Below are 57484 nucleotides of genomic sequence, written 5' to 3' on the forward strand. Positions count from 1 at the left end.
ATCAGCGGCAGCCGGTCCAGCAGCACGAACGCCGACGGGACCATGTACTCCGGCAGGCTGCTCGCCGCGAAGGTCCGCAGGTCGCGTGACGAGATGCCGGCGGCCAGGTCCAACTCCATGACGCCCGCGGCCCCGGTACCGCTGAAGCTGTCCCCCGCACCCTCCGGGACGACGTAGGCGACGAGTTGCTTGCCGGCGGTGGCCACGACCACAGCCTGAGCAACAGCCGGGTGCGCGGTCAGAGCAGCCTCGACCTCACCGGGCTCAATACGGAACCCGCGGATCTTGATCTGGCTGTCCCCACGGCCCAGGTACTCCAGCTCGCCGTCCGCATTCCACCGCGCCAAGTCACCGGTGCGATACATCCGCGCGCCGGCAGGACCGAACGGATCCGCCACAAACCGCTCGGCGGTCAGACCCGCCCGCTCAAAGTAGCCACGCGCGATCGCCCCGCCCACATACAGCTCGCCCACCGCCCCCGCCGGCACGGGCTGCAGCCCGGGGCCGAGGACGTAAGCCCGCATGTTGCCCAGCGGCAACCCGATGGGAGCACTGCCCTCGCCGCCCGCGACGGTGTGAGTCGTGGCGTAGAACGACTCGGTCTGCCCATAGGCATTGACCACCTTCACGCCGGGGAACGCCTCACGGACCCGCGCCACCAGACTCGCCGGCAACGCCTCGCCCGCGAACACGAGCGTGTCGACGCTGCTGGCACCCGCCAGCAGGTCCACCAGCTCAGCGAAAGCCGACGGAACGGTGGAGATGATCTGACCGTCGAAACCACCGCGCTCACCGAGCACCAGCACGTCACGGACCATCTCGATGGACCCGCCGTGGCAAAGGCTGGTGAAGATCTCGAACACCGACACGTCGAAGTTGACGGACGTACTGGCCAATGCCCGACGTCCCGGCCCTGCTGCAATGCATTCGGCCAGACGGGCCACACCGTTCACCACGGTCCCATGACTGACCGCCACGCCCTTCGGCGTTCCAGTGGAACCCGACGTGTACATCACATACGCCAAGTCCTCGGGACCGGTCACCACACCCAGATCCCCGGACTCACCGCCCACCAGGTCCACATCCCCCAGCAGCAGAACCTCAGCGTCACTCTCCGGCAGCACACCGACCGTCGCCGCATCAGTGACGATCACCTGCGGCCGGGCCTCGCCCAGGATGAAGCCCAACCGGTGACTCGGGTATTTCGGATCCACCGGCACATACGCACCACCGGCCTTCAGCACCGCCAACAACCCGACCACCAGCTCCGCAGACCGCGGCAACGCAACCGCCACCACCGAACCACGACCCACACCCCGGCCCGCCAACACCCGCGCCAACCGGTTCGCCCGCTCATTCACCTCCCCATACGACAACTCCACCCCGTCACACACCACCGCCACAGCATCCGGCGACACACCCACCTGCCGCTCGAACAACCCCGCAACCGACACATCCACCACCGGCACGGACGTGTCATTCACCAAAGCCAAACGCTCACGCTCACCCGCCTCCAGCACATCCACCCGACCCACCGGAACATGCGGATCCACCACCACAGCCCTGATGAGGGCGAGCAGTTGGGCAGAGAAGAGTTCCAGGTCCTTCTCGCTGTAGAGCAGCCCATTGCCCTCGATGGACATGCTGAGACCGCCGCCGGCACGGCCGTCGTAGTACATGATGATCATCAGTTCATCGGTCACGCCGGGGGTGCAGCCGCCCCATTCGGTCGCGCAGCCGTCAATCTCAACGGTCGTCGCGAACGGAATGATATTGACGCACGCGCCGAAAGGCGTGCTGGCGATGGAGCCGTCGAGTCCCGAGGCGCGCCGGATGTCTGCACCGTCGTATGCGGAATGCAGAAGGGCAGCCTTCATCTCGGCACCCACCCCATGGGCAACCTCTGCAAAGCTGGAGAGCAGCGGCACCTGGACGCGCAGCGGAACGATCTTTGCCAGCAGGGCGTGCGTGTTCTTCAGGCTGCCCGGGCGGCTGGCAACAGGGTACGAGATGGTAAATTCCTGCGGGTTTCCCATGGAGCGGAGAAACGAAACCGACGCGGCGGTGAGGAGCGTCGGTGTCGACACGCCGATGGCGTCAGCGGCAGCCGACCACTGGCCCACCTCATCCGCATCGACGTTCACGATCCGCCGTATGGCGACCGGAACGTCGGAGCTGCGCTCGCCCTGCACCCTCGCCGCAGGGGGCAGATCCGCCACGTAGTCCTGCCAGTAGTCCTCGTCTTCCTGGAACTGGGCGGACCGGATGTAGCGGGCGTCCTCCTCGTTGACCTCCTCGGGTCCGGCAAATGTGAACGCCGGAACCGGATTCCCCTGCTTCAACGCCGCGTAGATGTTGCCGATCCGGCGCGGCAGGAGCCGCATCAGCCCGTACCCGTCGGTCGCCGCGTGGTGAATGACCACGACCAGCATGAACCGGGATTCGCCGAGCTTCAGCACCCCCGTCCGGAAGAGGAGATCGTGCTCCAGGTCGAACGGCTTCGTGTCGATTTCCAGGACCCGTGCCCACGCCGCCGCTTCCGGGTCCGCTTCGCCGCTCACGTCGATGACGAACGGCTCCCAGTCGCCGATGTCACGCACCACTTGCCGCAGTCCGCCCTCGGACTCGGACTCCCTGAAGTTGACAAGTGCACTACTGTGCTCACTGAACGCCACCTCGAGGGCACGGACGAGAAGCGGAACATCGAGCTCACCTTCGATGAACCACCGCACACAGGCGTTGTTTGACATTTCTGGCGCAAACTTCTGTGCCAGCCAAATGCCTTCCTGCCTGGGCGACACGTTGAAGGTCTTCACGGAAATCAAACTCCTCGCGATAGTGGCAAAAAGCTGGTGTCAGCGAGCGCGGAATGAGGGGCGCAGCCGGCGATGAGGGCCTGCCTTCAGGCCGTCGGCCTGGTCGAGCCGCTGCAGCATCACCATCAAGGACGCCTGCGACACCATGGGAGCTCTGGCGCTGCACTCATGGGTGAACGTCCTCAGACCGCACAGGAGTTCGCGGCCGGGAGCGAACTGCGCGGTGCGGCACACGGGGAGAATCTCGGTCTGCCCAGAACGGACCGACAGGCAGGGCGATCGAGTGCGCACAGTAAGACGGACGGCAAAGTTCGCACTCCTATCGAGCGGGGGCACGAATACAGCACTCCCCCTGCGCGGCGGCCATCGTGATTCGACCTGGACGTCGACTTGGACGTCGACATTGATTTCCCCGGGATTGGCAGACAAAGCGTAATTCGCGACCGTCCTGTGGGCCAGCTTTGAGCGTGCCAATGCACGTCTCCTTGGCGAAACCGGTCAATCCGGCGATCCGTCCTGTTGACAGGACAACACGGGAGGCGGCTGCGCCTGCGAGCCTGATCCGTGCCGATTACGCTGGAGCTGGACGAAGAGGTTCCACTCTCGACCGAAGCGCCGCCAGAAAGGCTCAGCGCATGGCCCACGAGCAGATCCCGGGTATTGACACCACTGTGCGACCGAGTGGGGGCGGGTGCGTGGAGTGCCTGGCAGGCGATGGCCCGGGGTGGTGGTTCCACCTGCGGCGTTGTGCGGCGTGCGGGCACATCGGGTGCTGCGACTCCTCGCCCTCGCAGCACGGCACGAAGCATGCCCGGGAAGCCGGGCACCCCTTCCTGACGAGCTTCGAGCCGGGCGAGTCCTGGTTCTGGAACATCGACACCGAGGAGTACTACGAAGGTCCGCCCCTGACACCGCCCACCTCACACCCGACCACGCAGCCGACCCCGGGGCCGCTGGGCAAAGTCCCGGCGGATTGGGAGCTGCACCTGCACTGACCCGGGCCGGGGCGAGCGAGGCGGGGCGCCGGAACAATTGGGAGGCTCGACATGACATTCTCCGGTTCGGCACGGTGTTCCGGAGCGCGACAAATTCCGCTCAGGCTCTCGGTCGGCGCGTTCTTCCTGAATTCAGGGCTCTCGAAACACGGTGCGGACGAAGCCACCGCCGAGGGGCTGCAACAGTTCGCCGCCACTGCGTACCCGTTCCTGGGCGAGCTCGATGCTCAGAAGTTCGTCCGGCTGCTCTCCGCCGGGGAGATCGCCATTGCCGCCACGCTGCTCCTGCCGTTCGTCCCGGCCGCTGTCGCCGGAATTGCGCTGACCGGATTCTCCCTCGGCACCATCGGGCTCTACCTGCGCGTTCCGGGAATGCGGCAGGAAGGCAGCCTGCGCCCGACCGAGCAGGGAATCGCGCTGGCCAAGGACGTCTGGATGCTGGGCATCGGCGTCAACCTCATCATCGAGGGCATGAGCGAAAACCGGTGAGGCATGGTCACGACCAAATGGTTCTTCGAGCCCGGTCACACCGCGGCGGAGTTCCGCGCCAGGCACATGATGGTCACCTATGTGCGCGGGCAACTCAAGAACGTGCACGGCTTGCTGGAGGTCGATCCCGACCATCCCGAGAAGGGCCGCGTCGAGGCGACGGTCGACGCGACCGGGGTGTACACCGGTGAGCCTCAGCGCGACGCCCACCTCCGCAGTGCCGATTTCTTCGACGTCGAACACCATCCGACCTGGACGTTCGTCGGGTCGCGCATCGATCAGATGAGCGGGACCGAGTTCGAGGTCACCGGAGATCTCACGGTGCGCGGCGTGACGCGCCCCGTGACCTTCGACGTCATCTACCTGGGGCAGTGGGACACCCCCTGGTGGGAGGAGGGACAGAATCTCGGGCCCCGGCGACGATCCGGGTTCATCGCCACCACACGCATCAATCGTCATGACTTCGGGGTGAGTTGGAACGACGTAGTGGACCGCGGCGGAGTGGTCGTCGGCGCCATGGTCGATGTCGTGGTCGATGTCGAAGCCGTCCTCGACCCCGGCGAAGCGGCTGCCTGAGCACATCCGTTCCGTCCGCACACTTCCCGACAAGACGTCAGGAAGTATGCGGAATCGGTCAGACGTCCCGGCGTCGCACCACGAGGACCGCGATGGTCACCGCCGCTGCGGCCCACGCGCCGTACACGATCCACGCCTCACCGACCGTCAGCGGATACTTGCCCAGGCCGTTCGCCCGCTCCGGGTTGGTCACCAGCCGCCGCCAGGCGCTGAGCGGCATGGCGTTGCCGATCTCCTTGACCCAGCGGTAGCGGTCGCCCTGGAAGAGCGCCGGTATCAGGAGCAGCAGGGCTATGACGGCGACGATGGAGCCCGCGGCGTGCCGGACCGCGGCACCCACCGCCATGCCGACCAGCGCACTCAGCGGCGCCATCAGGGCAGCCGCGGCAACGGCGCGCAGAGCGCCCGGATCGCCCAGCGACAGGCCGCCGTGGTCCCGTAGCAGCATCTGGGTGAGGCCGAAGGAGGCTCCGGAGACGAGCGCACCGAGGGCCAGCATGACCGCCGACACCACGGTCACCTTGGCGGCGACCACCGCCCGCCGGTCGGGGACGGCGGCGAAGGTCGTGCGGATCAGCCCGCTGGTGTACTCGCCGAAGACGGCGATCGCCCCCACCGCCGCAGCGATGACCATGCACAGCTGCCAGGCGGGATCGACGAAGGCCGTGTGCAGTGGATCGAACAAGTACTCGGGGAGCTGCGGCCTCCCCGGTGGCCCCGGCGTCCCCGGCGGCGGCTGTATCTGGTTCGCCAGCCGGTCCGCGTTGGACGCCGCGGAGTTCACGTTGATCCCGATCACGGTCAGCGCGCCGAGGCCGAGCACCCAGGAGGTGGAGCGCAGCGACCAGAGCTTGATCCACTCGGCGGCGAGGAGCTGCCGGAACCGGGCGTGTACGAGGGTCATCGGGCGGCTCCTGCGGAGTATTCGACGCTCTCTGCGGTGGATTCCATGAACGCCTCCTCCAAGGAGGCCGAAAGCGGGCGGAGTTCGTACAGCCGCAGGCCGCCCGCGAAGGCGATGTCGCCGATGCGGTCCGCGGGCAGTCCGGTCACCGTGTACGACCCGTCGGGCTCGGCCCGTACCGCCGCCGCGCCCGCGTCCGCCAGCAGCCCGGGAAGGGCCTCGGTGTCGGGCGTACGGAGGCTCACCCGCAGCGGTGTGCTGCGCGCCGCGAACTCCCGCAGGCTCTCCGACGCGATCAGCCTGCCCCGGCCGATGACGATCAGCTCCTCGGCGGTCTGCTCCATCTCCCGCATCAGATGGCTGGAGACGAGTACAGTGCGGCCCTCGCCCGCCAGCCGCTCGAGCAGGCCGTGCACCCAGCGCACGCCCTCCGGGTCGAGGCCGTTGAGCGGCTCGTCGAAGAGCAGTACGGGTGGATCGCCGAGCAGGGCGGCGGCGATGCCGAGCCGCTGTTTCATCCCCAGGGAGAACCCGTCGATCCTCCGGCCGGCCACCTCCGACAGGCCCACCTCGGCCAGTACGTCGGCGACGCGCCGGCGCGGCAGGCCGTTGCCGACCGCCAGCGCCGTCAGATGGGCGCGGGCGGTGCGGCCACCGTGCACATCGTGGGCGTCGAGCAGGGCTCCGACGTGTCGCAGGCCGCGGGGGCGGTCGCGGAACGGCTGCCCGTCGACGGTGACGGTGCCGCCGGTGGGCCGGTTCAGCCCCAAGACCATCCGCAGTGTGGTGGACTTCCCGGCACCGTTCGGGCCGAGGAACCCGGTGACCACGCCCGGGCGGACGGTGAAGGAGAGGTGGTCGACGGCGGTGGTCTCGCCGTAGCGCTTGGTGAGTTCGGTTGCTTTGATCACGGTGTCCACGGTGCCGGGCCGGGCACCGCTCGCACATCGGACCACCGGCCACATCACCGGGCCTTCGGATTGGCCCACGGGAGTAAGCCCGTGGGCCAATGCCGGGGAGGGGGCAGCCTGCCTATCATCGGCTCATGAAAGCCCCGCAGGAGACTCAGCGGTCGTTCCTCGACCTGACTCTGACTCTGATCCTGGCCGGGTGCTCGGCCATCGCGTACGTCGTCCTGCTGTACGTCGTCGTGCTGAACACCGGCAGCGAACTGACCGGCATGCGCCTGCTCCTGGCCGCGCCGCTCGCCGTTCTGCTGCTGCCCCTGATACGGCGCCGGCCGCTGCCCGCCCTGGCGCTGCTGATCGCCGCCTCCTTCGCGGCGACCGTACTCACGAACTCCGCGATGGCCGCGAGGCCGGGCATGCCGGGCGGCCTGCCGCCGTCCGTGGAGACGCAGGCGTGGCAGATCGCGTACCTGCAGGCCGTGTTCACCGATCTGACCGTCGGATGGATCGCCGCCACCCGGTCGCGGCGGACGGCGGCCGTCGCCGCCCTGGTGGCGCTGGGCGTACAGATCGGGGGTGCCTCCTACTACCGGGAGGGCTCCCCGTCGTTCCTCGCCGCCTCTGCCTTCCTGGCACTGATGATGGTCACCGCCTGGACGGTCGGTCATTCGGTGCGCGAACGCCGCGAGCACGCTGCTGCGTTGCGGGCCCGGGCCGCAGAGCAGGCCGTCACCGCGGAGCGGCTGCGGATCGCCCGGGAGCTGCACGACATGGTGGCGCACAGCATCGGCGTCATCGCCATCCAGGCCGGCGTGGGCCGGCGCGTCATCGACACCCAGCCGTCGGAGGCCCGGAACTCCCTCGCCGCCATCGAGGACACCAGCCGCGACACCCTGGCCGGCCTGCGCCGGATGCTCGGCGCGCTGCGGCAGGCGGACCCGGGGGACGGGGCGGCGCCGCTCGGCCCGGCTCCGGTACTCGCCGATCTCGACGGGCTGGTGGCGCGGACCCGGGACGCGGGGGTGCGGGCGGAGGTCGAATGGCGGGGTGAGCGGCGGCTGCTGCCGGCGGAGATAGAGCTGTCGGCGTACCGGATCATCCAGGAGTCGATCACCAATGTGGTCCGCCATTCGGGTGCCCGCGCCTGCCGGGTGACCGTCGACTGCGGGGAGGACGACCTGACCGTCGAGATCACCGACGAGGGCCGCGGCCAGTCGGGGCTGCCCGGCGCGGCCGGCTATGGACTGACGGGCATGCGGGAGCGGGCGGCGCTGCTGCACGGCGAGTTCACCGCCGGACCGCGCCCCGAGGGCGGGTTCCGCGTGGCTGCCCGGCTGCCCGTGCCCGCGACGACCGCGGGGGCGGTCCGATGATCCGGGTGCTGCTCACCGACGACCAGCCGCTGGTCCGGCACGGGCTGCGGGTGCTGATCGCCGACCGCCCCGGGCTGGAGGTGGTGGGCGAGGCGGCGAACGGCGAGGAGGCCGTACGGCTCACGGCCGGGCTGGCCCCGGACGTGGTGATGATGGACATCCGGATGCCCGGCATGGACGGCATCGAGGCCACCCGGCGGATCACCGCCGGCTCCGGCGCGGCCCAGCCGAAGGTCCTCGTCCTCACCACGTTCGACGACGACGAGTACGTCTACGGCGCGCTCCGCGCCGGGGCGAGCGGCTTCCTCGTCAAGGACATGGACATGGACCAGATCCTGGCCGCGATCGAGGTCGTCGCCGCGGGCGACGCCCTGATCGCGCCGCGCGTGACCCGCCGCCTGATCGCGGAGTTCGCGGCCCGCCCCGCCACCACCCCGCGGCAGCTCCGGCGGGCGGTGGCGGGCATCACCACCCGCGAACGGGAGGTGCTCACCCTGGTCGGCCGCGGACTGTCCAACACGGAGATTGCCGAGCAGCTGCACATCACCATGGCCACGGCGAAGGCCCATGTGGGCAGGCTGCTGACCAAGCTGGACGCCCGGGACCGGGTGCAGCTGGTGATCACGGCGTACGAGCTGGGGCTGGTGACGCCGACGACCGGGTCCGTCGGGTGACGGGCCCGGCCCTCGGGTCGGCGGTCGGTCAGATGTGCTCGGTCAGATGCGGTCGGCCGCGATCAGGACGTACTGGAAGGAGCCGTCCTTGTAGGAGTTGATGAACGCCTCTTCGATGCCGGTGACCAGGGAGGACGTGGCCCGCAGCTCCCAGTAGGGCAGGGTCGCGGGAGTCAGGTCGATGACGGCCTGCGGGACGAGACGGTTGTCGGCCATGGCGCGCAGGTACTCCCGGCGGGAGTGGATGTTGCACTCGAAGTGCGCGTTGATCTGGGAGACCCACTTCGAGGGCTGGCCGTAACGCGGGTTCCAGCAGCCCGTGATGGTCACATAGCGACCGCCGACCGCAAGGATGCGGGAGTGCTCGGCGAAGAGGTCGTGCAGGTCGACGTACATGCTCGACTCGTTGTTCCACGAGGCCGCGGCCTGCCCGGTCTCGAAGGGCGTGCCGAGCATGTTGCAGACGCGGGCGCGGACATGGTCCTCGATGCCGAGTTCGCGGGCGCGCTGGTTGGCGAAGTCGGCCTGCTTGGCCGACAGGGTGACGCCCTCGACCTTGCATCCGAAGCGCTGGTGGGCCATGACCATCGAGCCGCCACGGCCACAGCCGGCGTCGACGAGCGTGTCGTCGCGCCCGATGGGGCCGAGGTGGTCCAGGAGGACCTCGGCCTGCGCCGACTCCAGGCGGTGGAGTTCGGCGATCAGCTTCTTCTCGTATGCGCTGTCCCCGGCGTCGCCGAGGGCGGCGTGGTCGACGTCGCCGATGCCGTAGTGGTGGTGGTAGAGGCCGTCCACATCGCCGAGACGCAGGTTCACGGGCCTGGCCTCGTTGTTCCAGTACCGGGCGATGTCACCCTGGTAGGGCGTCGCCGGGGCGGGGATGAAGGTGCGGGTGGCGGGGGTGAGCTCAGTGGTCACAGATAAGTCCATTCCTCTTACCAGAAGTCGGGCAGGCTGTAGCGATAGGTGTTGCTCATGTGCCAGTAGTGGTTGCCGTCGACCCATACGGCCACGCCCCGCAGGAAGCGGAGGACCCTCGGGTCGGGGCATGCGGCGCCCAGTTCGGCGGCGGCGGCTTCGAACTCGTGCATGAGGTCGTTGTGGACCTCGACCGCCTTGAGGTAGGCCTCCTTGTCGGAGAGGCCCTCCCGTTCGGCGATGACCACCGGCAGGTTCAGGTGCTTGCCGCGGGCCTCGAGTTCCTTGGTGTACGAGTACAGATCGTTGGAGATGGTGGTGGCATTGCCCGCCAGCGCGATCACCCGCTGCATGGCGGGCAGGGCGTGCAGGTCCGCCGGGAGTTCGTAGCCGCCGACGGTGTCCGTGATGGTGGGGCAGGGGCGGAAGTTGTTGAACTGCCGCATCGCCAGGTACTCGGACACCTCTGGGACGTATGCGGTCTCGGCCCAGGCCGCTTCGGCGAGGTACCCCATGTGCAGCCGGGCCATGTCGTGCCGGAACCGGTCGGCCTGCGAGGGGCTCGCGGCCTGGACGAAGTACTCCATGGCGGAGCGGTAGGAGCGCCGCGGAGCGTCCGAGAGGAGCGACTCCGCCCACGCCGGCGCGTACTCCTCCGTCGTGTGGACCGGGTCGAGGGCGGTGTGCGCCAGCAGGAGCCTGCCGCCGAGACCGACGGGCGAGCCGCCGTGGTCCTCGCAGTAGACGTCGTCGACCACGTTCTCGGCGACCATCAGCCGTGTGGCGATCATCAGGTGGTCGACGGTCGGGGCGTCCGGATGGCAGGCGACCATGTACCGGCCCACGGAGAAGCCGTCGAACTGGTCCTCCCACTCCGGGGGGTACGCCTGGACCTCGTCCACCGCCCACCGCTTGATCCGGCGGCTGACCTCGGCCACGCGGGCGGGGTCGGGCTCCGGAACCGGGTGGTGGTAGAGGCCGGGGATCGGCCTGCCATCCGCCGCCGGCGCCGGCGCGGGCGGCTGCTCGCGCGGGGCGAAGTGCAGCCCGCTCGTACCCAGGCCGCTGGGGCCGCGCCGGAGCCGTTCCACGAAGGCCTTGGCCTTGGCGTCCGGCGCTGCGGCAGGGGCGGCGGCTGTGGCAGCAGGGGCGGTGGCGGTGGCGCGGACGAAGGGCAGGCCGGGCCCGGCAGGCAGCGGCGGCCGACCTGCGGCGACGCCTGCGACCTCGGCCGCTGCGAGCTCGAACGGTGCGACCTCGGAGACCGCGACCTCGGAGGCCGCGACCTCGGAGGCCGCGACCTCGGAGGCCGCGACCTCGGAGGCCGCGAGCTCGGAGGCCGCAGCCTCGACGGCCCCGAGCGCGGCGGCTTCGGCCTCAGCGGCGTGGGCGCCGGCGTGGGCCAGCACGTGGGCCCCGAAGCGGGCCGCTGCGCCGGGCAGGCTCGACTGCAGAGGGGAAAGCCCGGGATCGGGCATCCGTAACTCCTAGGTGAGGTGGGTGGGCTGTCCCGGATCCCGGGCACGCCCGGCCGGCCCGGAAGGTCCGGGCTGTCGTGGCCGTCGGGCAGGGTCGGGGGCAGATCCTCTAGTCGCGCCTGCGGGCGATCTGTACGTTCTCCAGTACGCCGAGCGCATCGGGCACCAGGATGGCGGCGGAGTAGTAGGTGGTGACCAGGTAGGAGATGATCGCCTGCTCGCTGATGCCCATGAAGCGCACCGAGAGGCCCGGCTCGTACTCCTCGGGCAGACCGGTCTGGCGCAGACCGATGACGCCCTGGTTGTCCTCGCCGGTTCGCATGACGAGGACCGAGCTGGTGTTCTCCTTGCTGATGGGGATCTTGTTGCAGGGCAGGATCGGGACCCCGCGCCAGGCCGGGACCTGCTGCCCGCCGAGGTCGACGTGGTCCGGGTACAGCCCGCGGGCGTTGAATTCGCGCCCGATCGCCGCGATCGTCTTCGGGTGCGCCAGGAAGAACTTGGAGCCACGGCGGCGGCAGAGCAGCTCGTCGAGGTCGTCCGGGGTGGGCGGGCCGGAGTGGGTCTGGATCCGCTGCTTGAAGGCGGCGTTGTGGAGCAGACCGAACTCCCGGTTGTTGATCAGCTCGTGCTCCTGGCGCTCGCGGAGCGCCTCGATGGTGAGCCTGAGCTGTTCTTCGGTCTGATTCATCGGCTCGTTGTAGAGGTCGGCCACCCTCGTGTGGACCCGTAGAACGGTCTGCGCGACGGAGAGCTCGTACTCGCGCGGCTTGAGTTCGTAGTCCACGAAGGTGCCGGGCAGCTCGGGTTCGCCGGTGTGGCCGGCCGACATCGCGATCTCGGCCTCGCCGTGACGGTTCTGCCGTTGCAGGGGCAGCGAGCTGAACTGCCGGACGTGTTCCTGGAGGCCGGGCGCCGCGGACACGACGGCGGCGAAGTCGGCGCGGGTCAGGGTGAGCAGGGTGCCGCCGGTCTCGGCGGTGGCGGTGTAGTCCCACCTGGCATCGGCGTCGAGCAGGGCGTTCTCGCCGAACCGGTCGCCGTCCGCGAGCACGGCGACGGCGACCGTGTCGCCGTACTTGCCGACGGAGGTCTGGTTGATCCGGCCGTGGGCGATCAGGTGGATCTGCTCGGCGGGGGTACCGCGTTCGACCAGCACCTCGCCGGCGCGGAACTCGCGCTGGACGCACCGGTCGGCGATCGCGGCCAGCACCTCCTCGTCGTCAAAGCCGCGCAGCAGGGCGAGTTCGCCGAGCTCGCGCGGGATCACCCGGACGTTGCCACCGTCCTGGACGAAGTCGATCCGCCCGTCGCCGACGGTGTAGCTCAGCCGGCGGTTCACCCGGTACGTGCCGCCCTTGGTCTCCACCCAGGGAAGCATCCGCAGCAGCCAGCGGGAGGTGATCTCCTGCATCTGCGGGGCGGACTTGGTCGTGGTGGCAAGGTTGCGGGCAGCAGCCGTGCTCAGGCTGGACTGCCGCGCCGGCTCCAGCTGCGCTTCCGGGCTGGTGTCAACGGTCATCGGGGCAAGGTCTCCTTCGTAAGGGCGGTGCTCGGGCGAAGGTGCGCGTCACCGGTGAAACGAGGAAGTAAGAGGGCGAAGATCCGGGAATCCGTCCAGATCCCGGGGAACAGTAACGGCTGGTACGCCCGGTCGACCGGGCCGGACCGGTGGCATTACCTCGATGCAGTGATCTTGCCCCGCAGGAAGTTTGCGCAGCCCATCGACGGTATTCGGCCAGCCGCACGGCTCGCCCGACACCCGCCGCCCTTCCGCCGGTACCCGACGAACAGGCCGCCCTGGCCGGAAACATTTGGCCAGTTTGGTGACAAGCGCGGTCATGTTTCATCATCGTGACAACACGTCACCTTTCGACGTGCATTCGAGGAAGCGGGGGCGCCGGGGGGTCCCCCGCCCACACCCGTCACCTAGGCAAAGGCCCATGTCCGCCCACCGACTCTCGGACCTCATACGTTTCGCCCGCACCAACTCGCCCTTCTACCGCGACCTCTACGCGTCCCTGCCGTCGCACACCGACCGCCTCACCGACCTGCCGGTGGTCGACCAGCAGGAGTTCTGGGCAGCCAACACCCTGCACGACAGCCGCGTGCTGACCGGCCCGCTCAGCGAGGCCACGGTCTACAAGACCGGCGGCACCACCGGGTCCCCCAAGTTCTCCGTCTACACCCGCGACGAGTGGCGCACCTTCGTCACCGCTTTCGGCCAGGGACTCGTGGACACGGGCCTGCGCCCGGGACACCGCGTCGCCGACCTCTTCTACGCCGGAGAGCTGTACGCCAGCTTCCTCTTCGTCCTCGACTCGCTCGCCCACGCGCCCGTGGACAACGTCCGCCTGCCCATCGGCGGCGGCGCGACGCCGGAGTCGACGATCCCCGCGCTGCACGATCTCGGCGCCCAGGTGCTGACCGGCACGCCCACCACCCTGTGCCGGCTCGCCGAACAGGCCCTGGCCTCCGGTGTCCGGCTCGACTCGGTGGAGCTGCTCCTCTTCGGCGGCGAGGCCCTCTTCGACGACCAACGGCGCCTGCTGGCCGCCGCGTTCCCCGGCGCCGAGGCCCGTTCCGTCGGATACGCCAGCGTCGACGCCGGCCTGCTCGGCCGCCCCGTGCCCGGCTCCGACGCCCGGGTGCACCGGGCCTTCACCCCGTACTCGGTCGTCGAGATCCTCGACGACGGCGACGAGCCCATCACCGAGCCCGGCCGGCCCGGCCGGGTGGTCGTCACCAGCCTCTTCCGCCGGCTCATGCCGATCATCCGCTACCCCGCCGGCGACCGGGCCGAGTGGACCGGCACCGGGCCCGGGCACTTCCGGATCCTCGGCCGCGCCGAAGAAGGCGTACGGGTGGGGCCCGTCTCCCTCTACACCCAGGACGCCCAGGACGCCGTGGCCGCGGCCGACACCGCGGGGCAGGTGGTCGGCATGCAGCTCGTCGTCCGCCGCTGGGACGGCCGCGACGGGCTCGTCCTCCGGCTGGCCACGGCCCCCGGTGAGCACGGCCGGGAGGCACTGGCCGAAGCCGTGGTCGCGGAGCTCCAGAGCGCACGGCCGCTGTATCCGGACAGCGTGCGCGCCGGGTTCGTGCACCCACTGTCCGTGGAGTGGGCACGCCACCGCGACCTCGCCGTCAACCCGCGCTCGGGCAAGCTCGTCCGGGTCCTCGACGAGAGGCCCGTCGGAGGCGACCGGTGAACCCCGTCATCGCCCCGGCCACCGGCGCGGACATCGCCGAGCTGCGCCAGCTCTATTACGCCGTCTACGGTCCGCACTACCCCGTGGCCCTCGGCACCGACCCGGCCGAGATGGCCCGGCTCATGGCGGACCCGTACTCCCTGTGGCTCGTCGGCCGCTGCGCCGACACGGGGGCCCTGATCGGGTCCGCCGCCGTCCACGGTGAGGCGGGCAGCCGGATCGGCCGTCTGGAGGGCATCGCCGTACACCCCGGGCACCGCTCGGCCGGGCTGGCCGCCACCCTGGCCGGGGCGCTGTGCGCCGGGATGCTGGACACGGGCCGGCTGGACTCCGTGTACGCGACCGTGCGCACCGTCAGCGCCGGTCCGCAGCGCGTCGTCGCCCGCAACGGCTTCCGCCCGCTGGGCATCCTGCCCAATGCGGTGGATCTCAGCAGCCGCGAAAGCCTCGCACTCTACGCGCGTCACTCCGCCGGTGTGCTCGACCGCCGGATCCCCGTCACCGAAGTCCCCGCCCCGCTGCTGCCGTTGCTGCGCACCGCCGAGGCCGCACTCGGCATCGGCTACCCCGGGGCCCGGGCCGCCGCCGCGGCCCCGCTGCCGGTGCCCGCGCCGCAAGGAGCCGTCGAACGGCTGGAGATGATCGAGGCGCCGGCCTTCGTACGCCGCCGGTTCCGCGAGCGGTTCCCCGGCGCCGAGGGCTGGTTCTACCCGCTGCACACCCCGAACGTGCTGCTCACCCCCGAGGACGGCCGGTTCGAGGTCTACGCGTACCTCAACCGGGCCGGCGGGTACTGCTCCCTGCTGACCGCCCACCCCGACCCGGCCGCCGCAGCCGCGTACCTCGAGCCCGTCACCCGGGCCCTGGCCCGCGCGGGCGCCGGCTACATCGAGGCCCTGGTGCCGCTCGCGCACCAGGAGGCCCTCTCCGCCTTTCTGGCCCAGGGGTTCGTCGCCGGGGCCCTCTACCCGGCGATGCGGGCGGACGGCGACGGCTTCCACGACTACGCCGTGCTGTCCCGTTCCGGCGAGCGGATCGACTTCCGCGGCGTCGCCGTCGAACCGCCCCTCCAGCCCTATCTGGACTGCTACCTGTCGGCCTGGGCGTCCACGCACCTGCCCCCGTCATCCGAGGTTGCCTCATGAGCTCCGTCAACCCCCATCTGGCGCCGGTCGCCGTACCCGATCCGGCCCTCCTGCCGCACGTACAGCAGCTGTGCGACCTGACCGACCCGTACGCCTACGGGCCGGCGGAGGACGAACTCTTCGCCGCCGCCATGGCGGAGGCCAACGCCTGGCACACCGAGCGCTCCCCGTTCTTCCGCTCCCTGTACGAGGCCACTCCCCCGGCGGAGCCGTACCGCGCGCCGCTCGTCCACGCGAACTTCTTCAAGCGGCACGAGGTGCTCTCCATCCCGCGGGAGGAGGTCGAGCTGCACCTGACCTCCTCCGGCACCACCGGCCAGAAGTCGCAGATGTTCTTCGACCACTGGACCATCCGCTCCGCCCAGCGCATGGTCGCCCGGATCTTCGAGCGCAACGGCTGGATCACCCCCGACCAGGAGGTCAACTACCTCCTGTACAGCTATGAGCCGGCCCCCGCGCTCAACCTCGGGACCGCCTTCACCGACAACTACCTGTGCGATTTCGCCCCGGCGCGCAGTGTCGAGTACGCGCTGCGCAACACCGGCGGCGGCGCGGGCGGTGACCACGAGTTCGACCCCTTCGGCTGCATCGCCGCGCTGCGCCGCTTCGAGCAGGAGGACGCCCCGGTCCGGATCCTCGGCTTCCCGGCCTTCCTCTTCTTCACCCTGGAGCGGATGCGGGCCATGGGACTGCCGCCGCTGCGCCTGCCGGAGGGCTCCCTCGTCGTCCTCGGCGGCGGCTGGAAGGGGCACGCCGACCGGCGCATCGGCAAGGAGGAGCTGTACGCCCGCGTCACCGAGCAGCTCGGGATCCCGGGCGAGCGGATCCGGGACACCTTCGGGTCGGTGGAGCACTGCATCCCGTACATCGAGTGCGACCACCACCGGCTGCACGCCCCCGTCTGGTCCCGGGTGACGATCCGCTCCACCCGGACGCTCGAGCCCCTGCCGTACGGGGAGCGGGGCTACCTGCACCTGGTGTCCCCGTACATCACCTCGGTACCGGCGCAGAGCGTGGTCATGGGCGACCTCGCCTCCCTGCAGCCGGGCGAGGCCTGCGGGTGCGAGCTGGAGACCCCCTGGTTCACCGTCCACGGCCGTGCCGGGGTGAGCCGCAACCGCAGCTGCGCGGTGGCCGCAGCGGAACTGATGAAGGGAATGGCGTGACCATGACTGTGCACAACCACCACAACCACCACCACTACTGGCAGGGCGCCTTCATCGGCGACGAGGAGGCGGCGCGGCGCCTCGCCGAGCTGCCGGCCACCGTCGAGGCTGCACTGGCCACGGTGCTGGAGACCGAGACCGTCCTGGCCGCCTGCGACGCCCTCGCCACCGCCCTGCGCGACCCGGCCCACCCGGTGCACGCCCGGCTCGCCGCGCACCTGCCGGCGGGAGAGGACCCGGCCGTCCTGGCCGAGCTCGGCAGCCTCCTCGGCCGCCGGGAGCTGACCCGCAAGCTGCGCCGGGAACTCGGCAGCGCGACTCCGGGCCGGCTGAACCGGGCCGATCCGCGCGAGACGGTCTACGAGGCGTGGGCGCCCGTCGGCCTGGTCGCGCACATCGCGCCGGGCAACGCCGCGACGGTCGCACCGCTGAGCATCGTCGAGGGCCTGCTCGCCGGAAACGTCAACATCCTCAAGACCAGCAGCGCCGACACGCTCCTCACCCAGCACCTGATGGCCGAGCTCGCGGCCCTGGACCCCAGCGGTGCGCTGGCCGCGCGGGTCGTCGTACTGCGCTTCCCGTCCTCCCGGCAGGACTGGCTGCGCCTGATGTGCGCGCCCGCGGACGCCGTCGCCGTATGGGGCGGGGAAGGCGCCGTCGAAGGGGTGACAGCCCATGTGCCGGCCGGCTGCCGGCTGGTGGAGTGGGGGCACCGGATCTCCTTCGCGTACCTGACGGCCGACGCCTGGTCGGACGCCGGCACGCTCGAAGCCCTCGCCGACGACGTCTGCCTGCACGAGCAGCAGGCGTGTTCCAGCCCCCAGGTGGTGTACCTCGACACCGAGGACGAGGACGAGGTGTTCGGCTTCGCCGAGCGGTTCGCGGGAGTCCTCGGGGCCCGGCCGCCGGCCGTGGGCACCTCCTCGGACCCCGCCGAGGCGGCCGAGCTGACCACCACCGAGCTGGTGGCCCGGCTGGAGGAACACCTCGGCCTGACCCGGGTGTTCGCCGCGCCCGGCGGCTTCGCCGGCGGCTCCTGGCGGGTCATGGCCGACACCCGGTCCCCGCTCACCGCCTCGCCGCTGCACCGCAGCGTGTGGGTGAAGCCGCTGCCCCGCAAGCAGCTGATCGCCACCCTGCGCCCGATGCGCCGCTATCTGCAGACGGCGGGCCTCGCGGGCAGCCGTACCGACATCGCCGAGCTGTCCCGCACCGCTCTGGCCGCGGGCGTCACCCGCGTCACACCGGTCGGCGCCATGCTGGACAGCTACGCGGGCGAGCCGCACGACGGGGTCTACGCCCTGCAGCGCTACAGCCGCCGCGTCGCGGTTCAGGCCGACCCGGACCGCTTCGCCACCACCGCCTGCCTGGACGACCTGGCCCGGCCCGTGGTCCTGCCGGCGCCCGCGGGCCCGCTGCTGGGCAAGGAGGACGTGCAGCAGCCGGGCCGGCAGCTGGCGCGGGCCGATGCCGAGCTGTACTTCCGCAGCGGTGGCAGCACCGGCGCACCGGCCCTGTCGGTGTTCAGCTACGACGACTACGACACCCAGATGCACGCCGCCGCCCGCGGCCTGCTCGCCGCCGGCTACGACCCGGTCGGGGACCGCACCGCCAACCTCTTCTACTGCGGCGGCATGTACGGCAGCTTCATCAGCTTCTTCTCCGTACTGGAACGGCTCGGCGGGGTCCAGCTGCCGCTGTCCGCGGGGCCCGACCACCGCGCCACGGCCCAGGCGCTGATCGACCACGGGGCCGACACCCTCTTCGGTATGCCCTCCTACCTCTGGCAGCTGCTGCACGCGGAGGCGGAGGCGCTCCGCGCGTATGGCGGACTGCGCAAGGTCTTCTACGGCGGCGAGCACTTCACCGAGGAGCAGCAGCGCACCCTGAAGGACACGTTCGGCATCGAGGTCGTCCGCTCGATCACCTACGGCAGCACCGACCTCGGCCCGCTGGGCTACCAGTGCACCGAGAGCTCCGGCGGCGTCCACCACCTGCACGCCGACCTCCACACGATGGAGGTCCTGGACCTGGCCGAGGACCGGCCGGTGGCCCCGGGCGAAACGGGCCGGCTGGTCTTCAGCACGCACGCCCGGCGGGGCCAGGACCTGGGCCGGTACGTGATCGGCGACCTCGGCCGGGAGATCCCGGGCCGCTGCCCCTGCGGCCGGCACGCGCCCCGCTTCGAGCTGAGGGGGCGCACCGGTGATGTGATGCGAGTGGCGACGTACTTCCTCAACCACCGCCGCTTCCTGGACCTGGCCGAGGAACGGGGCGGCCACCGGGGCGAGTTGCAGATCCGGCTCGACGGTACGGACGCGCGCGAGCGGCTGACCGTACGGGTGGAGCGGGAGCGGACCGGGGCAACGGACACCGAGCGGCTCCGGGAGGTCTTCCTGGCCGGCTACCCGGAGCTCCGCACGGCGGTGGCGGAGCGGCTGCTGGACCTGGTGGTCGAGGCGGTCGACGGCGCGTCGCTGGACCGCAGCCCGACCAGCGGCAAGCTCCTGGCGGTGGTGGACGCCCGCGGGTAGCGGGCGGGCGGTGGCCTATGCGTACGGGTCAAAGGGGATGCCCGCCGGCTTGGCTTCCGCCAGGTGGGATGCGAAGGCACCGTCCTTGAGACCGAAGTGCGCGCTGCCGAAGTCGGCCTGGCTGAGCGTGTCCCGCAGCGCCGCGGGGTAGCCCGACCAGCCGACGAGCGCGGGGAACTGCCAGGTGCCGCGGTGGTTCTCCGGCGGTTCGTCGTTGGTGTTCGCCGCGCGGAAGCAGTGGGTGCTGACGCCGTCCTTGTGGTAGACGATCTTGGGGTGGGTGCCGTCCCAGCGGATCTGGTCGCGGGTGTGGATGTCGAAGTCGCCGTGGGCGGAGGTCGCGACGTACTTGGCCTCGTTGCCCTGGATCCACACCACCACGTGTTCCCAGTCGTGGCGGTGGCCGCCGAGCCCGATGCCGGGGATGGCCTGGTCCTTCTCGAAGTACAGCGCGTACATCACGGCACACCAGCCGTTGTTGCAGGCCCAGCGGGAGTAGCCGTTGGTGTTCTCGAGGTCCGAGGCGTCCCGGCAGCTGCCGTTGAGGGCGCCGCTGGGTTTGAGTCCGCCGTTCAGAACTCCGGTCGGGCCTATGGCGGGTGTCGGGTAGCAGCCGTCGGTGTCGTAGTCGAAGGCCGGCTGGAAGTTCCGCTCGATCGTTTCGGCCAGGGAGGGCAGGGCCGCGGGCGGCGCCGCGAAGGCCACGTTGGGGACGGCAACGACCAGCGCGAGGGCGGCGCCGAAGACCACGCATGTCCTCCGGATATGACGGCTCGTCCGCACAGCAACCCCTCCCGGTGGTCGGTCGGTTGCATCATTGGCGATCCGGCGCGACACAGCAAGAGTCCGGGCCCGGACCATTCTGGTCCGGGCCCGGCGGGTTGTGCGGGTGGTCGGTCGGCCTCGGGGCCGGCGCGGTCAGCGGCCGAGGGTGTTCATCAGGATGATGGCGACGAGGTTCAGGAAGATGACGGCGAAGGCGCTGCCGAGCATGATCCAGGCCTTGCGGGATTCGTCCATGGGTACGAGTCACCTCCCGGCTCGGGCGTGTCCTGACACCCCCCAGCCATGATGACCCGGTTCCCCGCGGAGCACAGGTCGGGCTGTTCGCCGCAGGTCAGGACACCCAGGTCCCGGTCATACCGAGGACCGCCGAGCCGTCCCGGTCGGCCAGCTTGGTTCCGGTGAAATCACGGGCCCACTCCGAGGTCTGGATACGGAACGCGGGGCGCTCGGCGGTCAGTGCCTCCATCACGGCCTCGGCCGCGCCGGCCGGGGTCTGGGCACCGTTCATGAACTGGGCGACCGTACGGTCGACGTAGGTGCGCAGCGCACCGGCGTACGGGCCGGCCGCGGCAATCTCGCCTTCGATGTCGAGCCCGATGTTGGTGACGAACTCCGTGGCCACGGCACCCGGCTCGACGACGGAGACGCTCACGCCGACGGTGGCCGCGACCGGAGCCAGGCTCTCCATGTATCCCTCCACGGCGAACTTGGCGGCGCAGTACGCCTCGTTGAAGGGCTGACCGATGACGCCGCCGACGCTGGTGACCGTGATCAGGCGGCCTCCGGTGGCCCGCAGGTGCGGCAGTGCGGCCTTGGAGACGTTCAGTACGCCGAAGAAGTTGACCTCCATGACCTTGCGGACGTCGGCGACGGATTCCTGTTCGAGGGTGCCGACGTGGCCCGCGCCGGCGTTGTTCACGACGGCGTCCAGGCGGCCGTAGTCGGCGATCACGCCGTTCACGGCGGCGGCGACGGAGCTCTCGTCGACCACGTCGAGCTGTCGGATGTCGAGCTCGACGCCCGCCTCGGAGGCGGCCTTGCGCAGGGCGTCGGCCCGGCTGGTGTCACGCAGAGTGGCGACCGTGCGCCAGCCGGCCCGGGCGGCGGCGATGGCGGCGGCCAGGCCGATGCCGGAGGAAGTGCCGGTGATCAGGACGGTGGGGGTGGAGTCGGCGGGGGTGCTGGCGGGGGTGGTGGGGAGGGTCGACATGGGGGTGCCTTTCACGGAGCGCGATTTATGTGCGTGCACACACACTATAAAATTATGTGCACGTACACGCAACCTCTAGACTGCCGACATGCCGAAGAAGCTCACCGAAATCGAGATGCAGGCGGCTGACTACGCCTTCTACGGGATGGTCTGGGCGGGCACCGTCATGACCGACCGGGTCGACCGCGCCCTCGTGAAGGCCCACGACCTCCCCGTGTCCTGGTTCGAGGTCATGCTGTGGCTGGCCACCAGCCCCGATCCGGTGCCCGCTTCCGTCCTCGGCAACAGCACGCTGCTCAGCCGCAGCCAGGTCTCCCGGGTGGTGGACGCCCTGCAGAGTCGTGGCCTTGTGACCCGTACGCCCTCGGCACGTGACGCCCGGTCGGTGGAGGTCTCGCTCACGGAGGCGGGGCGTACGTTGTTCGCCGAGGCCGACGCCACCCGGCGCGCGGCCCTGGCGCCGGTCTTCACCGAGCTCCTCGACCAGCAGGACCTGGAGGCGCTGGGAGCCGTGTGGCGCAAGCTCAAGGCCCAGAAGTAAGGGTGGCCGCGGCGGCGAAGAGGCGCGCGCAGCGCTGCGTCATGGCCGCCGGGGTCTGCTCCGGGTGCTTGACCCACCAGCGGACGAGGGTGGCGACCAGGTCCCGCCAGACGTAGGTGAGCGCGTCGGCGTCCAGCGGATCGGTGGAGCCGGCCGCGCGCAGCAGTTCGGCGGTGCCGCCTGCGGCGAGCCGGTCGATGGCCGACCAGTATCCCGACGCCCGGCGCGCGGCCTCGCCGCCGGGCGGCAGCGAGGTGTCGTACAGCACGAACCAGGCCTCCCGCTGCCCCTCCAGGGCGGTGAAGATGCTGTCGAGCACACGCAGCGGGGTGTCCGGGCTGGTCCCGTCCGGGCCCATCGCCGTACGGATGGCCTCCAGGAGCCGGTCCCCGACGGGGACCAGGCAGGCGATGTACAGGTCCTCCTTGGTGCCGCAGTACTGGTGCAGCAGCGTCTTGGTGACACCCACGCGCGCGGCGATCGCGGGGAGCGACGCGGCGGCATAGCCGCGGGTGCCGAACTCCTCCGTGGCGGCCTCCAGCATCTGCTGCCGGCGGCGTTCCCGCGGGACTCCCTTGGTTCCGGCCTTCGAAGGAGGGACTGGAGGAGTTGGAGGGGCTGGAGGGGTTGCCATGAGCGGATATTATCAGTAGGTAATTTACCCCGAGGTAAATTACTGCGACCGCTGGAGCGATCCATGGCCGGTACCACCCCGCAGCCGACGTCCCGCACCCGCTCCTGGTGGGGCTGGGGCTGGACGGACGCCCATCCCGACGACGCGGAATGCACCGCGATGGGGGCTCTGATCCCCGGCACCCTCAGCCGCCCGCTGCCCGTGCCCCGCGTCCGTGACCTGGGCATCGGGAGCCCGGCCGCCGAACCCCCGCGGAGCCTGGCCCACCTGGTCAGCGCCGACCCCGCCGACCGGGCCGCCCACGCCATGGGCAAGGCGTACCGGGACGTGATGCGCGCCCTGCGCGGCCGGCCCGGCCGCATCCCCGACCTCGTCGCCCGCCCCACGGACGAGCAGGGCGTGGCCGACCTGCTGGACTGGGCCGGGGACCGGCAGGTCGCCGTGGTTCCGTACGGCGGGGGATCCTCGGTCAGCGGGGGCGTGGAGTACCGCGGCGATGCCCACCGGGCCGTGATGTCCCTGGACCTGACCGCCATGGGCCGCGTACTGGAGATCGACACCGAGGGCCGGGCGGCCCGTATCCAGGCCGGCACCCTCGGGCCGAGCCTGGAGGACCAACTGCGACCGCACGGCCTCACCCTGCGGCACTTCCCGCAGAGCTTCGAGTTCTCCACCCTCGGCGGCTGGCTGGCCACTCGGGCCGGCGGGCACTACGCCACCGGCCGCACGCACATCGACGATTTCGTGCAGTCGCTGCGCGTGGTCACCCCGGCCGGCACGAGCAGCTCCTGGCGACTGCCCGCCTCGGGGGCGGGCCCCTCCCCCGACCGGCTGTTCCTGGGCTCCGAAGGGGCCCTCGGCATCATCACCGAGGCATGGGTCCGCCTGCAGGAACGACCCCGCCACAAGGCGTCCGCCGCAGTCGCCTTCACCGACTTCCAGGACGCGCTCGGGGCGGTGCGCGCCCTCGCGCAGTCCGACCTCTCCCCCGCCAACTGCCGCCTGCTGGACTCCGGTGAGGCCGCGCTGTCGGGGGCGGCACAGGACGGTTCCGCCGTACTGGTCCTGGGATTCGAGTCGGCGGACGAACCGGTGACCGGCCGGCTGGAACGGGCCGTCGGCCTGGCCCGCTCGCACGGCGGCCGGCACGGCGGGACCACCGGCCCGGACGCAGCCCCGGACGCAGGCTCCGCCGCAGGCCCGGACGGCGACGCGGCCGTGACCGCCTGGCGCTCGGCCTTCCTGCGGATGCCCTACCTCCGCGATGGTCTGGCCAGGATGGGCGCCGTCGCGGAGACCTTCGAGACGGCGGCCTGCTGGGACCGGATCCCGCACCTGATCGACGAGGTGCGCACCGAGGTCGGCGCGGCGGCGCTCAAGGCCACTGGACACCCCGCGACCGTCAACTGCCGTCTGACCCACGTGTATCCGGACGGTGCGGCACCCTACTTCACCGTCCTCGCCGCCGGCCGCGCCGGTGCCGAGGTCGCCCTCTGGGACGACCTCAAGGCCGTGGCGAGCGAGGTCCTGCACCGCCACCGGGCCACCATCACGCACCACCACGCCGTCGGCCGGGACCACCGCCCGGGCTACGACCGCCAGCGTCCCGAGCCCTTCGCCCTCGCGCTGCGGGCCGCAAAGGGGGCGCTCGACCCGCGGGGCATCCTCAACCCCGGCGTGCTGCTGGACTGAACAACTACATATGTGGACGCGCATCGCACTGATGGATCGCGCCCAGGGTCTTGCGCGACCCCCTCAACCGTTTCTACTCTCCCGGCCAATGGTTAGGAATTCTTCCTAACCATTGGCCGAAGTTCGTGAAACGGTCCTATCCCCCCTCCCCCCACTCGCGCAGCACTCACCCGAGGACGCCCGATGTCACCAGCACATCAGCAACGTTCCGCGCAGAGAAACCGCCCCCACCAGTGGCGCCGCCCCCTGGCGTGCTTCGCCGCCCTCGCCTCCGCCCTGACCGGTCTCACCGGCCTCGGCGGGCCGAACGCAACGGCCGCGACGGCCGCCGAACCCGTCCGGCCTGCGGCCACCACCACCGCCACCGCCGGCGCCACAGCCGCCGTCCCCGACCTGACCAGCGCCAACCGCCGTGCCCCCGTCCCCGGTCTGCCGGACTGGAGCAAGGCCGGATACCGGGGCGGTGCCGCCCTGCCCGGTGCGGCCGAGGCGAGCCCCGATGCCGCCTGTCACATCACGGCGGCCGAACTGGCCGCGCAGTACGGCGTACGCGCCGACGGCAGCGACGCCACGACCGGCCTCCAGCAGGCCGTCGACGCCATCCGGACGAACTGCACGCCATCGGCCGGCTACACCAGGCTGTCCTCGATCACCCTCCCCGCCGGCCGGATCCTGGTGACCCGCCAACTGTCCCTGGACGCCGACTACATGGTGTTACGCGGCGCAGGCATGGGGCAGACCACGCTGGCCTTCCGTCCCGATGTCAACACCCGGTACGACACCCTCACCGCCGACGGCAGCGACTGGGATGAGGACGGGATGGTCCACGGCGCCGGCAAGGGCGGCTGGACCTGGCCGGGACGCGGCCTGCTCCGGGTGCAGACCCGTGAGGTGGCCGCGAAGTACGCCGGCGACCACGCCTCCGCACCCGCCAACCGCAAGGACATCTTCGAGAGCAGTGTGAACCAGCACTGGGCCGGTGGGGTGGCGCTGCGGGAGGGGTCGGCGATCGGCTCCACCCAGATCAAACTCGCCGCCAACGCCGACATGTCACGCTTCAGGGCGGGGGCTCACCTCTGGGTCGGAGCGGCCAACACGGCGAAGTTCTACCAGCAGCAGACGGTCACGGACACGTCCACGTACGTGAACCTGCACATGCGTCAGCAGATCTTCCAAATCGCCTCGGTGGACACCGCCGGCAAGAACCTCACTCTCGACAAGCCCCTCGAGTACGACCTGCCCCTCAACTCGACCTCCGACGGATCGACCGCGATCGGCGGCACCGTCTACCCCAGCCGGGTCACCCCGCTCAAGGTCGTCCAGGGCGTCGGCATCGAGGACCTCAGCATCACCCAGGACATGACCGGCATGCCGAAGCTCGGGGGCGGCACCTACCACCTCGATCCTGCCGAGGCCAAGGCCAACTTCGGCAACATGGCCCCGGAATACGCCCAGCACGGCATCGTCCTGAAGTGGGCCGCCAACAGCTGGATCCGACGGGTCGGGACGCAGATGACCGGCTCGCACGCCGTCGTCACCGAGAGCGCCAAGAACATCCAGGTCCAGGAGTCCGTCTTCGACGGCTCGTGGAACAAGGGCAAGGGCGGCAACGGCTACTTCCGCGGCTCGCGCGTCTGGGACTCCCTGTACGCCTACAACACCAGCCGCAATCTGCGCCACTTCACCTTCCAGTGGTCCGCCTCGGACAACGTGGCCATCGGCAACGACTTCGACAGCGATCTGAACCTGCACGGCGGCTGGGAGCGCCGCAACCTCTTCGAGAACAACAAGGCCGCCGTGTCCTTCGAGAACGCCTCCAAGAACTGCCGTACCAACTGCGGTGAGGAGGGTGGCGGCGGCCCCGACGACTCGACCTGGTGGCCTATCTGGTGGGGCGCGGGCCCGAAGGCCGTGAAGTGGTCCGGGGCGACCGGCCCGCAGAACGTCTTCTTCCGCAACGACCTCGGCAAGCAGACCACCGCGGGCGGCCCCTACCAGGCGTACTACCCGGACCGGCAGCGCCTGTACCAGCTGGGCAGTTCGGCGGCCGACCCCTCCACCTACCAGCACCTGGCGGCGAACGGTTCGCCGATCCCGGACTGGGCCGGCCGGGAGAACCTGGACTACAGCAAGGCTCCGCACGCCGGTGTGCACGCCTCGTCGACGGACCCCGCCGCCTCGCTGTTCCTGAAGTCCACCGGCGCGGGCCCCGGCCCGGGCCCGGGTGACCCCACCCCGGGCCTGATATCGGCCGGAAAGCCGGCGACCGCCTCGTCGATCGAGGCGAGCGGCTTCGAGCCGGGGCGCGCCGTGGACGGCAACACCGGGACGCGCTGGGCCAGCCTGGAGGGCGTGGACCCGCAGTGGATCCGGATCGACCTGGGCGCGGCCCACACCATCAGCCGGGTGAAGCTCAGCTGGGAGGCTGCGTACGGCAAGGCCTACCGGATCCAGACCTCGACGGACGGTTCGAACTGGACCGACATCCACTCCACCAGCACCGGGAATGGCGCGGTCGACGATCTGACCGTCACCGGCACCGGGCGCTACATCCGGATGTACGGAACCGCCCGCGGCACCTCCTACGGCTACTCCCTCTGGGAGTTCGAGGTCTACGGCTCCCCCGCTCCCGGCGGCGACACCACCGCCCCGAGCACCCCGGCCGGCCTGCGCTCGACGGCTGCCACGGCGAACAGCGTCTCCCTCGCATGGAACGCCGCCACCGACAACGTGGGCGTCACCGGCTACGACCTCTACCGGGGAGGCACGCTCGTCGGCACGGCCACCGGAACCTCGTACACCGACACCGGCCTGACGGCCTCCACCACCTACAGCTACACCGTCAGAGCCCGCGACGCGGCCGGCAACACCTCCGGCGCCGGCACTGCGGTCAGTGTCACCACCCTGCCCGGAAACGGCACCGGTCCCGCCGTCCCGTTCGGCAGCCACACCCGGCCCTACGCCCCCGGCATGCTGAAGCCGACCGGCGCCCAGGCCGCCCTCGACCAGAAGGTCGTCGACTACTACCAGACCTGGAAGTCCGCCTTCGTCCGCCAGAACTGCGGCAACGGCTGGTACCAGGTCATCTCGCCCGACGCCGACCACCCGTACGTCGCCGAGGCCCAGGGGTACGGCATGGTGATCGCCGCGACCATGGCCGGCGCCGACCCCGAGGCGAAGAAGATCTTCGACGGTCTGACCAAGTGGATGATCGACCACCCCTCGTCGATCAACCCGGACCTGCTCGCCGCAGAACAGGACACCGCCTGCCGGAGCGTCAACGGCGGGGACGGCGCCACCGACGGTGACATGGACGTCGCCTACGGGCTGCTGCTCGCCGACCGGCAGTGGGGCAGCGCGGGAACGTACGACTACAAGGCCCTGGCGATCAAGCACATCAACGCGATCAAGAAGGACGAGCTCAATCCGGCCACCAACCTGCTGAAGCTGGGTGACTGGAGCAGCTCGGGCGACCAGTGGTACTACATCTCGCGCACCTCGGACTGGATGGTCGACCACTTCCGGGCGTTCCGGACGGCGACCGGTGACGCGGCCTGGGACACGATCCGCACCGCGCACCAGAACCAGATCACCGGCCTGCAGGCGTCCTACGCGCCGAACACCGGGCTCCTGCCCGACTTCGTCGTCGACACCGGCACCACTCCCAGGCCCGCCCCCGGTCAGGTTCTCGAGGACCCGAACGACGGCGCCTACTGGTGGAACGCCTGCCGCACCCCGTGGCGCATCGCGGACGATGCGGTGACCAGCGGCGACGCCAAGTCCCTGGCTTCGGCGCGGAAGATGAACAGCTGGATCAAGGCCAAGACGGGCGGCGACCCGAACAAGATCGCCATCGGCTACCGGCTCGACGGCACGCAGATCTCCGCGGGCAGCGAGGCGGCGTACTTCGCGCCGTTCGCGCTGGCGGCGATGACCGACCCGGGCAGCCAGGCGTGGCTGGACGCCCTGTGGAACAAGATGCTGGCCACCCCGGTCGACACCAGCAGCTACTTCTCGGCGAGCATCCAGCTCCAGGTCATGATCACCGCGTCCGGCAACCACTGGGTTCCGTAACAAGGAGTTGTCATGCGACGAAGTGGAACGACCCGAACGACCCTGCTCGTACTGTCCGGACTGCTGTCCGTGCCACTGATCACCCTGCCGCAGGCCCGGGCCGCCGGCGGCCCGGTCGTGGACGTGTCGGTCGTGGATGTGTCGGTCGTGGATGTGTCGGTCGTGGATGTGTCGGTCGTGGACGTGTCGGTCGTGGACGTGTCGACCGCGGCGCAGTTGAAGAGCGCGCTGGCGGCTGCCCGGCCCGGGCAGACGATCCGGCTGGCGGCAGGCGAGTACCGGGGCGCCTTCGTGGCCCAGCGGGCCGGAACGGCCGCCGCGCCGATCACGCTCACCGGGCCGGCGGGGGCGGTGCTGGTGAACGACGGCCCTTCCGGCACGGCACCGTCCTGCCCGGCCCCGGGCGGAGGCTGGGACTCCGGGTACGGGCTGTGGCTCTACAACGCCCCGTACTGGAAGCTGACCGGGTTCACGGTCAAGGAATCCAAGAAGGGCGTGGTCCTCGACAACTCGCACCACGTCACCCTCGACGGGCTCTCCGTCCACCATGTCGAGGACGAGGCGGTGCACTTCCGGCGGTCGTCCTCCGACGGGGTGATCCGGAATTCCGCCATCACCCACACCGGGCTGGTCCAGCCCGGTTACGGAGAGGCCGTCTACATCGGCTCGGCCGGCTCCAACTGGGGCTGCCACGGCAACCAGGGCGGCGCGGACCGCTCGGACCGGGTCCAGGTGCTCGACAACCGGATCGGCCCGAACGTGGCCGCCGAGCACATCGACATCAAGGAGGGCACCTCGGGCGGCGTGATCCGCGGCAACACCTTCGACGGCACCGGGATCTCGGGGCAGAACTCGGCGGACTCCTGGGTCGACGTCAAGGGCACCGGCTACCTGATCGAGAACAACACCGGTACCTTGGCCCCGCCCGGCACCCTGGCCAACGGCTACGAGACGCACCACCCGTCGACGACGCCGTCGTTCCCGAACGGCTGCGGCAACGTGTGGCGCGGCAACAGGTCCGATCTCGGCGGCGCGGGAGCGTACGCCATCAAGATCACTTCGACCTCGAAGTGTTCCGCCGCCCCGAACCTCGTCCGGGCCGGCAACACCGTCACGAACGCGACCTCGGGCCTGACGAACATTCCCGTCACTCCGTGAGCGCGCACCGCGTCATCTGATGCCGTGGCGGCGCAGTGTGGTCGCGAGGGCGTTGGCGTGCGCCACCAACGCCTTCGCGACCCGGTCGGTCTCCTCCTCGGTGGCGGCGGCCACCGGCATGGAGCAGCTGAGCGCGTCCGAGGCCGGGATCCGGTAGTGCACGGGTGCCGAGAGGCAGGCCACCCCCGGGGTGCCCTGTTCCCGTTCCAGGGCCCAGCCCCGGTCCCGGACCCGGGCCAGCTCGGCGTGCAGCGCGGCGCGGTCGGTGACGGTGTTCGGGGTGAACGCCTCCAGGTGCGCCGGGAGTACGGCGTCCACCTCCTCGGTGGTCAGGTCGGCGAGCAGGGCCTGTCCGAGCGCGGTCAGGTGGGCCGGCAGCCGGCGGCCGACCCGGGCGATGACGCGGACGCTGCTGCGGGCCTCGCGGCTGGCGAGGTAGAGCACGTACGCCTCGTCGCGGCGGGCGAAGTGGACGGTGTAGCCGGTCTCTTCGCGGAGGTCCTCCATGACCTCGTGCGCGTAGGGCAGAGCCGGGTCCCGGTCGAGGTAGGCGGTGCCGGACAGCAGTGCGTGCGGGCCGACGCCGAAGGCGGAGCCGCTGTCGTCGGCCTCCACCCACTTGAGCTCGCGCAGCGTACGGATGAGGGCATGCAGGCTGCTGCGCGGGTAGCCCAGCCGTTCCTGGAGCTCGGAGACCGTGAGCCGGTCGTGGGAGGAGGCAAGTGCCTCCAGGATGCGGACCGTTCGCTCGGCGGACTTGACGGTGGCGACATCCGTCGCGGGTCCGGGCATGTGCACCCTCCAAGTTCTGCACGGCTGTTGACCGGCATGGTAGCGGACGCTAACTTCCCCTTGCAGAGCTACCACATTCTCAGATCCTGTCCACATATCTAGACACATTCTAGACGGGGATCCGCATCCGATGAATCGCAGAGCCGCATCCACCACCCTGGCGGCCTCCCTGGCCGCCGTACTCGCCCTCACCTCCCTCACCGGCTGCGGTGAGGACTCCGGCGCCCGGGCCTCCGGCGGCGGTGACGACACGGCACCGCTGGAGATCTGGGTCCGCAAGCCGCCCGGCTCCCCCACCGAAAAGACCCATCACGAGCTGGCGGCAGCCTTCACCCGGGCCACCGGTATCGAGGCGAAGGTCACCGCCCTGTTCGACGACTTCGAGACCAAGCTCCAGCAGGCCGCAGCGCAGCGGAAGCTGCCGGACCTGATCGTCAACGACACCGCCCAGCTCGGCACCCTGGTCAAGCAGGGCCTGGTCCGTGAGGTGAAGCAGTCGGAGGTCACGGGCGGCGACCGGCTCATACCCAGCTCCTGGGAAGCCGCCAAGGCCGCCGACGGGAAGTACTACGGCGTGCCCTTCTCCGCGCAGACCTTCGCGCTGTTCGTCCGCAAGGACTGGCGGGAGAAACTGGGCATCGCGCCGCCCACCGACTGGGACCAGCTCGACGCACTGGCCACCGGGTTCACCACCGGGGACCCGGACGGCAACGGCAAGGCCGACACCTACGGCTACGTCATCCCCGGCACCACCAAGCGCGGCTACCTGGACTGGTACTTCTCCAGCTTCCTGTGGTCGGCGGGCGGCGACTACTTCACCGGCACGGGCAAGGACATCGAGCCGGCCGTCGGCAGCCCAGCGGCGACCCTGGCCGCGCAGCGGCTCAAGGACCAGTTCTGCGCCGACAAGAGCGTCGTCCCGGGCGCGGTGACCGCCGAGACCACCCAGGCGCACCCGCTGTTCGAGACCGGCAAGGGCGGCATCTACCTCACCGGCCCCTATAACATGGCCCGCTTCGACAAGGCGCTCGGCAAGGACAAGTACGAGATCCTGCCGCTGCCGGCCGGCCCGGGCGGCAAGAGCTCGGTCCTCGCCGAGGGCGAGAACACCTATCTGATGGCCGGGTCGAAGAACCCCAAGGGGCAGCTGAAGTACGCCGAGTTCCTGATCGGTGCCGAGGGGCAGACCGCCGGAATGGCCGGGGACACCGCGGGCAATGTGGTCCGGCTGCCCGTCAACACGTCCGTGGAACTGTCCGCCGTACGCCAGGACACCCGCTGGCAGGTCTTCGACAAGGTGTACCGCGAGTCGGGCCGCTACTCCCCCGTCGTGAAGGACTGGACGCCCTTCCGGCAGGCCTCCGCCGAGGCCCTGAACGGCATGGTCGCGGACTGCGGTTCCGACCCCGGGGCCGTCCTGGCCAAGCTCGCCGGCGCCTTCTCCGACGAGCTGAAGAAGCAGGGAGCGGGGTCCTGATGCAGAGGCCGCGGCGGGGGTGGCTGACCCCGTGGCTGTTCCTCGCCCCGGCGCTGCTCCTGTTCGCGCTCTTCAAGTTCCTGCCGATGTGGCGGGCGATCGAGATGAGCTTCCACGAGGTGCGGCCGTACCTGGGCGACCGGTGGGTGGGCGGGGACAACTACCGGCAGGTCGTCACGGACGAGGCCTTCCTCGACGCCATCGGGCACACGGTCGTCCTGGCGATCGGGCAGACCGGCGGCTCGGTGGTCCTCGGGCTGGTCCTCGCGCTGCTGCTGGAAGGCACCGCCCGCCGGCTGTGGATCGTCCGCACCGCCGTGTTCCTGCCGACGGTGACCGCGATGGCGGTGGTCGCCGAGGTCTGGCGGATCCTCTACCACCCCGCCGCCGACGGCACGGTCAACACCCTTCTCGGCTGGCTGGGCGTCGGCCCCTCGCAGTTCCTCAACAGCCCGGACAGCGCGCTGTGGTCGGTGATGGCGGTGGGCGTGTGGCGCGGCGCCCCCTACGACATGATGATCTTCCTGGCCGCCCTCGCGGGGGTGGACCGCACCCTGTACGAGGCCGCCGCCGCGGACGGCGCCGGGGTGCTGCGCAGGGTCTGGCACGTCACCCTGCCCGCGCTGCGCCCGGCCTTCGCCATCCTGTTCACCCTCGCCGCGATCCGGTCCCTGCGGGTCTTCACCGAGATTTTCCTGCTCACCAACGGCGGGCCCAACGGCTCCACCGAAGTCCTGATGACCCTCATCTACAAGCTCGGCCTGGAGCGCAACGAGCTGGGCGTCGCGGCGGCCGGATCGATGGTGCTGCTGGCCGCGTCCGTCACGCTGACCCTCGCCGTACGGCTCTCCCGGGCCGGGAGAGGAAAGGAGGTGGCGCGATGAGCCGGCTCGACACCGCGCTCGGCTTGGAGGAACGGCGCGGCCCGGCCGCCCTGGCCGCGAAGGCGGTGCTGTACGCAGCTCTGGTGCTGGTCTTCGCCGGCCCGCTGCTCGCCCTGCTGGCCAGCGCCTTCAACCAGACCACCGACCCGACCTCGCTGACCCTGCTGCCGACCCAGCCGACGCTGGCCAACTTCGAGGCCGCGTTCGACCGCGACGTGGCTCTGTACCTGCTCAACTCCTTCCTGGTGGTGGGCGGCGGGCTGCTGCTCCAGATCGGGGTCAGCATCTCCGCCGCATACGCCCTGGCCCGCAAGAGGTTCCCGGGGCTCCGCCTGGTCTTCCTGCTGATCCTCAGCACGATGATGCTGCCCGAGGAGATCCTGGCGATCCCGCTGTCGCTGGTGCTCTCCGACCTCTCCCTGACGGGGAGCCTCTGGGGAATGATCATTCCGGTGGGCGCCTGGGCCTTCTCGATCCTGGTCACCGCCGAGTTCATGAAGGAAATCCCGGTCGAACTAGAGGAGGCGGCCCGCCTCGACGGGGCCGGCGACCTGCGGGTGTTCTGGTCCGTGATCCTGCCGCTGTGCCGGCCGACTCTCGGGGTGATCGGCATCTTCGGCTTCACGATGATCTGGGACCAGTACATGCTGCCGCTGCTGGTCGCCACCGACGCGAAGCAGTTCACCCTGCCGCTCGCCCTGCGCACCCTCCGCGCCGACGAAGAGGTCGGGGTCGGCGTCCTGCTCGCCTCCGCCCTGCTCGCCCTGCTGCCCAGCGTGCTCGCGTTCATCCTCATGCAGCGCCAGTTCATGCGCGGCCTGACCTCCGGCGCCGTCAAGGGCTGATCCTCACCTCTCCCATACCTCCCAAGGGGATTCCATGCGCCTGCACGGGCTGCTGTCCTTTCCACTGACCCCGTTCTCCGCCGACGACGACAAGGTGGACCTGGCGGTCTTCGCCGAACACCTGGAGCAGCAGATCGCCGCCGGACCCGCCGGCCTGTTCGTGGCCTGCGGCACCGGCGAGTTCACCGCACTCTCACCCGACGAATACCGCGACGTGGTCGCCACCGCCGTACGCGTCGCCGACGGCCGGCTGCCGGTCGTCGCCGGCTGCGGCGGCGGGCCCCGGATGGCCCGCGAGTTCGCCGTCACCGCCGCCGAATGCGGCGCCGACGGCCTGCTGTTGCTGCCGCCGTACCTCATCTCCTCCACTCCCGCCGGCCTCGTGGGCCACATCCGCTACGTCGCTTCCGCCACCGGGCTGCCGATCACCGTCTACCAGCGCGCCAACGCCGTCCTCGACGAGGCCGCCGCCCTGGAACTGCTCGACGTCCCCACCGTCACCGGCATCAAGGACGGCCGGGGTGATGTGGACGCCATGCTCCGGCTGGTCACCGCCATCCGCACCAGCGGCCATCCGCGCGCCGCGGAATTCGGCTTCCTCAACGGCCTGCCCACGGCCGAGCTGTCCGTCCAGGCGTACGAGGCCATCGGCGTCGAGTGCTACTCCTCGGCCGTCCTCTGCTTCGCCCCCGACATCGCCACGGCCTTCCACCGCGCGGTGCGCGCCCGCAACACCGAGGCCGTGCAGGTCCTGCTCGCCGAGTTCTACCTGCCCTTCGTCGCCCTGCGCGACGCCGCCCCCGGCTACGCCGTCTCCCTGGTCAAGGCCGGTGCCCGGCTCGCCGGACTGGCCATGGGCCCGGTCCGGCCGCCGCTGGTGGACGCCTCCCCCGAGCACGAGCGGCAACTGGCCGGCATCGTCGCCCGCGGCCGGGCCGCTCTCGCCGGGCTGGAGGTGTGATGCGGGTCGCGGAGGTCGTCGTCACCCCGGTCGCGTTCCCCGACCCGCCGCTGCTCAACTCCGCCGGGGTGCACCAGCCGTGGGCGCTGCGCGCCGTCGTGGAACTGCGCTGCGGGGACGGCCTCGTCGGACTCGGCGAGACGTACGGGGACGCGCCGCACCTCGCGCTGCTGCGGGCGGTCGCCCCGTCCCTGGTCGGGCTCGACCCGTACGACACCAACGGTCTGCTGCGCCGGATACGGGCGGTGCTCGGCGACGCCGACGCCCCGGACCGGCACGGCCTGACGGGCGGCTCCGGCCCGCAGAAGACCGCCCTGCGGGTGCTCAGCCCGTTCGAGGTGGCCTGCCTGGACCTCCAGGGACAGCTCGCCGGGCGGCCGGTCGCCGACCTGCTGGGCGGCCGGGTCCGGGACCGGGTGCCGTACGCGGCGTACCTCTTCTACAAGTGGGCCGGCTCCGATCCTTACGGGGAGGCGCTCGACCCGGACGGCATCGTCGCCCAGGCCAAGGCGATGGTCGGCGCGTACGGCTTCCGCTCGATCAAACTCAAGGGCGGGGTGCTGCCGCCGGAACAGGAGGTCGAGGCCGTCCGCGCGCTGCGCGCGGCCTTCCCGGACCACCCGCTCCGGCTGGATCCCAACCAGGCTTGGAGCGTGGCGACTTCGCAGCGCGTGGCGGCGGAGACCGCGGGCCTGCTGGAGTACCTGGAGGACCCGACTCCAGGGATCGCCGGGATGGCGGAGGTGGCGCGGACGGCGGCCATGCCGCTGGCCACCAACATGGTCGTGGTGGGCCCCGGCGACATCCCGGAGGGCTTCGGGCGGCGCGCGGTCGGCGTGGTGCTGGCCGACCACCACTACTGGGGCGGGCTGCGCAGGTCCGCCGAACTCGCCGCGATCTGCCGGACCTTCGGCATCGGGGTGTCCATGCACTCCAACAGCCACCTGGGCATCAGCCTGGCCGCCATGACCCATCTCGGGGCCGCCCTGCCGGAGTTGACCTACGCGGCGGACACCCACACCCCCTGGCAGTGCGGGGTGGACGTGCTGGCCGAGCCGCCGGAGATCGTGGACGGCTCGGTGGCGGTCTCTGACCGGCCGGGACTCGGGGTCCGGCTGGATCCGGACGCGCTGGCCCGGCTGCACGAGAACTATCTGCGCTGCGGTATCCGGGAGCGCGACGACACCGCGTACATGCGCACCTTCGACCCCGCATACGAGAAGAGGCGACCGCGATGGTGACCCGCGTGAACCAGGTGACCCGGGTGAATTCCCCGGTGGACCCGACCGTGTCCGCCCACGCCTATCCCTGGGACGTCCTGGGCGACCCCGCCTTCGCGGACCGGGTGCGGACCGCCGGGGTCGACTCCGTGACCCTGGCCGTCACCTACCACTCCACCCGGGCCGCGACCCCGCTCCATCCGTCCCGGCGCTTCGTGGACGCCCGCCATTCGGCGCTCTACCGGCCGGTCCGGCCCGGGCCGTGGAGCGGGCGCCGGCTGGTGCCGACCGGCGCCGACTGGGTGGACGGACCCGATCCGGCCGGGGCCGCCATCGGGATCCTGGCCGCCGAGGGCATCCCGGTCAGTGCCTGGCTGGTGCTCGCCCACAACAGCCGGCTCGGCACCCTGCACCCCGCGCTCGCCGTCACCAACTGCTTCGGCGAGTCCTACCCGTACGCGCTCTGCCCGGCCCAGCAGGAGGTACGGGAGTTCTGCGCGACCCTCGCGGCCGAGGCAGTTCAGGGGCTGCCGCCGGGTGCCGTGCACGCGGTGTCGCTGGAGTCCGCCGGGCAGCTCGGCGCCGTGCACGCGGGGTGCCACGAGAAGACCGACGGGGCCTATCCGGAGGCGGTGCTGCGGGCCCTGTCCGTGTGCTGCTGCGGCGCCTGCCGGGACGGGTGGCGGGCGGCGGGCCTGGACCCGCAGGACGTGCTCGCCCTGCTGCGGCGGGCGGCGCGGGCCGAGGGCCCCGCACTCCCGCAGGAGGCGGCGGCCGTCCTGCTCCGGGTCCGGCACGCGGCGGCGGACGCGCTGCGCGAGCGGGTGCTGGCCGCCGTACGCGAGACCCTGCCCGGGGCATCCGTCACCCTGCACGCCCACCCCGACCCGTGGGCCACCGGCCCCTCGCCGGGGATCACGGACCGGGCCGCCGCAGAGGCGGACACCCTGCTGGTGCCGTGCTGGCCGACCGGGCCCGGGACCGCGGAGCTGGTCCGGCGGGCGGCCCGGCACGGGCTGCCGGTGGACGCGTACGTCACCGCCCAGCCGCCCGCCGACCCCGCCGTACTGCCCGCCCACGTACGGCGGCTGCGCGCGGCCGGGGCGAGCCGGCTGAGCCTGTACCACCTGGGTCTGCTGCCCGAAGGGCGGCTGCCGCTACTGGCCGATCTGGCAAAGGAGTTCCGCTCGTGAACCAGCCCCGTACCGTTCTGCTCACCGGCGCCGCGGGCGGCATAGGCACCTTCCTGCGCACGAGCCTGCCCGGCTACGGCTACACGCTGCGGCTCGCCGACCTGAAGCCCGTCGAGGGACCCGACGGTGCCGGGTCCCTCGTCTTCGACCTGGCCGACGCGGAGGCGGTCCGCGCCGCGGTGCGCGGGGTCGACGCGGTCGTGCACCTGGGCGGGATCTCCCTGGAGGACCGGTTCGAGGCCGTCCTCGAAGCCAATGTGCGCGGGACGTACCACCTCTACGAGGCGGTACGGGCCGAGGGGGTGCGGCGGGTCGTGTTCGCCAGCAGCAACCACGCCGTCGGTTTTGTGCCGCTCGGCGGGCCCGACCCGGTCGGAAGCGCGATCCCCACCCGGCCGGACACCTACTACGGCCTGTCGAAGGCGTTCGGGGAGAATCTCGCCTCCCTGTACGCCGACAAGTACGGGGTGGAGACCGTCTCGGTCAGGATCGGCTCCTGCTTCGCCGAGCCCCGCACGGTACGGATGCTGGCCACCTGGCTCAGCCCCGCCGACTGCGCCCGCCTGGTCCACGCCGCCCTGACCGCGCCGGACGTCGGCCACACCGTGGTGAACGGGATCAGCGCCAACACCCGCGCCTGGTGGGACCTCACCACGGCCCGCGCCCTGGGCTACCGGCCGCAGGACGACGCGGAGGTGTACGCGGCGGCCCTGATCGCCGCACAGGGCGAGCTCGATCCGGACCACGTGGACGTGCGCTACGTGGGCGGATCCTTCACCAGGACCGAGGTCAGTCGATGACGGCGGTGGCTTCGATCTCGATCAGGTGCTCGGGCACGTCCAGGGTCGCGACGCCGATCAGCGTGGCCGGCGGTACCGGGGTGACGCCCAGCTTCGCGGCGGCCCGGGTGATCCCCTCCATGAGCAGCGGCATCTTGTCGGGGGTCCAGTCGACGACGTAGACGGTCAGCTTCGCCACGTCGTCGAAGGAGGCGCCGATACCGTCCAGGGCGGTGGCGATGTTGACGTAGCACTGCTCGACCTGAGAGGGGAGGTCGCCGCCGTGCCAGGCGACCTGCCCGGCGATGAAGACCAGCTTCGACCCGGTCGCGATCGACACCTGCCGGTACGCATCGATTTCAGGGAGTCCGGTGGGGTTTACCAGGGTGATGGCCATGTTGTCTGCCTCCATTGCGCTATGCGCTGCTCTCTTGTGGTTACTCGGAAACCGTAGGAGAGTGGCCGCTGACATGGAAGAACGCACTTTTGAGTGACTGGGGAACCAAAAGGTGACCAAGCAATACAGCGGCTCGCCCGAGGACGCGGACCTCAGGCGTGCGGACTCCCTGGCGCGGGAGATCTTCACGAACGTCGCCAACAAGTGGGCGCTCCTGATCATCGAGGCCCTGGGGGACCGCACCCTGCGGTTCGGCGAGGTGCGGAACGAGATCGAGGGCATCAGCCACAAGATGCTCACCCAGAACCTGCGCATGCTGGAGCGTTACGGCCTGATCGAGCGGACCGTCCATCCCACGGTCCCGCCACGGGTCGAGTACACCCTCACCGAGCCGGGCCAGGCCCTGCGGGTGACCATCGACGGACTGTGCGACTGGACCCACCGGTACCTCGGCCACATCGAGGCCTCCCGCCACCGATTCGACGCGTGAGCGAGACCTACTGCACGTCCGCCGCGGACAGGAGGTCGCGGGCGCGGCGTTCCATCAGGACCGGAAGGTAGGTGCGCACCCGGGCGTACCGGAGCTCGGTGTACGCCGTGTCGACCGCGCCCCGGACCACATGGGGATCAAGGCCGGGGAATGCCTTCAGCAGCCGTTCGGTCACATGTCCGAGGACGACGGCATCGTCGGATTCCTCCGGCATGAGGGACAGACCTTCCTTCACGGGACGGGATCTTCCTCCACTGTGACCCAGTCCGCCGCACCATGGAAGAGGATCTTCCGCCAGTCGGGGGGCGGCACCTCCCTCACCATTCGGGGTGGACGTCGTGGCTGTCGTAGCGGGTGCCTTTCCGAGTCACCCACGGCCTGAACCGCAGCGGCCCTGTGTGGTCGAAGGTGTAGGCCACCGGCTCGCCGGTGTCGTCGGTGACGATCACCGCACCGGCCTTCTGCGCGCTGCGCAGTGCGTGTGTCCAGTGCGGCCCCTTCCGACCGCTGCGATAGTCGGGAACCTTGCATTGCGACATCTTTCCGCCACCCCACTTCCCGTCCTCGGGGCAAGCTGCCGGGGAAACCTGATACCCGCAAAATCGCGCCATAATCACACGAACGGGTCGGGTGGGCCGGGCGTGCCTCAGCCGACCAGATTCCACTTCTGGTTCGCGTTCCCCGTGCACCACCAGGTCAGGACCGGGGTGCCGTCCGCCGGGTTGTGATCGCGTACGTCCACGCATTTGTCGGCCGGGAGGTTCACCAGGTCGCGGGTGGCCGCGTTGTACGCGAACCGTTGCGCGCCGGTGCCGTTGCAGTCCCACAGCTGGACCTTCGCGCCGGGCTCCGTCGAACCGCCGTTCACATCCAGGCATTTGCCGAGCGCCCGGACGGTGCCGTCGCCCGGCAGGGTCCACCGCTGGGCCTGGGTGCCGTTGCAGGCGTAGAGCTGGACCTGGGTGCCGTTGGCGGTCTGGGCGCCGGCCACGTCCAGGCACTTCCCGTCCAGGCCCACGAACGCCCCGCTCGTACCGCCGCTGCCGCCGTCCGAGGTGGTGACACGGACGTGGTCGACGACGAGCCGGCCGGGGAAGGGGGTGGAACCGTCCGGATTGCCCGGCCAGTCGCCGCCGACCGCGAGGTTGAGGATCAGGAAGAAGGGCTTGTCGAAGACCCACTGCCGCCCGCCCAGGTCGGCGGGGGTCCGGCGCTGGTAGACCTGACCGTCCACGGACCAGGTGATCGAGTCCGGCGCCCAGTCGACGGCGAAGGTGTGGAAGTCGTCGGCGAAGGCCCGGCCGCCGGACAGGGTGTACGCGGCGCCGATGCCGCCGCCGCCCGAGTAGCCGGGGCCGTGGATGGTCCCGTGGACGGTGGAGGGTTCGTAGCCGACGTTCTCCATGACGTCGATCTCACCGCTGTTCGGCCAGCCGACCTGGCCGATGTCGTGGCCGAGCATCCAGAACGCCGGCCACATGCCCTGCCCGCGCGGCACCTTCATCCGCGCCTCGACGTGCCCGTACGCCTGGGTGAAGCGGCCGGCGGTGTTCAGCCGGGCCGAGGTGTACTCGCAGCGTCCGTACCAGCACTGATAGCCGCCCGGGTTCTCCCGGCGGGCGGTGATCACCAGATGGCCCTGGCCGTCCAGGGCGGCGTTCGCGGCTCCGGGCGTGTACCACTGGCGTTCGTGGTTGTTGATGTTGTCGCCCGTCTCCGTCTGCCATCGGGCGGGATCGACGGCGGCGCCGGCCGGGCCGTCGAAGTTGTCCTCGAAGGCGACGGCCTGGACGTTGGGGGGCGTCTCGGCCGGCTCCGCGGCGGTGGCCGGACCCCATCCGAGAACGGCGGTGAGGGCAGCCGTGCCGAGGGCCGCCAGGCGTAAGGCCTGCAGGCGCCTGCGTGCCGGCTTGGGGGGTGAGGGGGGTGAGGGGGGTGTGGGGGGCATGGGACCTCTCCTCGCGTCGTGGTCCAGACCTGATGTGGGGGGAGTGAACCCCCATGCCGTGCCCCTGTCAAGAGAATGAGAGCGCTCCCATCCCACTCCCATCCCCCCGTGAACCTCACCCGAGCGTGGCGATCTCCGCCTCGAAGAGCGCATCCGGGTCCATGTCCATGCCGGTGAAGTGGCCGGCCAGCTCGAGGGAGAGCACCCCGTGCAGCCGGGTCCAGAAGGCCATGGCCTGCCGGAACGGGTCGCCGCCGCCGGCCTGCGCACAGGCGGCCAGCAGGACCGCCATGATCTCCGAGGCGATCTTGGTGATCTCCTCCGGCGCCTCGTACCCGGGAACCGGGGTCCCGTAGATCAGGAAGTAGCGCTGCGGGTCCGCGAGGGCCCACCGCCGCCAGGTGCGGGCGAGGTCCGCAAGGCTCGCACCCTCCTCGGCCGCGCCGCCGAAGGCGTCGGCCAGGCCCCGGTACGCGTCCCGGATCAGCTCGGTGATCAGCTCGTCGCGGCCGGCGAAGTAGCGGTAGAGGGCCGGGCCGCTCATGCCCATCTTCTTGGCGATGGCATTGAGTGACAGCGCCGAGGCGCCGTCGGCCGCGATCTGCTCCCAAGCCAGCTGCTTGATCTCCGCACGGACCTGGTTGCGGTACCGCTCGCGCGGGGTCGTCCCGGTCTCGGCCATCTGCGCCGCCTCCCTCTCGACAGTAGTGGTCAATGGTTAGAACCTATCACCGGAGCGAGTGGTTGACACGCTCGCGAGATGGCAGTTATAACTTCTAACAGAAGCGAAGGCGCCTAACGGAGGTTGGTCGAGATGAATGCAGTCGTCGAACGCGTAGAGGTCGTCCTGCCCGGCAAGGTGGAGCCCGAGGGCCTCCGACTGCGGCAGAGCCCGGTCCCGGTGCCCGGCCAGGGCCAGGTCGTGGTGGCCATGGAGGCCACCGGGGTGTCCTTCGCCGAGCAGCAGATGCGGCGCGGCCGGTACTACGACCAGCCGCCGTTCCCCTTCGTGCCGGGCTACGACCTGGTGGGCACCGTCACCGCGGCCGGCCCGGGGGTCACGCCGGGTCTGGTCGGGACCCGGGTGGCCGCACTGACCAAGACCGGCGGCTGGGCCAGCCATGTGCTGCTGGACGCAGCCGATGTGGTGCCCGTACCGGAGGGCGTGGGCGCGGCGGAGGCCGAGACGGCGGTGGTGAACGGCATCACCGCCTGGCAGATGCTGCACCGCAAGGCCCGGGTCGGGGCCGGGCGGACGATCCTGGTCCACGGCGCCAACGGCGGCGTCGGCACGATGCTGGTGCAGCTGGCGCGCAGCGCCGGTGTGAAGGTCATCGGCACCGCCTCCGCCCGGCACCACGAGGCGCTGCGGCAGCAGGGCGTCATCCCCGTCGACTACCGCACCGAAGACGTGCCGGCCCGGGTCCGCGAGCTGGCGCCGGGCGGGGTGGACGCCGTCTTCGACCACGTCGGCGGGCGCAGCGTGATCGACTCCTGGGGCCTCCTCGCGCCCGGCGGCACCCTCGTCTCGTACGGCAGCGCGGCCACCCGCGACGACTCGGGGTCGAAGCAGTGGCCGGTGCTGAAGATCCTCGGCCGGGTGTGGGCGTGGAACGCCCTGCCCAACGGGCGCCACGCGTACTTCTACAACGTCTGGGGCGGCCGGGCCTTCGGCAAGGACCGCTTCCGGGCCAGGCTGCGCACCGACCTCGGCCAGGTCTTCGAGGCGATGCGGCGCGGCGACATCACCGCGCGGATCGCGGCCCAACTGCCCCTGAGCCGGGCCGCCGAGGCGATGCGACTCGCGGAGTCCGGCACGGTCAGCGGGAAGGTCGTGCTCACCCCGTAGCCCGTGATCGGATCCAACGGGCTTTTGCGGTGGACCTCCTGACGGGGCAACGATCACAATGTGCAGGAGGTATGTCCGTTCCCGGAGCAAACCCGAACCGACTGGAGCAAGCGTGAGTTCTCCCCACCGCCCTGACCGGCAGCCGGACCCGGCCGCCACCCGCCGCGCCGTCGGTGTCTTCGACGCAGTCCCGGCGCTGGACGGGGAACTGTGCTTCGACCAGGCCGCTCTCGAAGCGGCGTCCGGCGACTTCGGCCGCCTCGTGCACCAGCAGCCCGCCGCGGTCCTCAAGCCCGGTTCGGCCGAGGACGTCGCCGCGATGGTCCGCTACTGCCGCGAGCGCGGGCTGAAGGTGGCCGCGCGGGGCCAGGGGCACTCCACCCACGGGCAGGCCCAGGTGCCCTCCGGGCTCGTCATCGACCTCGGCACCCTGAACTCCGTCGAGATCCAGGGGGACACTGCCGTCGTCCAGGCCGGGGCCCTGTGGAGCGCCCTGGTCCGGGCCACCCTGGCGCAGGACCTCACCCCGCCCGCCTTCACCGACTACCTGGAGCTGTCCATAGGCGGCACGCTGGGCGCCGGAGGCCTGGGCGGGCAGATCGGCCGCTACGGGACACAGACCGCCAACGTGCTCGAACTCCAGGTCGTCACCGGCGAAGGCGAACTGACGACCTGCTCCCCCACCCTGCGCCCCGACCTGTTCCGGGCCACCCTCGGCGGCCTCGGACAGTGCGCCCTTATCACCCGCGCCACCATCCAGCTGGTGCCCGCGCCCCGTTCCGTACGGTTCTACACGCTGACCTACCCGAGCGTGCCCGCGCTCACCGCGCAGCAGGCCGAGCTGATCGAGGAGGGACGCTTTGACTACCTCATCGGCGAGGCCGTGTCGCCCTCCCCGGAGGGCTGGACCTATGTGATGGAGGCCGCCGCCTACGACGCGACGTCCGCCGACGACGCCCGGCTCATCGGCGACCTGGGCCACACGGCGGTCGAGGTCCAGGACGTGGACTACTTCGACTTCCTCAACCGGATCGCCCCGTCGATGGAGACGTTGAAGACCATCGGTGAGTGGCAGCGGCCCCACCCCTGGTACGACAGTCTGCTCCCCGCCTCCTCGGTGAACGCCGTCGTCACGGAGACCCTCGCGAACCTCAAGCCCGACGCGGTCGGCCTGAGCGCGGTCATCCTGGTGTACCCCATCCTCACCGCGAAGTGCACGACCCCGCTCCCTGTCATGCCGGACGAGGAACTCGCCTATCTCTTCTCCGTCCTCAAGACCGCTTCGCCTGGCGCGGATTCCGCGGAGGAGATGGTCGCCGCGAACCGCCGCCAGTACGACGCCACGGTCGAGGCCGGCGGCTGCTGGTACCCGATCGGGTCGGTGCCGCTGACCACGGCCGACTGGGAGCGCCACTTCGGCGCCTTCTGGGAGGAGTTCAAGGCCGCCCGGCACCGTTACGACCCGGACGGCATCCTCACGCCGGGCCAGCGCATCTTCTGACGGCCGACGGCGGACTACGGGGGCTGGGGGCTGGCTACGGGGTGGCCTACAGGGTCCGTCGTACGGTCACCGTCTTCGGCCGCTGGTACTCGTGCAGCGCCAGGACGCTCAGGTCGGTGCCGTGCCCGGACGTACCCCGGCCCCCGTGCGGGAGTTCCGCCGTCTGCACCAGATGGCAGTTGAGCCACGCCTCGCCCGCGTTCAGCCGGGCGACCAGGTCGAGGCCGGTGCCCAGGCCGGTGGTCCACACGCTCGCCGCGAGCGCCTGCGGGACGCCGTTCGCCAGGGCCAGGGCCGCCTCCGTGCTCGCCGCCTGCTGGACGGTGAGCAGCGGCCCGAACACCTCCTCGGTGACTGCCGGGTCGTCGGGCGGGAGGTCCGCCAGCAGGCGGGCCGGGCGCCAGTTCCCCCGCTGCCCGTCGATGTCCGGGGCGAGGTCGGCCGCAAGGTTCCGCTTCGCCCCGGAGGAGGCGACCAGGCGGTCGTAGCGCGCCGCCTGGTCCGGATTGTTCAGCGGGCCGAAGTCGCGACCGGCGAGCCGGGATCCCAGGGCTGCTGCGAGACCGGCGACGGTGGCCTCGTAGTTCTCCGCGAGGGTGATCACCCGGGCCGGCGCCGCGCAGCTCTGGCCCGCGTTGAACGTGGCGGCCTCCGCGAGGAGGGCGCAGGTGTCGGCGGGGGCGTCCGGGAGGACGATCGCCGGTGCGTTGCCGCCCAGTTCCAGGCTGACGCGGCGGGTCCCCGCCCGAGCCGCCACGTCGGCTCCGGCCCGGCCGCTGCCGGTGAACGCGACCATGTCCACCGCGGACTCCACGAGCAGGCGGCCGGTCTGCCGGTCGCCCGGGACGGACCGGAGCACGTCCGCGCCCAGCGCCCGCGCCGCATGCTCCGCGAGCAGCTCCAGGCTGTCGGGGGTGGTCTCGGCGGGCTTCGCCACCACCGTGTTGCCCGCCGCGAGGGCCGGCGCGCAGCGCCAGGCGGCCATCAGCAGCGGGTAGTTCCACGGCACGATCACCCCGACCACGCCGACCGGCTCCCAGCGGACCCAGCTCTCGTGGCCCGCCACCAGCTGCCCCGAGGCCGGGGCGGTCCGGGTGCGTGCGGCCGTCGCATAGAACCGGAACAGGTCCGCCACCTGCTCGATCTCGCCCGCCGTCTCCGTCCCGGGCTTGCCGGTGCCGGCCTGCTCGCGGGCCGCGTACTGATCGGCGTGCTCCTCGATCAGGGCCGCCAGGCGGTCCAGCCGGCGGCCCCGGTCCTTCGGTGTCAGGGCGCTCCAGCCGGGGAGGGCGGCGCGGGCCGCCGCCACGGCGGCGGCCACCTCCCGCTCCCGGGAGAGCGGGGCGGTGCCGCGCGTCCGCCCGGTACGAGGGTCGGTGAGCTCGGTCGTCTTGGTGTGTTCAGTGCTCATGGGCGCCTTTCGCCGATCGGAGTCGAGTCGGACTTCATACGTCGTACGACCTCAGCCACAGCTCCAGCGTCAGGACCAGCCAGAGCTTGCCGCCCTGGCGGGGCAGCAGCGTGCCCTCGCCCTTCAGCCAGGTCCGGATGGTCTCCGGGCGGAACAGGCCTCGCTCCCGGGACCGGCGGCCGAGGAGGAGTTCGCGCCCGAGATCGCGCAGCGGACCGCTCAGCCACTGCTGGACCGGTACCCGCATCCCGCTCTTCGGGCGGTCGACCACCGTGCCCGGGAGCAGGTCCCGCACGGCCTCCTTGAGGATCCACTTCTCGGCCGTGCCGCGGAGTTTGTACCCCGGCGGGGTGGCGAAGGCGTGATCGACGACCGCCCGGTCGAACAGCGGGGAGCGGCCCTCCACGCCCTGGGAGGCAGTGAGGCGTTCCACCTTCGTCAGGATGTGGTGCGCCCCCTTGGTCCGCAGGTTGCAGTGGAGCAGCCGGTTGAGGAGGTGGGCCATGGCGTACGGGCTGCCGCCCTCGGCCTCCGGCAGCAGGTACGGCTCCACGTGCCGCTCCAGGGGCGGGGCGTCCCGTAGTGCGTCGAGCGCCGGAGCCGTCAGCAGGACCGGGAGGTCCGTCCAGCACTTGCGGTACGAGCGCAGGTAGGCGGTCGCCCTGTCCTCGTCCCAGGGCGCGCCCGGCGTCCGGTGCATCTCCTGCACCAGCATGGGGAGGTTCTTGGGCCCGCCGAAGACGGGGTCGCCGCCTTCGCCGTTGAGGACCACGGAGGCACCGTCCGCGGCCACGGCCTCGGCCAGCATCAGGTTCGGCACCGTCAACGGGTCCCCCACCGGGCTGTCCAGCAGCGCCGCGGCCTCGGCGAGCCGCGCCGCCACCGCCGCGCCCGAGACGTTCAGGATCCGGTGCCGGGTGTGGCAGTGGGAGGCCACCAGGCCGGAGTAGCCCAGCTCGTTCGGCAGGTCGTCGCCGAAGCTGATCGAGTACGTGTGGACGGGGTGGCTGTGCAGCTTGGCCGCCAGGGCTGTGACGAGGGAGCTGTCGATGCCGCCGGAGAGCAGCACCGCCGCGGGCTCCGCGGCGGGCAGCCGGACCGCCGTGGCCTGCTCCAACAGGGCACGCAGGGCCAGGACATGACCGGTCGGGTCGTCGGGAACGGGGCCGGGGGCATCGACGACCTCCCGGGGCTCCCAGTGGACCGTTTCGGTGACCCGGCCGTCCCGGGCCAGCCGCAGCACCCGGCCGGGCAGCACCTCGCGGACCCCGGTGAGCAGGGTCTCCTCGCCGGGCAGGTAGGCGAAGGTGAGGAAGGAGCGGACCGCCGAGAGGTTCACTGACGTGCCGAGCGCCGGCCAGCGGCGCAGCGCCCGCAGCGAGGTGGATGCGGCCCAGGCGCCGTCGGCCCGCGCGTAGTAGAGGGTGCGGGCGCCGACGTGGTCGCGGATCAGGACCAGGTCGGGGCCGTCGGACACGGCCAGCGCGAACATCCCTTCGGCGAGCGCCACTCCGGCATCGCCGAGCAGCGCCCAGCAGTGCAGGAGGAGTTCGCCATCGGGGCAGTCGGGCGGCGGCGGGGCGGTGGCGCTGGCGCCGGCCGCGAGGGCGGCGAGCAGCACCGGGCGGTTGTGGAGGGTGACCTCGCCGACCGCCGTACGTCCGTGGGCCGTGAACGGACCGGTGGCCCGGCCCGGCTCGCCGGTGACGAGGCTCAGCCCCGCGCCCGGTGCAGCTGCCGGAGCGTGGCCCGGTGCGGGGGCACCCATCGCCTCGAGATGGGCGCGGGCCTGGCCGGTGGTGTCGGCCAGACAGGCACAGAACCGTGCCATGTGCGGCTCCTTTCTTCGTTTCCCGCGCAGGGGCGGCTATCCCTGGCCCGGCGGCTCCCGGCCCGGCGGTTCCCGTCCCCCTTCACGACTCTCGCGGCCTGCGCGTCGCTCGTGGCCCGCGTGGCCCGCGTGGCCCTCGCGTGGCCCGCGGCCTACGTTGCTTGCGGGGCCTGCGCGTTGCTCGCGGCCTGCGGAGCCTTCGCGTCGCCCGTGGCCTGCCTGGCCTGCGCATCACTCGCGATCCTCGCGACCCCTGCGTCGCTCGCAGCCCCGGCCCGGCGGCCCCCGGCCCCCTTCACGACCCCCGCGCCCCGCGCGGCCTGGCCCGGTCAGCCGAAGTCGTCGTCGGTCCAGGCGTCGTCGTTGCCGTCCCAGCCCGCCTCCCAGTCCTCGTCGCCGCCGGAGTCCCCGCCACCCCCGCCACCGCCGTCTCCTCCGGAGGACGACGCCTGGCTCTGCTCCTGCTGACGGCGCAGGGCCTCTTCCTCCTCCGCCGTCATGCTCAGCGGCGGCAGGTGGGCGGCCGTGATGGCGAGGCTCGCCACCCCCAGGCCGGCGAGCAGCACTCCCATCCGGCCGCCGAAGGAGCTCCGGTTGACCGTGACCCGGTCGCCGCGGGGCCATACGGTGCGGCCATAGCCGATGTCCCGGGCGTAGCTGACGGTCCCGTCGGCGAGGGTGCGTTTGATGACGCGGTTGCCGAGCAGTTCGTCGGTCCCGGCGGCGCCCCGGTTGTCGTGCCAGCGAACCAGGTGGGGGCGGCCCGGGGTGCGGCTGCGCCACTCCTCCAGGCCGTCTTCGTAGCTGCGGTGGACCGTGCCGTCGGCGAGGAGTTCGTCCGCGTAGCCGATCTCTTGGGGCCGGATCATCGTGTGCGCACCTCGGGTGTGTGGAAGGGGTCGCGGGGGCGGTTCACGCGGCGGGCCAGGTCATGAAGCCGGCCGTGCGCAGACCGCTCAGATCGCCCCACAGGGAGTCGCGGGGCGGTCGCGGGCCCCGGGTCAGGCGCAGCACCGTCCGTATGAGCCTGTCCGGCGGTACGGCGGCCACTTCGGCGAACCGGCCCCGCCCCAGCCAGGCGGCCTCGCGCGGCCGTAGCGCGGCCGGCCAGTCGGCCCACGCCGCCTGGGCGGGAGCCGGGCCGCGCCCCGCAGGCAGCCGCAGCGCGGCGGCGTGCCGCGGTACGAGCCCCAGGGAGCTGACCCGTACCCCGGGAACGGGTCCGAGTGCGGCCCGGACCCGGGCTGGGAGCGTCACCCCTTCGGGGCTCGCGTCGTGCAGGACGTGCACGGTGGCGCCGTCCGCCCGCTCCAGGGCCCCGAGCAGGTGCCGGGCCATGGGCAGCGCGTCGGGCGCCGCGAGGACGGGGCAGGCCGCCTCCAGGTGGACGTGGTTGGCGAGCAGCATCGCGGCGATCGAGCGGTCCTGGCAGAGCAGCAGGCGGGGCAGCCCGTAGTCGTACAGGTCCGGTTCGGACGGCCGGTCCCGCGCGGGGTCCGCGAGCGGCGCGGCCGGCACCGCGGCCGGCAGCAGGCCGGGTACGGTCTCCCGGCCCCGCGCGTCCAGGGCGCGGGTGAAGGAGGGCAGCCGCAACGCCGGTGGCGGGGTGCCGGGCACGCGGCGCAGCAGCGGGGCGGCGGGGCTGAGGACCCGGCAGGTCTCGTAGTAGAGCTGACGCTCGGTGAACCGGAGCCCGCCGGGGTCGGCCGCGCGGGCGGCTGCCGCGCCGATCGCCAGGTCGAGCAGCCGGCCTCCGAAGGCGAGGGCGTGGCTCGTACGCGTACTCATGCGATGGGCGTGCCTTTCCTGCCGGAGGGGTCCGCGGCTGCCGTGCCGGCCGTGTCCGGCCAGGTCATGAAGCCGTACGCCGGGTCGGAGCCGGGCCGCGCCACGGCCTGGGCTCCGACGCCGGCGGCAGCCGCAGCGGCCACGGCCTGGACGCGCGAGACGCAGTGAACGGCGCCCGTCCGGCGCCGGACCGCGGCCACCGGCAGCCCGGCGTCCACCACGGCCGGTCCGGATGGGCGGTGGCAGATCACCGCTCGCCCGCCGGGTCCGGGCCGGGTCCGGCCGCACCGGGCCAGGTCATGAAGCCGACCTCGGCGGCGTGCCGCCGTCCGGCGTCGAGGCTGCGGCCGACCTGCTCGGCGAGCCGGTCGAGGACGGCGAGCAGGCGGGCCGGGGGCATGCCGACGAGCGGGAACCGCCAGCCCTGCGCCAGCCACTTCAGTTCGTCCTCGGTGAACTCGCCCAGGGCGGTGAGCCGGCCCATCTCCTCCGCGGTCGGCTTGCGGTCCGGTTCGCGGTACGGGACGGCCTTCGGCAGGCCGCGGAGCGTACGCAGCGACGGTCCGACATCGACCACCGGGCGGCCCGGGAGGGCTTCGCGGAGCTGCCGCAGGAGCAGTTCGCCGCGCGCGTCGATGTCGCGGAGCACCAGGACCGGCCCGCGCGGCGGCAGGGCGGGCAGCAGGGCCGGCACGTGCTCGGGGCGCTGGACGAGGGCGATGCCGTGGCGGTCGGGCAGGCCGTCGGCGACGAGGAAGGCGGCGATGGAGGGATCGGCGCAGACCAGCACGGCGTTCGGCGGGGCCGCGTCGGCCGGCCGCCGGGGCCAGGGGTGGCCGCTGTCGTCGACCACGCCGGGCGGCAGGCTCCCGTACACCCGCCGCCACTCGGCGAGCGCCTCGGAACGGAAGGCTCCGCGGGTCATCGGCGGGATGCCCCGGCCCGCTCCCAGCTGTCGGGCGATCAGGATGCCGAACCCGATGGCCAGCAGGAGTCCGGAGACGTACAGCAGGAACGCCAGCTCGCCGATGGCGGCCCAGAGGACGACGATCGCGGCGCCGAAGAACGCCCCGCCCGCGCATCCGGGTGCGAACTCGCCCTCCCTGAGCCGCTTGCGCGACAGCGCGTACCACAACTGGCCCGGGGTGACCTGGATCCGGCCGCCGTCCGTCAGCCCGGTCGTGATCCGGCGCACCCGGAGGTCGTTGAGGCGCAGGGAGTTGGTCTTGGGGTCCAGCGCGTAGCGGCGCTTGCAGTGGCTGCAGATGTTGCCGGCGCGCTCCTTGCGGAGCAGGTTGCGTTCGCAGTGGGGGCAGATCACCGGTGCACCTCCAGCGCGGTCGCCACTCGGCGCAGCCGAGCGGCCAGCCGCTCGCGGACGGTGGTGCCGGCGATGCCATGGGCCTGCTGGGCGCGCTCGATGTCGCGCAGCGCGGCGGCGAGGACCCGGTAGTCGGTGGCTGTGGCTGTGGCTGTGGCTGTGGCGATGCCGGCCGACGGGGCGGGACCGCGTCGGCCGGCCCGGTGCTCGGCTTCCGCCGCGGTGATGGCGTAGTCCTCGTGGTCGATCCCGTATCCGGTGTTGGCCGCGAGGATGGTCAGCGGGGCGTCACCTCGGTTCGCGAAGGAGTGCGGCATCATCTCCGGGATCCGGATCAGCATGCCCGGCGCGAGCAGGACTTCGGCGACGCGTCCGCGGTCCGGGTCGTAGAGCCCGCAGGCGGCGTGGCCGAGGCTGAGGACGAAGTGCTCGCCGCCGTGGGCGTGCGGGGTGAAGGCGCTGCGCGGGCCCACCACCCCGAGCTTCACGGTGGCGTTGGAGGGCCGCTCCGGTGAGGTGCCGGCGTCGCCCACGAGATAGTGCGCGAACTGCCCGTCGTCGATGAACCGCAGGAACTCCCGCTCCGGGCCGAGCTCCCGGGACCCCTCCCGGTCGGCCAGCACGATGCCACCGTCCGGCCTCAGGTGGTACAGCTGCACCCCGCCCGGCAGGTCGCGCCTGGCGTGGTCCGGCGGATCCTCGGGTATGTCGTACGGTCGTGCGGCCATCGCGCCTCCCCCTGACACCCCGCTGTGCGCGCTCCACGCGCCTCGCACGCGCATCGTAAGGCCCTGATCGCAACGAACGGGAGGACTCAGAACGTCCCCCATGCAACCGCAAGATGACCGCCCGACGCCATGCCCTCACAGCGGGCCGCAACCCGGGCTACACCCGCCGCCCCCGGCGCCCTGGCCCGCGGCGCCGCCACGCGCATCGCGCCCCCGTGCCCGCCGCCCGGACCGGCCACCTGCGGCCCACCCGGGCCACGCAGACCCGCCCACGCCCGCCCGCCCCGCCCGGGGCAGACCCGAAAGCCAACCGTGCCCGCCCGGCCCAGCCCGGCCCAGCCCGGCCGGCCAACCGGACCGCTCGCCCGAAAGGCAGCCAGGCCGGGCCGAGCTGGGACGGCCTGACTGGGCGGGGGCACGGCTCGGGCGCCCGGGCTGCGCCCACCGCCCCCGCGGCGCCGCCACGCGCAGCGCGCCCCCGGGCCCGCCGCCCGGACCGGCCACGTGTGGCCCGCCACCGGAACACGGAGACCCGCCCCGGCCATGCGGGCCTGCTACCGACCGCCCCACCCGCCGGTAGCAGGCCCGGAACACAACCGGGCCCGCCGGGACCACCCGGCCCGGCCCACCCGCCCGAACCGGCAGGGCCGGTCGGCCCGGTCGGCCCGGTCGGCCCGGTCGGCCCAGCCTGGGCGGGGTCGGCCCGGGGTGGCCGGCTCGGTCCAGCCCGGGCCAGCCCGCGCCGAGCTGGGCCTAGCTGAGCTGGGCCGGCTCGGGCCGGCCCGGCCCAGCCGCATGGGCCCGCTCCGCCCGCGGCCATGGCCGCGGATGGCTGGACTTCGTCGAAATCCGTCTGCCGTTCGCCTGGTGTATCCGCCGCCGTCACGTCAGGCTCCCTGTCCGGTACCCCGGGCGCGTTCTGCTGGGGGCGCTCAACCACCCTCAACCGCAGAGGTCGAACCCCCATGGCTGAACTCAACCGCCGCCGCTTCCTGCAGCTCGCCGGTGGTGCCGCCGCCCTGTCGATGCTCAACGACAGCATCGCGCGCGCCGCCGCCATCCCCGCCCAGGGAACCACCGGCACCATCGCCGATGTCGAGCACATCGTGGTCCTGATGCAGGAGAATCGTTCCTTCGACCACTACTACGGCGCACTCCGCGGCGTCCGCGGCTTCGGCGACCCCCGCCCCGTGACCCTGCCCAGCGGCAAGAGCGTCTGGCACCAGGCCGACAACGCCGGCAAGGAGACGCTGCCCTTCCGGCCGCCGTCCGACGACCTCGGAATGGAGTTCCTCCAGGGCCTCAACCACGACTGGGCCGGCGGCCAGAGCGCCTTCAACAAGGGCAAGTACGACAACTGGGTGCCCGCCAAGACGCCGGCGACCATGGCCTACCTGACGCGGGACGACATCCCGTTCCACTACGCCCTGGCTGACGCGTTCACCATCTGCGACGCCTACCACTGCTCGTTCATCGGCTCCACCGACCCCAACCGCTACTACCTCTGGTCGGGCCACACCGGCAACGACGGCAAGGGCGGCGGCCCGGTCCTCAACAACGCCGAGCTCGGCTACGGCTGGACCACCTACCCCGAGCGCCTGGAAGAGGCCGGGATCTCCTGGAAGGTCTACCAGGACATCGGCGACGGCCTCGACGGCCCCGGCTCCTGGGGCTGGATCGACGACGCCTACCGCGGCAACTACGGCGACAACTCCCTGCTCTACTTCAACAACTACCGCAACGCCAAGCCCGGCGACGTGCTGTTCGAGAAGGCCCGCACCGGCACGAACGCCAAGGCCGGCGAGGGCTACTTCGACCGGCTCCGCGCCGACGTCGCCGCCGGAACCCTGCCCCAGGTCTCCTGGATCGCCGCCCCCGAGGCGTTCAGCGAGCACTCCAACTGGCCGTCGAACTACGGCGCCTGGTACATCTCCCAGGTGCTGGACGCCCTCACCTCCAACCCCGACGTGTGGGCCCGTACCGCCCTCTTCATCACCTACGACGAGAACGACGGCTTCTTCGACCACCTCGTCCCGCCGTACGCCCCCGCGAACGCCAACCAGGGCCTGTCGACCGCGCCCACCGCGCTGGACGTCTTCCCCGGCAAGGCCGGCTACGTCGCCGGTCCGTACGGACTGGGCCCGCGCGTGCCGATGCTCGTGGTCTCCCCGTGGAGCACCGGCGGCTACTCCTGCTCCGAGACCTTCGACCACACCTCCGTGATCCGCTTCATGGAGCAGCGGTTCGGCGTGCAGGAGCCCAACATCTCGCCCTGGCGCCGAGCCGTCTGCGGCGACCTCACCTCCGCCTTCGACTTCGCCCGCAAGGACACGGCGACCGTCCGGCTGCCCGACACCGGCGCCTGGGAGCCGCAGGACCGTGAGCGCCACCCCGACTTCCGGGCCACCCCGCCGGCCGTGGGCAGCATGCCGCGCCAGGAGAAGGGCCTGCGCCCGACGCGTGCGCTGAAGTACGCCCCGTACGTGGACGGCACCGCGCTCGTCTCGGAGGGCAAGTTCCGGCTGACGTTCAGCGGCGGCCCCGACCTGGGCTCGCAGTTCTACGTCACCTCCGGCAACCGCACCGACGCCCCCTGGACGTACACCACCGAGGCCGGCAAGTCGATCGCGGACGCCTGGAACACCCGCTACTCGGCGGGGGTCACCGACCTGACCGTGCACGGCCCCAACGGCTTCCTGCGCGGCTTCCGCAACCCCGGCACCACCCCGGGCCCCGAGGTCACCGCCCGCCACAACGCCACCACCGGCAACCTGGACCTCACCCTCACCAACGCGGGCGACGCGACCGCCACCCTCACGGTCGTCAACGCCTACGGTGGCGGCCCGAAGCGGCTCACGGTCGCCAAGGGCGCCACCGTCAAGCACAGCGTGTCGCTGAAGAACACGAAGCGCTGGTACGACGTGACCGTCACCGCATCCGGGGCCCCGGACTTCATGCGGCGCTTCGCGGGCAAGGTCGAGACGGGCGCGGCGGGTCTGTCGGACCCGGCGATCCTGACGGAGCAGTCCTCCTGACGCCGGCCTGAGCACATACCGAGTCAGCGCGTGCCGGGGTCGTCGAAGCGAAGTACGGAGTCGACGCCCCGGCGCAGCGCGCGGGCGGTGGGCGGCGGGGCGTAGGAGAGCCGGAACAGGAGCAGTTCGGTCTCGTCCGGGTGCCGCGGGACGAGGGCGGAAAGGCGCTTGCGCAGGGTGTGCAGGGTGGCGGTTTCCGCCGCGTCGAGCCCGGCGCCGGCACCGCGTTCGACGCGGGCCAAGAGGTACAGCAGTACGGTGACGGGCTGGAAGCCGAGGCCCAGGGACGTCGCGGTGAGCCAGAGCCGCTGCAGGGCTCGGCCTCCGTCGAAGTGAGCCCGGGAGCCGGTCCCGGGAATGGTGAGGCAGCCGATGGCCGAGGAGGCCGCGACGCTGCTGCGCGCTCCTTCCTCGAAGGCCCGGCCGCCGCCCATGTCCCGGACGAAGTCGAGATGGGCCCGGTGGCGGGCGAGGGACAGGCCCGCCAGGTCGGTGTCGTCCGCTTCGAGGGTGGCGAGGTCGATGCCGTCCCGGGTCGTCCGCACCTCCTCGGGGGTCCAGCGCAGTTCGCCCATCATCTCCCGGTGCAGCCGCGGGGACAGCATGCGCAGCCGGTCGGCGACGCCCAGGATGCGGCCGGTCTCGTCCAGCTCCGCACGGTCGGTGACCAGGTGCAGACGTGCACCGTTGCCGGCCGCGCAGCGCATCAGGGCCTGCCGGTGGGACTCGTCCAGGGGACGGGCCGGACCGCGCCGGCGGTTGGTGGCCCGCCGGTCGATCCAGTCGGCCAGTTCGGGCCGCGGTGTGTGCGGGGCCCTGGAAAAGGTGAGTTCGCAGATCAGGCCGGGGTCGGCCGGTTCGGGGAAGGGGCGGAGCTGGCAGGCCCAGCCCGCGGCCCGGGCTGCGAGGTCGATGTTCTCGACGGCCGCGCCGATCGCCAGCAGGGTGGCGCTCCCCTGGAAGTCGAGCAGCGTCGGCGGCTGTGTGTCGTCCGTGCGGCAGTGCAGCACCGGGCCGCGGGCGACGAACGTCCAGGGCTGGACGTTCCCGCCGGAGGGGGCCTGGATTCCGTACGCCACGAGGCGGCGGATGCCTTCCTCGCCCAGGACCGCACCGGGGCCGGGCAGGAGGAGCGGGGCGGTGCGGGTCTCCGTCGCGGGCGCCTCCGCGGGCGACGGGGAGGGCACCGCCTGGGCCTGCTGCGCGCCGTCGCGTACGAGCTCCGCCGGGTCGACGAAGAAACGCCCGGAAGCGGTGAACTGCCCGAGCAGGACCCGCCGGGCGGTGTCGGTGAGCACGGCGGCGCCCAGCGCCACCCCCGAGGCGAGCTGGGGCCATGAGGAGAGGGTGTGCCCGATCTCCATGAGCGAGGGGGCCATGCGGTCCGAGAGGTTCTCCGGGCCGAGGATCCGCAGGACGTGGGGCACCTTCTCCCGGACCGGAAGCCCCTTGAGGTCGGCGGCCGACACGCCCTCGATCAGGCCGTGCAGCAGGGGCCGGTCCGGTTCGAGGTCGAAGCGTTCCACGTCCAGCATGCCGCGCTCGTTGGTCTCCATCAACACCGCGATGCCGTGCACCCGGGCACGTTCCCGCGCGAAAACCTTGATGTAGAGGTCGTCGCACTCCTCGAGGAACAGATCGACCCGGCCGTCGCCGGTGAGGAACGCGTCGACGTTGTCCTCGGTCAGGCCTTCGGGCCATACCGATATGTCGAGGTAGGGGTCGATCTCGTACATCTGCCGTGCGGCAATGACCACTTTGGGCAGGCCGATGTCGGTGACCGAGGCCCGCAGGCGGTTCAGGTTCGACAGCGAGAGCCGGTCGAAGTCCGCGAGCCGGAAACGGCTGCCGACCCCTTCCTGAGCGAGGGTGAACACGCTGGCGGCGCCCACGGAGAGACCGGCCACGGCGATCGTCCTGCCGGTGAGCTCGGCCTGTTCCGCCGGTGTGATCTTGTAGTGGTTGCGGGAGTGGCGCAGCTCGCGGTACTCCGGCTCGGGCAGGACGTGCGCGAGCCGGCGGGACCACGGGTACCAGACCCAGGTCCCGTACTCCAGGGGCCGCCCGCCGAGGTGCTCCTGCACGGCCGCGGCCAGTTCGGCGGCGCTCGGACGCCAGGCGGGGCGGCGGGCCGTGAGCAGCTCTGCCACCTGTTCGCTCAGGGTGTCCAGCACCTCCGCCGCCGCACCGCGGTCCAGTAACCCGGTCAACTCCGCCCGCTGCCCGGGGTCACCCGCGGCGAAGAGCCGCGGACGCCAGGGGCTCGCGCTGTCGGCCGTCCGGGCGGCGGAGTTGATGTGCGCTTCCAGACTCATCGTGCACCTTCGGAAGATCGTGGTCGGACGCGACGCACGGCGACTGTACCGGGCCCGGCTCGGTGGTCAGTCGGCCGCGGCCGGTGTACGGGCGAAGTGGCGGGCGGTGGGCACCAGTGCCGCGCCGGCCGGTACGAGGAAGCAGACCGCGGCGCACACAGCGAGGACCGGAGTGACGCCGAAGACGGTGATGGCCGGGGCGATGAGGGCCAGGCCGACGGGGGCGAGGCCGTAGGACACCAGGAAGTCCAGCGAGGAGACGCGGGCCAGCTTGTCCGGGGCGACCTCGCGCTGGGTGGCCGTGAACCAGGGCACGTTGAACAGCTCGATCCCGATGCCGGCGACAGCGTACGCGGCGATCACCACGGCGGGGTGCACCGGCAGCACGAGGCTCAGCGGCGCGAAGCCGTACGCGGCGAGCCCGGCGAACGCGGCCCAGCCCTGCGCGCGGGGCCGCCAGCGGGCCATGACCAGGGCACCGCCGAGCGCGCCGAGGGTGTACGCCGTCATGGCCGCGGCCAGCACCCACTCCGTGCCGTAGCGGTCCCGGCTGATCAGCGGCAGGGCGACGCTGGTCGCGGAGTAGCCGAGCGCGATGACGGCGGTCAGCGAGCCGAGGCCGGCGAGGAACCAGGGGTGCCGGCGGGCTTCCCGTATGCCGTCCACGAACTCCGCGCGGAAGGAGGCCCGCGGCGCGCGCTCGGCGGTGTCGGCCGTGCCCGGTTCCCCACGGCCCGGCACGAAAGCGGCGATCAGCCAGAGCAGGCCGATGCCGAGCAGCAGGGTCCACACGTCCAGGAAGGCCGCGAGCAGGGCAGTCAGCGCCGGGCCGGCCAGGGTGGAGCTGCGGACGGCGAGGGTCATGGCGGCGTTGGCCTGCTGCCTGCGCTCGGGCGCGACGGTCTCGGCGGTGAGCGCCTGGAAGGCGGGGCGGCAGGCGCCCTGGCCGGCGCCCGCCAGGGCGGCGGCGCAGGTCATCAGCAGGACCGAGCGGCCGAGTCCGGCGGCGAGCAGCGGTGCGGCGGTGGCGGCGGCCAGCGCCGACCACAGGACGACCGCACGGCGGGAGTGGCGGTCGGCGAGTACGCCGCCCACGGCGACGGCGGCGAGGAAGCCGGCGGTTCGTGCGGCGAGGACGAGGCCGAGACCGGCCGGCCCGAGGTCCCGGTGCAGCACGGCCAGGCCGAGGACGAAGGGCAGCGCCCAGGTCGCCAGGCCGGAGGCGGTGGTTCCCACCCACAGGCGCAGGAACGCGGCATCGCGCAGGACGGACGGTGCGGGAGGCCGGTCGTCGGGCCGATCGGTCTGCGCTGGGGTGGGCGTGGATGAAGTCGCCACGGTGTGCTGCTCCCTTGTTCACGGCCCGGGGCACCCCCGAGCTGGTTATCGAAAATGATAACCATTACAGTACCGTCTCATCGCGGCGCTTCTGCTTC

Annotated in this window: 48 protein-coding genes; 24 read left to right on the forward strand and 24 right to left on the reverse strand. The window is 71.7% G+C overall.

Annotated elements, in window-relative coordinates:
• Positions 1-2816: non-ribosomal peptide synthetase (locus ABT123_RS15965; protein WP_351313939.1), on the reverse strand; the 2816-nt coding region annotated here is incomplete at its 3' end.
• Positions 2817-3451: 635 nt separating this feature from the next.
• Between ABT123_RS15965 and ABT123_RS15970 the strand changes: the two genes are divergently transcribed.
• From ABT123_RS15970 to ABT123_RS15980, 3 genes are read left to right on the forward strand one after another with little or no spacing between them, the layout of a single operon-like run.
• On the forward strand, positions 3452-3811 hold the full coding sequence (locus tag ABT123_RS15970) for a UBP-type zinc finger domain-containing protein (RefSeq protein ID WP_351313942.1): 360 nt from the start codon (positions 3452-3454) through the stop codon (positions 3809-3811).
• A 51-nt stretch (positions 3812-3862) separates the two neighbouring features.
• Positions 3863-4300: a hypothetical protein gene (locus tag ABT123_RS15975; RefSeq protein WP_351313945.1), complete on the forward strand. Its 438-nt coding sequence runs from the start codon at positions 3863-3865 to the stop codon at positions 4298-4300.
• Between the two features lie 3 nt (positions 4301-4303).
• On the forward strand, positions 4304-4876 hold the full coding sequence (locus tag ABT123_RS15980) for a YceI family protein (protein ID WP_351313948.1): 573 nt from the start codon (positions 4304-4306) through the stop codon (positions 4874-4876).
• Between the two features lie 58 nt (positions 4877-4934).
• Here the strand turns inward: ABT123_RS15980 and ABT123_RS15985 are convergent, their stop codons facing one another.
• A complete protein-coding gene (locus ABT123_RS15985) occupies positions 4935-5780 on the reverse strand; it encodes an ABC transporter permease subunit (protein ID WP_351313951.1) in 846 nt (281 codons plus the stop codon).
• Positions 5777-6691: an ABC transporter ATP-binding protein gene (locus ABT123_RS15990; RefSeq protein ID WP_351313954.1), complete on the reverse strand. Its 915-nt coding sequence runs from the start codon at positions 6689-6691 to the stop codon at positions 5777-5779. The genes ABT123_RS15985 and ABT123_RS15990 overlap by 4 nt, the downstream gene beginning before the upstream one ends.
• A gap of 134 nt (positions 6692-6825) precedes the next feature.
• Here ABT123_RS15990 and ABT123_RS15995 point away from each other — a divergent pair, with 134 nt between their 5' ends.
• Both ABT123_RS15995 and ABT123_RS16000 read left to right on the forward strand, forming a co-directional pair.
• Positions 6826-8061 (forward strand): sensor histidine kinase, encoded by a 1236-nt coding sequence (locus ABT123_RS15995; protein WP_351313957.1) that lies wholly within the window; start codon positions 6826-6828, stop codon positions 8059-8061.
• Entirely contained in the window at positions 8058-8735 is a 678-nt protein-coding gene (locus ABT123_RS16000; protein ID WP_351313960.1) for a response regulator, read from the forward strand. The genes ABT123_RS15995 and ABT123_RS16000 overlap by 4 nt, the downstream gene beginning before the upstream one ends.
• 42 nt (positions 8736-8777) lie before the next feature.
• Here the strand turns inward: ABT123_RS16000 and ABT123_RS16005 are convergent, their stop codons facing one another.
• The 3 genes from ABT123_RS16005 to ABT123_RS16015 form a co-directional block, all read right to left on the reverse strand.
• Positions 8778-9665, reverse strand: a complete 888-nt coding sequence (locus ABT123_RS16005; protein WP_351313963.1) for a geranyl diphosphate 2-C-methyltransferase — start codon at positions 9663-9665, stop codon at positions 8778-8780.
• A 5-nt stretch (positions 9666-9670) separates the two neighbouring features.
• On the reverse strand, positions 9671-11131 hold the full coding sequence (locus ABT123_RS16010; RefSeq protein ID WP_502970969.1) for a family 2 encapsulin nanocompartment cargo protein terpene cyclase: 1461 nt from the start codon (positions 11129-11131) through the stop codon (positions 9671-9673).
• 109 nt (positions 11132-11240) lie between these two features.
• The gene (locus tag ABT123_RS16015) at positions 11241-12653 is read right to left on the reverse strand and encodes a family 2B encapsulin nanocompartment shell protein (RefSeq protein ID WP_351313966.1); all 1413 of its coding nucleotides are present in this window, start codon (positions 12651-12653) and stop codon (positions 11241-11243) included.
• A 421-nt stretch (positions 12654-13074) separates the two neighbouring features.
• On the opposite strand from ABT123_RS16015, the gene ABT123_RS16020 reads away from it, so the two are divergent.
• Genes ABT123_RS16020 through ABT123_RS16035 form a run of 4 tightly spaced genes read left to right on the forward strand, consistent with a single transcriptional unit; the run spans position 13075 to position 19188 of the window.
• On the forward strand, positions 13075-14343 hold the full coding sequence (locus tag ABT123_RS16020; RefSeq protein WP_351313969.1) for a phenylacetate--CoA ligase family protein: 1269 nt from the start codon (positions 13075-13077) through the stop codon (positions 14341-14343).
• Positions 14340-15488 carry a GNAT family N-acetyltransferase gene (locus ABT123_RS16025; RefSeq protein WP_351313972.1) on the forward strand — a complete coding sequence of 383 codons (1149 nt, stop codon included), beginning with the start codon at positions 14340-14342 and terminating at the stop codon, positions 15486-15488. The genes ABT123_RS16020 and ABT123_RS16025 overlap by 4 nt, the downstream gene beginning before the upstream one ends.
• Positions 15485-16654: a LuxE/PaaK family acyltransferase gene (locus ABT123_RS16030; protein WP_351313975.1), complete on the forward strand. Its 1170-nt coding sequence runs from the start codon at positions 15485-15487 to the stop codon at positions 16652-16654. The genes ABT123_RS16025 and ABT123_RS16030 overlap by 4 nt, the downstream gene beginning before the upstream one ends.
• Positions 16655-16656: 2 nt before the next feature.
• The gene (locus ABT123_RS16035) at positions 16657-19188 is read left to right on the forward strand and encodes an acyl-CoA reductase (RefSeq protein ID WP_351313978.1); all 2532 of its coding nucleotides are present in this window, start codon (positions 16657-16659) and stop codon (positions 19186-19188) included.
• A 15-nt stretch (positions 19189-19203) separates the two neighbouring features.
• Here the strand turns inward: ABT123_RS16035 and ABT123_RS16040 are convergent, their stop codons facing one another.
• Both ABT123_RS16040 and ABT123_RS16045 read right to left on the reverse strand, forming a co-directional pair.
• Positions 19204-19971 (reverse strand): NPP1 family protein, encoded by a 768-nt coding sequence (locus ABT123_RS16040; protein WP_351313981.1) that lies wholly within the window; start codon positions 19969-19971, stop codon positions 19204-19206.
• Between the two features lie 334 nt (positions 19972-20305).
• The gene (locus ABT123_RS16045; protein ID WP_351313984.1) at positions 20306-21184 is read right to left on the reverse strand and encodes an SDR family oxidoreductase; all 879 of its coding nucleotides are present in this window, start codon (positions 21182-21184) and stop codon (positions 20306-20308) included.
• Between the two features lie 88 nt (positions 21185-21272).
• Here ABT123_RS16045 and ABT123_RS16050 point away from each other — a divergent pair, with 88 nt between their 5' ends.
• The gene (locus ABT123_RS16050; protein WP_351313987.1) at positions 21273-21725 is read left to right on the forward strand and encodes a MarR family winged helix-turn-helix transcriptional regulator; all 453 of its coding nucleotides are present in this window, start codon (positions 21273-21275) and stop codon (positions 21723-21725) included.
• On the opposite strand, the gene ABT123_RS16055 is transcribed toward ABT123_RS16050, so the two are convergent.
• Positions 21709-22359 (reverse strand): TetR/AcrR family transcriptional regulator, encoded by a 651-nt coding sequence (locus ABT123_RS16055; protein ID WP_351313990.1) that lies wholly within the window; start codon positions 22357-22359, stop codon positions 21709-21711. The genes ABT123_RS16050 and ABT123_RS16055 overlap by 17 nt on opposite strands.
• Before the next feature lie 63 nt (positions 22360-22422).
• On the opposite strand from ABT123_RS16055, the gene ABT123_RS16060 reads away from it, so the two are divergent.
• From ABT123_RS16060 to ABT123_RS16070, 3 genes are all read left to right on the forward strand, one after another.
• Complete coding sequence (locus ABT123_RS16060; RefSeq protein WP_351313993.1) at positions 22423-24051, forward strand: FAD-binding oxidoreductase; 1629 nt, start codon at positions 22423-22425, stop codon at positions 24049-24051.
• A gap of 183 nt (positions 24052-24234) precedes the next feature.
• Positions 24235-28125, forward strand: a complete 3891-nt coding sequence (locus ABT123_RS16065; RefSeq protein ID WP_351313996.1) for a glycosyl hydrolase family 8 — start codon at positions 24235-24237, stop codon at positions 28123-28125.
• A gap of 12 nt (positions 28126-28137) precedes the next feature.
• Positions 28138-29283, forward strand: coding sequence for a right-handed parallel beta-helix repeat-containing protein (locus ABT123_RS16070; RefSeq protein WP_351313999.1), 1146 nt, complete (start codon positions 28138-28140; stop codon positions 29281-29283).
• A 12-nt stretch (positions 29284-29295) separates the two neighbouring features.
• Here ABT123_RS16070 and ABT123_RS16075 read toward each other — a convergent pair whose 3' ends face one another.
• A complete protein-coding gene (locus ABT123_RS16075; RefSeq protein ID WP_351314002.1) occupies positions 29296-30075 on the reverse strand; it encodes an IclR family transcriptional regulator in 780 nt (259 codons plus the stop codon).
• Between the two features lie 130 nt (positions 30076-30205).
• Between ABT123_RS16075 and ABT123_RS16080 the strand changes: the two genes are divergently transcribed.
• Genes ABT123_RS16080 through ABT123_RS16110 form a run of 7 tightly spaced genes read left to right on the forward strand, consistent with a single transcriptional unit; the run spans position 30206 to position 37455 of the window.
• On the forward strand, positions 30206-31552 hold the full coding sequence (locus ABT123_RS16080; RefSeq protein ID WP_351314005.1) for a sugar ABC transporter substrate-binding protein: 1347 nt from the start codon (positions 30206-30208) through the stop codon (positions 31550-31552).
• Positions 31552-32436: a carbohydrate ABC transporter permease gene (locus tag ABT123_RS16085; RefSeq protein ID WP_351314008.1), complete on the forward strand. Its 885-nt coding sequence runs from the start codon at positions 31552-31554 to the stop codon at positions 32434-32436. The genes ABT123_RS16080 and ABT123_RS16085 overlap by 1 nt, the downstream gene beginning before the upstream one ends.
• Positions 32433-33281 carry a carbohydrate ABC transporter permease gene (locus ABT123_RS16090; RefSeq protein WP_351314011.1) on the forward strand — a complete coding sequence of 283 codons (849 nt, stop codon included), beginning with the start codon at positions 32433-32435 and terminating at the stop codon, positions 33279-33281. The genes ABT123_RS16085 and ABT123_RS16090 overlap by 4 nt, the downstream gene beginning before the upstream one ends.
• 34 nt (positions 33282-33315) lie before the next feature.
• On the forward strand, positions 33316-34242 hold the full coding sequence (locus tag ABT123_RS16095) for a 5-dehydro-4-deoxyglucarate dehydratase (RefSeq protein WP_351314014.1): 927 nt from the start codon (positions 33316-33318) through the stop codon (positions 34240-34242).
• Complete coding sequence (locus ABT123_RS16100) at positions 34242-35483, forward strand: glucarate dehydratase family protein (protein WP_351314017.1); 1242 nt, start codon at positions 34242-34244, stop codon at positions 35481-35483. The genes ABT123_RS16095 and ABT123_RS16100 overlap by 1 nt, the downstream gene beginning before the upstream one ends.
• Before the next feature lie 5 nt (positions 35484-35488).
• Positions 35489-36655 (forward strand): hypothetical protein, encoded by a 1167-nt coding sequence (locus ABT123_RS16105; protein ID WP_351314020.1) that lies wholly within the window; start codon positions 35489-35491, stop codon positions 36653-36655.
• Complete coding sequence (locus ABT123_RS16110; protein ID WP_351314023.1) at positions 36652-37455, forward strand: NAD-dependent epimerase/dehydratase family protein; 804 nt, start codon at positions 36652-36654, stop codon at positions 37453-37455. Before ABT123_RS16105 ends, ABT123_RS16110 begins: the two co-directional genes overlap by 4 nt.
• Here ABT123_RS16110 and ABT123_RS16115 read toward each other — a convergent pair.
• Positions 37445-37831 (reverse strand): RidA family protein, encoded by a 387-nt coding sequence (locus tag ABT123_RS16115; protein ID WP_351314025.1) that lies wholly within the window; start codon positions 37829-37831, stop codon positions 37445-37447. The genes ABT123_RS16110 and ABT123_RS16115 overlap by 11 nt on opposite strands.
• 112 nt (positions 37832-37943) lie before the next feature.
• Between ABT123_RS16115 and ABT123_RS16120 the strand changes: the two genes are divergently transcribed.
• Complete coding sequence (locus ABT123_RS16120; protein WP_351314028.1) at positions 37944-38321, forward strand: winged helix-turn-helix transcriptional regulator; 378 nt, start codon at positions 37944-37946, stop codon at positions 38319-38321.
• A gap of 7 nt (positions 38322-38328) precedes the next feature.
• On the opposite strand, the gene ABT123_RS16125 is transcribed toward ABT123_RS16120, so the two are convergent.
• The 4 genes from ABT123_RS16125 to ABT123_RS16140 form a co-directional block, all read right to left on the reverse strand.
• Positions 38329-38556, reverse strand: coding sequence for a three-helix bundle dimerization domain-containing protein (locus ABT123_RS16125; protein WP_351314031.1), 228 nt, complete (start codon positions 38554-38556; stop codon positions 38329-38331).
• 82 nt (positions 38557-38638) lie between these two features.
• Complete coding sequence (locus ABT123_RS16130) at positions 38639-38860, reverse strand: hypothetical protein (protein ID WP_351314034.1); 222 nt, start codon at positions 38858-38860, stop codon at positions 38639-38641.
• Between the two features lie 107 nt (positions 38861-38967).
• A complete protein-coding gene (locus ABT123_RS16135; protein WP_351314037.1) occupies positions 38968-40269 on the reverse strand; it encodes a ricin-type beta-trefoil lectin domain protein in 1302 nt (433 codons plus the stop codon).
• A gap of 115 nt (positions 40270-40384) precedes the next feature.
• The gene (locus ABT123_RS16140; RefSeq protein ID WP_351314356.1) at positions 40385-40951 is read right to left on the reverse strand and encodes a TetR/AcrR family transcriptional regulator; all 567 of its coding nucleotides are present in this window, start codon (positions 40949-40951) and stop codon (positions 40385-40387) included.
• 132 nt (positions 40952-41083) lie between these two features.
• Here ABT123_RS16140 and ABT123_RS16145 point away from each other — a divergent pair, with 132 nt between their 5' ends.
• Positions 41084-42118, forward strand: coding sequence for a medium chain dehydrogenase/reductase family protein (locus ABT123_RS16145; RefSeq protein ID WP_351314040.1), 1035 nt, complete (start codon positions 41084-41086; stop codon positions 42116-42118).
• A 112-nt stretch (positions 42119-42230) separates the two neighbouring features.
• Positions 42231-43619 (forward strand): FAD-binding protein, encoded by a 1389-nt coding sequence (locus tag ABT123_RS16150; RefSeq protein WP_351314043.1) that lies wholly within the window; start codon positions 42231-42233, stop codon positions 43617-43619.
• 46 nt (positions 43620-43665) lie between these two features.
• Here ABT123_RS16150 and ABT123_RS16155 read toward each other — a convergent pair whose 3' ends face one another.
• From ABT123_RS16155 to ABT123_RS16185, 7 genes are all read right to left on the reverse strand, one after another.
• Entirely contained in the window at positions 43666-45030 is a 1365-nt protein-coding gene (locus tag ABT123_RS16155; protein ID WP_351314046.1) for an aldehyde dehydrogenase family protein, read from the reverse strand.
• Between the two features lie 34 nt (positions 45031-45064).
• Positions 45065-46861 carry an asparagine synthetase B family protein gene (locus ABT123_RS16160; RefSeq protein WP_351314049.1) on the reverse strand — a complete coding sequence of 599 codons (1797 nt, stop codon included), beginning with the start codon at positions 46859-46861 and terminating at the stop codon, positions 45065-45067.
• 329 nt (positions 46862-47190) lie between these two features.
• Complete coding sequence (locus ABT123_RS16165; RefSeq protein WP_351314052.1) at positions 47191-47730, reverse strand: hypothetical protein; 540 nt, start codon at positions 47728-47730, stop codon at positions 47191-47193.
• Positions 47731-47773: 43 nt separating this feature from the next.
• The gene (locus tag ABT123_RS16170; RefSeq protein WP_351314055.1) at positions 47774-48649 is read right to left on the reverse strand and encodes a hypothetical protein; all 876 of its coding nucleotides are present in this window, start codon (positions 48647-48649) and stop codon (positions 47774-47776) included.
• Positions 48646-48870 (reverse strand): hypothetical protein, encoded by a 225-nt coding sequence (locus tag ABT123_RS16175; RefSeq protein ID WP_351314057.1) that lies wholly within the window; start codon positions 48868-48870, stop codon positions 48646-48648. The genes ABT123_RS16170 and ABT123_RS16175 overlap by 4 nt, the downstream gene beginning before the upstream one ends.
• Before the next feature lie 26 nt (positions 48871-48896).
• Positions 48897-49970 carry a hypothetical protein gene (locus ABT123_RS16180; RefSeq protein ID WP_351314060.1) on the reverse strand — a complete coding sequence of 358 codons (1074 nt, stop codon included), beginning with the start codon at positions 49968-49970 and terminating at the stop codon, positions 48897-48899.
• The gene (locus ABT123_RS16185) at positions 49967-50698 is read right to left on the reverse strand and encodes a cupin domain-containing protein (RefSeq protein ID WP_351314063.1); all 732 of its coding nucleotides are present in this window, start codon (positions 50696-50698) and stop codon (positions 49967-49969) included. The genes ABT123_RS16180 and ABT123_RS16185 overlap by 4 nt, the downstream gene beginning before the upstream one ends.
• 965 nt (positions 50699-51663) lie before the next feature.
• Here ABT123_RS16185 and ABT123_RS16190 point away from each other — a divergent pair.
• Complete coding sequence (locus tag ABT123_RS16190) at positions 51664-53733, forward strand: phosphocholine-specific phospholipase C (RefSeq protein ID WP_351314066.1); 2070 nt, start codon at positions 51664-51666, stop codon at positions 53731-53733.
• Between the two features lie 23 nt (positions 53734-53756).
• Here the strand turns inward: ABT123_RS16190 and ABT123_RS16195 are convergent, their stop codons facing one another.
• The gene (locus ABT123_RS16195; RefSeq protein WP_351314069.1) at positions 53757-56048 is read right to left on the reverse strand and encodes an Rv1355c family protein; all 2292 of its coding nucleotides are present in this window, start codon (positions 56046-56048) and stop codon (positions 53757-53759) included.
• 66 nt (positions 56049-56114) lie between these two features.
• Positions 56115-57314, reverse strand: coding sequence for an MFS transporter (locus ABT123_RS16200; protein ID WP_351314359.1), 1200 nt, complete (start codon positions 57312-57314; stop codon positions 56115-56117).
• Between the last annotated feature and the right edge of the window lie 170 nt (positions 57315-57484).

The organism is Streptomyces sp. NPDC002054 (assembly GCF_040296685.1).
Lineage (GTDB): Bacteria > Actinomycetota > Actinomycetes > Streptomycetales > Streptomycetaceae > Streptomyces.

Bases quoted from the DNA above. Each gene is read 5' to 3' on its own strand.
- ABT123_RS16020 (WP_351313969.1), top strand. From the start codon at position 13,075: ATGTCCGCCCACCGACTCTCGGACCTCATACGTTTCGCCCGCACCAAC.
- ABT123_RS15995 (WP_351313957.1), top strand. From the start codon at position 6,826: ATGAAAGCCCCGCAGGAGACTCAGCGGTCGTTCCTCGACCTGACTCTG.
- ABT123_RS16190 (WP_351314066.1), top strand. From the start codon at position 51,664: ATGGCTGAACTCAACCGCCGCCGCTTCCTGCAGCTCGCCGGTGGTGCC.
- ABT123_RS16050 (WP_351313987.1), top strand. From the start codon at position 21,273: ATGCCGAAGAAGCTCACCGAAATCGAGATGCAGGCGGCTGACTACGCC.
- ABT123_RS16005 (WP_351313963.1), bottom strand. From the start codon at position 9,665: ATGGACTTATCTGTGACCACTGAGCTCACCCCCGCCACCCGCACCTTC.
- ABT123_RS16140 (WP_351314356.1), bottom strand. From the start codon at position 40,951: ATGGCCGAGACCGGGACGACCCCGCGCGAGCGGTACCGCAACCAGGTC.
- ABT123_RS16010 (WP_502970969.1), bottom strand. From the start codon at position 11,131: ATGCCCGATCCCGGGCTTTCCCCTCTGCAGTCGAGCCTGCCCGGCGCA.
- ABT123_RS16035 (WP_351313978.1), top strand. From the start codon at position 16,657: ATGACTGTGCACAACCACCACAACCACCACCACTACTGGCAGGGCGCC.
- ABT123_RS16080 (WP_351314005.1), top strand. From the start codon at position 30,206: ATGAATCGCAGAGCCGCATCCACCACCCTGGCGGCCTCCCTGGCCGCC.
- ABT123_RS16185 (WP_351314063.1), bottom strand. From the start codon at position 50,698: ATGGCCGCACGACCGTACGACATACCCGAGGATCCGCCGGACCACGCC.
- ABT123_RS16170 (WP_351314055.1), bottom strand. From the start codon at position 48,649: ATGAGTACGCGTACGAGCCACGCCCTCGCCTTCGGAGGCCGGCTGCTC.
- ABT123_RS16085 (WP_351314008.1), top strand. From the start codon at position 31,552: ATGCAGAGGCCGCGGCGGGGGTGGCTGACCCCGTGGCTGTTCCTCGCC.
- ABT123_RS16090 (WP_351314011.1), top strand. From the start codon at position 32,433: ATGAGCCGGCTCGACACCGCGCTCGGCTTGGAGGAACGGCGCGGCCCG.
- ABT123_RS15980 (WP_351313948.1), top strand. From the start codon at position 4,304: ATGGTCACGACCAAATGGTTCTTCGAGCCCGGTCACACCGCGGCGGAG.
- ABT123_RS16065 (WP_351313996.1), top strand. From the start codon at position 24,235: ATGTCACCAGCACATCAGCAACGTTCCGCGCAGAGAAACCGCCCCCAC.
- ABT123_RS16095 (WP_351314014.1), top strand. From the start codon at position 33,316: ATGCGCCTGCACGGGCTGCTGTCCTTTCCACTGACCCCGTTCTCCGCC.
- ABT123_RS16135 (WP_351314037.1), bottom strand. From the start codon at position 40,269: ATGCCCCCCACACCCCCCTCACCCCCCTCACCCCCCAAGCCGGCACGC.
- ABT123_RS16165 (WP_351314052.1), bottom strand. From the start codon at position 47,730: ATGATCCGGCCCCAAGAGATCGGCTACGCGGACGAACTCCTCGCCGAC.
- ABT123_RS16130 (WP_351314034.1), bottom strand. From the start codon at position 38,860: ATGTCGCAATGCAAGGTTCCCGACTATCGCAGCGGTCGGAAGGGGCCG.
- ABT123_RS15985 (WP_351313951.1), bottom strand. From the start codon at position 5,780: ATGACCCTCGTACACGCCCGGTTCCGGCAGCTCCTCGCCGCCGAGTGG.
- ABT123_RS16155 (WP_351314046.1), bottom strand. From the start codon at position 45,030: ATGAGCACTGAACACACCAAGACGACCGAGCTCACCGACCCTCGTACC.
- ABT123_RS16075 (WP_351314002.1), bottom strand. From the start codon at position 30,075: ATGCCCGGACCCGCGACGGATGTCGCCACCGTCAAGTCCGCCGAGCGA.
- ABT123_RS15970 (WP_351313942.1), top strand. From the start codon at position 3,452: ATGGCCCACGAGCAGATCCCGGGTATTGACACCACTGTGCGACCGAGT.
- ABT123_RS15975 (WP_351313945.1), top strand. From the start codon at position 3,863: ATGACATTCTCCGGTTCGGCACGGTGTTCCGGAGCGCGACAAATTCCG.
- ABT123_RS16100 (WP_351314017.1), top strand. From the start codon at position 34,242: ATGCGGGTCGCGGAGGTCGTCGTCACCCCGGTCGCGTTCCCCGACCCG.
- ABT123_RS16060 (WP_351313993.1), top strand. From the start codon at position 22,423: ATGGCCGGTACCACCCCGCAGCCGACGTCCCGCACCCGCTCCTGGTGG.
- ABT123_RS16115 (WP_351314025.1), bottom strand. From the start codon at position 37,831: ATGGCCATCACCCTGGTAAACCCCACCGGACTCCCTGAAATCGATGCG.
- ABT123_RS16045 (WP_351313984.1), bottom strand. From the start codon at position 21,184: ATGTCGACCCTCCCCACCACCCCCGCCAGCACCCCCGCCGACTCCACC.
- ABT123_RS16055 (WP_351313990.1), bottom strand. From the start codon at position 22,359: ATGGCAACCCCTCCAGCCCCTCCAACTCCTCCAGTCCCTCCTTCGAAG.
- ABT123_RS16160 (WP_351314049.1), bottom strand. From the start codon at position 46,861: ATGGCACGGTTCTGTGCCTGTCTGGCCGACACCACCGGCCAGGCCCGC.
- ABT123_RS16195 (WP_351314069.1), bottom strand. From the start codon at position 56,048: ATGAGTCTGGAAGCGCACATCAACTCCGCCGCCCGGACGGCCGACAGC.
- ABT123_RS16070 (WP_351313999.1), top strand. From the start codon at position 28,138: ATGCGACGAAGTGGAACGACCCGAACGACCCTGCTCGTACTGTCCGGA.
- ABT123_RS16015 (WP_351313966.1), bottom strand. From the start codon at position 12,653: ATGACCGTTGACACCAGCCCGGAAGCGCAGCTGGAGCCGGCGCGGCAG.
- ABT123_RS16000 (WP_351313960.1), top strand. From the start codon at position 8,058: ATGATCCGGGTGCTGCTCACCGACGACCAGCCGCTGGTCCGGCACGGG.
- ABT123_RS16030 (WP_351313975.1), top strand. From the start codon at position 15,485: ATGAGCTCCGTCAACCCCCATCTGGCGCCGGTCGCCGTACCCGATCCG.
- ABT123_RS16145 (WP_351314040.1), top strand. From the start codon at position 41,084: ATGAATGCAGTCGTCGAACGCGTAGAGGTCGTCCTGCCCGGCAAGGTG.